The organism is Streptomyces clavifer, from assembly GCF_036345975.1.
GTDB classification, from domain to species: domain Bacteria; phylum Actinomycetota; class Actinomycetes; order Streptomycetales; family Streptomycetaceae; genus Streptomyces; species Streptomyces clavifer.
Window position 1 is genome coordinate 5,204,338 of sequence record NZ_CP107793.1, and the last position, 57,671, is coordinate 5,262,008.

Annotated in this window: 42 protein-coding genes and 1 riboswitch (2 of these 43 only partly in view); of the genes, 21 read left to right on the forward strand and 21 right to left on the reverse strand. The window is 71.3% G+C overall.

All coding sequences use genetic code 11. The features are described 5' to 3' along the window. Positions 1-543: the end of a M48 family metallopeptidase gene (locus tag OG927_RS22975; protein WP_056794466.1), read on the forward strand. 690 nt of this gene lie to the left of the window's left edge; the window shows 543 of its 1,233 coding nt (coding positions 691-1,233); the start codon falls outside the window, past its left edge; the stop codon is at positions 541-543. A 118-nt stretch (positions 544-661) separates the two neighbouring features. On the opposite strand, the gene OG927_RS22980 is transcribed toward OG927_RS22975, so the two are convergent. From OG927_RS22980 to OG927_RS23000, 5 genes are all read right to left on the reverse strand, one after another. Beyond that, complete coding sequence (locus OG927_RS22980; protein WP_408058085.1) at positions 662-1,291, reverse strand: ArsR/SmtB family transcription factor; 630 nt, start codon at positions 1,289-1,291, stop codon at positions 662-664. Between the two features lie 209 nt (positions 1,292-1,500). Then, positions 1,501-3,867, reverse strand: a complete 2,367-nt coding sequence (glgB, locus tag OG927_RS22985) for a 1,4-alpha-glucan branching enzyme (RefSeq protein ID WP_330320702.1) — start codon at positions 3,865-3,867, stop codon at positions 1,501-1,503. A gap of 51 nt (positions 3,868-3,918) precedes the next feature. Continuing rightward, positions 3,919-5,355, reverse strand: coding sequence for a maltokinase N-terminal cap-like domain-containing protein (locus tag OG927_RS22990; RefSeq protein ID WP_056794471.1), 1,437 nt, complete (start codon positions 5,353-5,355; stop codon positions 3,919-3,921). A 237-nt stretch (positions 5,356-5,592) separates the two neighbouring features. Beyond that, the gene (gene treS, locus OG927_RS22995; RefSeq protein ID WP_056794473.1) at positions 5,593-7,311 is read right to left on the reverse strand and encodes a maltose alpha-D-glucosyltransferase; all 1,719 of its coding nucleotides are present in this window, start codon (positions 7,309-7,311) and stop codon (positions 5,593-5,595) included. Further along, complete coding sequence (locus OG927_RS23000; protein WP_056794475.1) at positions 7,308-9,422, reverse strand: alpha-1,4-glucan--maltose-1-phosphate maltosyltransferase; 2,115 nt, start codon at positions 9,420-9,422, stop codon at positions 7,308-7,310. The genes treS and OG927_RS23000 overlap by 4 nt, the downstream gene beginning before the upstream one ends. A gap of 713 nt (positions 9,423-10,135) precedes the next feature. Here OG927_RS23000 and glgP point away from each other — a divergent pair. From glgP to OG927_RS23015, 3 genes are all read left to right on the forward strand, one after another. After that, on the forward strand, positions 10,136-12,823 hold the full coding sequence (glgP, locus tag OG927_RS23005; protein WP_056794477.1) for an alpha-glucan family phosphorylase: 2,688 nt from the start codon (positions 10,136-10,138) through the stop codon (positions 12,821-12,823). A gap of 200 nt (positions 12,824-13,023) precedes the next feature. Further along, the gene (locus OG927_RS23010; protein ID WP_330320703.1) at positions 13,024-14,814 is read left to right on the forward strand and encodes a SpoIIE family protein phosphatase; all 1,791 of its coding nucleotides are present in this window, start codon (positions 13,024-13,026) and stop codon (positions 14,812-14,814) included. A gap of 173 nt (positions 14,815-14,987) precedes the next feature. Further along, on the forward strand, positions 14,988-16,208 hold the full coding sequence (locus tag OG927_RS23015; RefSeq protein ID WP_330320704.1) for an alginate lyase family protein: 1,221 nt from the start codon (positions 14,988-14,990) through the stop codon (positions 16,206-16,208). 144 nt (positions 16,209-16,352) lie between these two features. On the opposite strand, the gene OG927_RS23020 is transcribed toward OG927_RS23015, so the two are convergent. The 3 genes from OG927_RS23020 to OG927_RS23030 form a co-directional block, all read right to left on the reverse strand. Continuing rightward, positions 16,353-18,392, reverse strand: coding sequence for a M4 family metallopeptidase (locus OG927_RS23020; protein WP_124281133.1), 2,040 nt, complete (start codon positions 18,390-18,392; stop codon positions 16,353-16,355). Between the two features lie 534 nt (positions 18,393-18,926). Further along, the gene (locus OG927_RS23025; RefSeq protein ID WP_330320705.1) at positions 18,927-20,795 is read right to left on the reverse strand and encodes an ABC transporter ATP-binding protein; all 1,869 of its coding nucleotides are present in this window, start codon (positions 20,793-20,795) and stop codon (positions 18,927-18,929) included. Beyond that, a complete protein-coding gene (locus tag OG927_RS23030) occupies positions 20,792-22,612 on the reverse strand; it encodes an ABC transporter ATP-binding protein (RefSeq protein ID WP_330320706.1) in 1,821 nt (606 codons plus the stop codon). Before OG927_RS23030 ends, OG927_RS23025 begins: the two co-directional genes overlap by 4 nt. A gap of 174 nt (positions 22,613-22,786) precedes the next feature. Here OG927_RS23030 and OG927_RS23035 point away from each other — a divergent pair, with 174 nt between their 5' ends. From OG927_RS23035 to OG927_RS23050, 4 genes are read left to right on the forward strand one after another with little or no spacing between them, the layout of a single operon-like run. Continuing rightward, positions 22,787-23,701: an ABC transporter ATP-binding protein gene (locus OG927_RS23035; protein ID WP_056794486.1), complete on the forward strand. Its 915-nt coding sequence runs from the start codon at positions 22,787-22,789 to the stop codon at positions 23,699-23,701. After that, positions 23,698-24,477 carry an ABC transporter permease gene (locus OG927_RS23040; protein WP_056794488.1) on the forward strand — a complete coding sequence of 260 codons (780 nt, stop codon included), beginning with the start codon at positions 23,698-23,700 and terminating at the stop codon, positions 24,475-24,477. The genes OG927_RS23035 and OG927_RS23040 overlap by 4 nt, the downstream gene beginning before the upstream one ends. 31 nt (positions 24,478-24,508) lie before the next feature. Continuing rightward, positions 24,509-25,780 (forward strand): sensor histidine kinase, encoded by a 1,272-nt coding sequence (locus OG927_RS23045; protein WP_408058086.1) that lies wholly within the window; start codon positions 24,509-24,511, stop codon positions 25,778-25,780. A 21-nt stretch (positions 25,781-25,801) separates the two neighbouring features. Beyond that, positions 25,802-26,461: a response regulator gene (locus tag OG927_RS23050; protein ID WP_056794493.1), complete on the forward strand. Its 660-nt coding sequence runs from the start codon at positions 25,802-25,804 to the stop codon at positions 26,459-26,461. An 8-nt stretch (positions 26,462-26,469) separates the two neighbouring features. On the opposite strand, the gene glgX is transcribed toward OG927_RS23050, so the two are convergent. Then, the gene (glgX, locus tag OG927_RS23055; RefSeq protein WP_371612822.1) at positions 26,470-28,704 is read right to left on the reverse strand and encodes a glycogen debranching protein GlgX; all 2,235 of its coding nucleotides are present in this window, start codon (positions 28,702-28,704) and stop codon (positions 26,470-26,472) included. A 154-nt stretch (positions 28,705-28,858) separates the two neighbouring features. On the opposite strand from glgX, the gene OG927_RS23060 reads away from it, so the two are divergent. The 7 genes from OG927_RS23060 to OG927_RS23090 all read left to right on the forward strand — a co-directional run bounded on the left by OG927_RS23060 (position 28,859) and on the right by OG927_RS23090 (position 35,946). Continuing rightward, a complete protein-coding gene (locus tag OG927_RS23060; protein WP_330320707.1) occupies positions 28,859-30,079 on the forward strand; it encodes a L,D-transpeptidase in 1,221 nt (406 codons plus the stop codon). A gap of 243 nt (positions 30,080-30,322) precedes the next feature. Beyond that, a complete protein-coding gene (locus OG927_RS23065; RefSeq protein ID WP_056794502.1) occupies positions 30,323-31,576 on the forward strand; it encodes a L,D-transpeptidase in 1,254 nt (417 codons plus the stop codon). Between the two features lie 140 nt (positions 31,577-31,716). Next, positions 31,717-32,484, forward strand: coding sequence for an enoyl-CoA hydratase/isomerase family protein (locus OG927_RS23070; RefSeq protein WP_330320708.1), 768 nt, complete (start codon positions 31,717-31,719; stop codon positions 32,482-32,484). A gap of 250 nt (positions 32,485-32,734) precedes the next feature. Next, positions 32,735-33,250: an ATP-binding protein gene (locus OG927_RS23075; RefSeq protein ID WP_056794505.1), complete on the forward strand. Its 516-nt coding sequence runs from the start codon at positions 32,735-32,737 to the stop codon at positions 33,248-33,250. Between the two features lie 417 nt (positions 33,251-33,667). Further along, complete coding sequence (locus OG927_RS23080) at positions 33,668-34,459, forward strand: polysaccharide deacetylase family protein (protein WP_330320709.1); 792 nt, start codon at positions 33,668-33,670, stop codon at positions 34,457-34,459. Further along, on the forward strand, positions 34,459-35,649 hold the full coding sequence (locus OG927_RS23085) for a YncE family protein (protein WP_056794508.1): 1,191 nt from the start codon (positions 34,459-34,461) through the stop codon (positions 35,647-35,649). The genes OG927_RS23080 and OG927_RS23085 overlap by 1 nt, the downstream gene beginning before the upstream one ends. A gap of 81 nt (positions 35,650-35,730) precedes the next feature. Then, positions 35,731-35,946: an EF-hand domain-containing protein gene (locus tag OG927_RS23090; RefSeq protein ID WP_056794510.1), complete on the forward strand. Its 216-nt coding sequence runs from the start codon at positions 35,731-35,733 to the stop codon at positions 35,944-35,946. 47 nt (positions 35,947-35,993) lie between these two features. Here OG927_RS23090 and OG927_RS23095 read toward each other — a convergent pair whose 3' ends face one another. From OG927_RS23095 to OG927_RS23120, 6 genes are all read right to left on the reverse strand, one after another. Beyond that, entirely contained in the window at positions 35,994-38,291 is a 2,298-nt protein-coding gene (locus OG927_RS23095) for an N-acetylmuramoyl-L-alanine amidase (RefSeq protein WP_330320710.1), read from the reverse strand. A gap of 168 nt (positions 38,292-38,459) precedes the next feature. Beyond that, positions 38,460-38,870, reverse strand: coding sequence for a GntR family transcriptional regulator (locus tag OG927_RS23100; RefSeq protein ID WP_056794512.1), 411 nt, complete (start codon positions 38,868-38,870; stop codon positions 38,460-38,462). 49 nt (positions 38,871-38,919) lie between these two features. Then, positions 38,920-39,888, reverse strand: coding sequence for an ABC transporter permease subunit (locus tag OG927_RS23105; RefSeq protein WP_124281127.1), 969 nt, complete (start codon positions 39,886-39,888; stop codon positions 38,920-38,922). Beyond that, positions 39,885-40,829, reverse strand: a complete 945-nt coding sequence (locus OG927_RS23110) for an ABC transporter ATP-binding protein (RefSeq protein ID WP_330321345.1) — start codon at positions 40,827-40,829, stop codon at positions 39,885-39,887. The genes OG927_RS23105 and OG927_RS23110 overlap by 4 nt, the downstream gene beginning before the upstream one ends. A gap of 329 nt (positions 40,830-41,158) precedes the next feature. Then, positions 41,159-42,154: an ATP-grasp domain-containing protein gene (locus tag OG927_RS23115; RefSeq protein WP_330320711.1), complete on the reverse strand. Its 996-nt coding sequence runs from the start codon at positions 42,152-42,154 to the stop codon at positions 41,159-41,161. A gap of 90 nt (positions 42,155-42,244) precedes the next feature. Then, positions 42,245-43,519, reverse strand: coding sequence for an MFS transporter (locus tag OG927_RS23120; RefSeq protein ID WP_330320712.1), 1,275 nt, complete (start codon positions 43,517-43,519; stop codon positions 42,245-42,247). Between the two features lie 797 nt (positions 43,520-44,316). Between OG927_RS23120 and OG927_RS23125 the strand changes: the two genes are divergently transcribed. Continuing rightward, entirely contained in the window at positions 44,317-45,543 is a 1,227-nt protein-coding gene (locus tag OG927_RS23125; protein ID WP_330320713.1) for a GNAT family N-acetyltransferase, read from the forward strand. 273 nt (positions 45,544-45,816) lie between these two features. Here OG927_RS23125 and OG927_RS23130 read toward each other — a convergent pair whose 3' ends face one another. From OG927_RS23130 to gcvT, 6 genes are all read right to left on the reverse strand, one after another. Next, complete coding sequence (locus OG927_RS23130) at positions 45,817-46,716, reverse strand: nucleotidyl transferase AbiEii/AbiGii toxin family protein (RefSeq protein WP_330320714.1); 900 nt, start codon at positions 46,714-46,716, stop codon at positions 45,817-45,819. Beyond that, on the reverse strand, positions 46,716-47,330 hold the full coding sequence (locus OG927_RS23135) for a type IV toxin-antitoxin system AbiEi family antitoxin domain-containing protein (protein WP_330320715.1): 615 nt from the start codon (positions 47,328-47,330) through the stop codon (positions 46,716-46,718). The genes OG927_RS23130 and OG927_RS23135 overlap by 1 nt, the downstream gene beginning before the upstream one ends. Before the next feature lie 250 nt (positions 47,331-47,580). Then, positions 47,581-48,966, reverse strand: a complete 1,386-nt coding sequence (locus OG927_RS23140) for an L-serine ammonia-lyase (protein WP_056794528.1) — start codon at positions 48,964-48,966, stop codon at positions 47,581-47,583. A 154-nt stretch (positions 48,967-49,120) separates the two neighbouring features. Continuing rightward, positions 49,121-50,380 carry a serine hydroxymethyltransferase gene (gene glyA / locus OG927_RS23145; protein WP_124281124.1) on the reverse strand — a complete coding sequence of 420 codons (1,260 nt, stop codon included), beginning with the start codon at positions 50,378-50,380 and terminating at the stop codon, positions 49,121-49,123. A 19-nt stretch (positions 50,381-50,399) separates the two neighbouring features. Beyond that, entirely contained in the window at positions 50,400-50,777 is a 378-nt protein-coding gene (gcvH, locus tag OG927_RS23150; RefSeq protein WP_056794532.1) for a glycine cleavage system protein GcvH, read from the reverse strand. A gap of 89 nt (positions 50,778-50,866) precedes the next feature. Next, complete coding sequence (gene gcvT / locus OG927_RS23155) at positions 50,867-51,997, reverse strand: glycine cleavage system aminomethyltransferase GcvT (protein ID WP_124281123.1); 1,131 nt, start codon at positions 51,995-51,997, stop codon at positions 50,867-50,869. 177 nt (positions 51,998-52,174) lie between these two features. After that, a riboswitch (glycine riboswitch) is annotated at positions 52,175-52,272 on the reverse strand. A gap of 211 nt (positions 52,273-52,483) precedes the next feature. On the opposite strand from gcvT, the gene OG927_RS23160 reads away from it, so the two are divergent. From OG927_RS23160 to OG927_RS23180, 5 genes are all read left to right on the forward strand, one after another. After that, on the forward strand, positions 52,484-53,158 hold the full coding sequence (locus tag OG927_RS23160; RefSeq protein ID WP_056794537.1) for an AAA family ATPase: 675 nt from the start codon (positions 52,484-52,486) through the stop codon (positions 53,156-53,158). A 141-nt stretch (positions 53,159-53,299) separates the two neighbouring features. Further along, the gene (locus OG927_RS23165; protein WP_056794538.1) at positions 53,300-54,070 is read left to right on the forward strand and encodes an enhanced serine sensitivity protein SseB; all 771 of its coding nucleotides are present in this window, start codon (positions 53,300-53,302) and stop codon (positions 54,068-54,070) included. Between the two features lie 144 nt (positions 54,071-54,214). After that, the gene (locus OG927_RS23170; protein ID WP_056794541.1) at positions 54,215-55,006 is read left to right on the forward strand and encodes an enhanced serine sensitivity protein SseB C-terminal domain-containing protein; all 792 of its coding nucleotides are present in this window, start codon (positions 54,215-54,217) and stop codon (positions 55,004-55,006) included. Positions 55,007-55,193: 187 nt separating this feature from the next. Next, a complete protein-coding gene (locus tag OG927_RS23175) occupies positions 55,194-56,861 on the forward strand; it encodes an ABC transporter substrate-binding protein (RefSeq protein WP_056794542.1) in 1,668 nt (555 codons plus the stop codon). 85 nt (positions 56,862-56,946) lie between these two features. Beyond that, a protein-coding gene (locus OG927_RS23180) for an ABC transporter permease (RefSeq protein ID WP_056794543.1) crosses the window boundary here: on the forward strand, positions 56,947-57,671 show its 5' portion. It continues 280 nt past the right edge of the window; only the first 725 of its 1,005 coding nucleotides appear in the window; it begins with the start codon at positions 56,947-56,949; its stop codon lies beyond the right edge, outside the window.

Here is a 57,671-nt window from a genome sequence, read left to right on the forward strand (position 1 = left end):
GCGCCGCTGGAGATGCTGGCGAACCTCGTCTACCTGGTGCCCCGTTCGCTGGTCTCGGGCCTGCTGATGCTGCTCGACCAGCTGACCCTGCGGTCCAAGCAGCGCGCCGAGTACCTCGCCGACTCCGTTGCCGCCCAGGCCGGTTCCACCGAGGCGGCCGTGGAACTCCTGGACCGGCTGCTCGTCGCGGAGTCCGTCCACATCGCCCTGCGGCGCGAGAGCATCAGACTCCGCGCCCTCCCACGCAGTGCCGGCCGGTCCGAGGGGCGGCAGGACGGACTGTGGGAGGTCCTCGCGGCCCACGTCGAGTCGATTCCGGAGCACGAGTACGAGAGGCAGCGGCGCGTCGGCGCGCGGAGGGGGCACAGCGTCGACGACACCCATCCGCCGACACATCAGCGTCGCGCATGCCTGCTCGTCGGGGCGCCCGTACCCGCGGCCGTCGTGTCTGACGCCGACCGTGAACAACGGATCGCCGCCGAACTCGCCGACGCACGCGGACAGGTGGCCCGGCAGATCGTGCGGGACGGGGTCGACGGGTAGGTGGCCGGTCGTGCCGAACGCGCCGCCACCGCCGGGCACGGGCGTGAACGTGGCCGACAAGCCCCAGCTCGGGGCTTGTCGGACGGAATGTTCGGCACCGGCGGCGGAACCGCCGCCGTCACACCTCCGTGTGGTCGGCCGTCGGCTTCCGCGTGCGGCGCGTGGACGCGCGCAGCACCGAAGCGCCCACCGGGGTGAGCGTATGGAGCACACTCGCACCGTGCCGGCTGCTGGTGACCAGACCGGCATCCCGCAGCACGGTCGCGTGCCTGCTCGCGGAGGACGCGGAGACGCCGATGGCCCGCGCGATCTCGCCCGTCGTGGCGCCGCTCGCCGTGGTCCGCAGGACCGCCGCGCGGGCCTGGCCGATCAGGGCGGCGAGTGCCTTCTCCTGTCCGCCCCACGCCGCGTCGAGACAGGGAGCGGCCGGTTCCTGGAGGACCGGATAGCACAGGACCGGTTGCAGCTCCGGATCGGCGAGGCTGACCGGGGCACCCCAGCAGAAGTACGACGGTACGAGACGCAGCCCACGGCCGTTCAGATGCAGGTCCCGTTCCTCGGCGGGATATGTGACGGGCAGGACGGGGTTCTCCCGGCGCATCGTGGGTCCGGGATCGGCCGGCAGCCTCTCCACCCCCCGCGCCAGCAGCGCCCGCAGACGGGCGGCGCGCTCCGCCTCGACGCGGGCCTGTATGTGCTCCCAGTGCGGTGCGAGGACCGTGCGGTGACAGGCGCGCAGGATCCGCACCAGCTCCTGGCGCCCTGCGCGCCGGGTATTTCCGAAGTCCAGCGCGGTATGTCGGACGACCGGGACAACTGATCGACCTCTCCGGCTATCCGCGCGGGCGGAGCGTCGAGAATCGCGAGAAGTCCGCTTTCCGGTCGCACCCCCGGGCGGAACTGCCGCCCGGGGGTGCCGTGTACCTGGAGGGGCGGGCGCCCCGGTGTTCGCACCCGTCAGGCGGGCCGGAACCACACCGTCGCCAGGGGCGGCAGTGTCAGCGTCACACTCGTCTCCCGGCCGTGGGCCGGGACCGCCTCGGGCTTCAGCGGCTCGTCGTTGCGCACGTCGCCGCCGCCGTACCGTGCCGCGTCCGTGTTCAGGACCTCCACCCACGCCTCCGGGCCGTCCGGTACGCCGATGCGGTAGTCCTGCCGCACCACCGGGGAGAAGTGGGAGACCGCCAGCAGCGGCGAGCCGTCCGCGTCGTAGCGGACGAACGCGAACGCGTTGTCCTCCGCCGCGCCGCCGTCGATCCAGGCGAAGCCCTCCGGGGAGGTGTCACGCTGCCAGAGCGCGGGCAGCGCCCCGTACACCGCGTTCAGGTCCTTGACCAGGGTGCGTACGCCCAGGTGGTCGCCGGAGGCCTCGTACGCCGGGTCGAGCAGCCACCAGTCGGGGCCGTGGCCCTCGGACCACTCGGCGCCCTGGGCGAACTCCTGCCCCATGAAGAGCAGTTGCTTGCCGGGGTGCGCCCACATGAAGCCGAGGTAGGCCCGGTGGTTCGCGCGCTGCTGCCACCAGTCGCCGGGCATCTTGCTGACCAGCGCCTGCTTGCCGTGCACCACCTCGTCGTGCGAGATCGGCAGGACGTAGTTCTCGCTGTAGGCGTACACCATCGAGAACGTCATCTCGTCGTGGTGGTACTTGCGGTGCACCGGCTCCTTGCCGATGTACACCAGCGAGTCGTGCATCCAGCCCATGTTCCACTTGAGGCCGAAACCGAGGCCGCCCCGGTCCGTGGCGCGCGTGACGCCCTCCCAGGCGGTCGACTCCTCGGCGATGGTGACGACACCGGGGTTGCGCCGGTAGACCGTCGCGTTCATCTCCTGGAGGAAGGCCACCGCGTCCAGGTTCTCCCGGCCGCCGTGCTCGTTCGGCGACCACTGCCCGTCCTCGCGGGAGTAGTCGAGGTAGAGCATCGAGGCCACCGCGTCGACCCGCAGGCCGTCGATGTGGAACTCCTCGCACCAGTACGTGGCGTTGGCGACCAGGAAGTTGCGGACCTCCGTACGGCCGTAGTCGAATTCCAGGGTGCCCCAGTCCGGGTGTGCGGCCCGGTTCGGGTCCGAGTGCTCGTACAGGGGGCGGCCGTCGAACTCGGCCAGTGCCCAGTCGTCGCGCGGGAAGTGCGCCGGCACCCAGTCCATGAGGACCCCGATGCCCGCCGCGTGCAGCGCGTCGACCAGGAAGCGGAAGTCGTCGGGGGTGCCCATCCGGGACGTCGGCGCGTAGAAGCCGGTGACCTGGTAGCCCCAGGAGCCACCGAAGGGGTGCTCCGAGACCGGCATCAGCTCCACGTGGGTGAAGCCGAGCTCCCGTACGTAGGAGGGGAGCTGGGAGGCCAGCTGACGGTAGGTGAGGCCGGGGCGCCAGGACGGGAGGTGGACCTCGTACACCGAGAACGGGGACTCGTGCACCGGGCGGTCGCCCCGGTGCGCCATCCAGTCGCCGTCCTGCCACGCGTGATGTGGGGCGGCCACCACCGAGGCGGTCGCGGGCGGCACCTCCGCGTGGCGGGCCATCGGATCGGCGCGCTGGGTGTGCGAACCGTCGGGGCGGCAGATGTCGAACTTGTAGACCGCGCCCTCGCCCACGCCGGGGAGGAACAGCTCCCACACACCGGTGGAGCCGAGGGACCGCATGGGGAAGGCCGTGCCGTCCCAGTAGTTGAAGTCGCCCGCGACGCGGACCCCGCGCGCGTTCGGCGCCCAGAGGGTGAAGCGGGTGCCCGGCACGCCCTGGTGCTCCATCGGCTGCGCGCCGAGTGCCTTCCAGAGCTCCTCGTGCCGGCCCTCGCCGATCAGGTGCAGATCGAGTTCACCGAGCGCGGGAAGGAAGCGGTACGGGTCCTCCACCTCGATCGTGTTGTCGTCGTAGGCGACCTGGAGCCGGTACGCGGCGGGCACGGCGGGCAGCGGCAGGACCCCGGAGAAGAAGCCGTCGCCGTCGCTCTGGAGCTCGGCCCGCAGCTCCTCGGCCAGCACGGTCACCGAGTGCGCGAACGGGCGCAGCACCCGGAACTCCACCCCGCCGCCGGCCGGATGCGCGCCCAGGACGTCGTGCGGGGCGTGGTGCTCGCCGGCGAGCAGCCTGCCCCGGTCCCCGTCGTCCAGGGCCGTGGCCGGGAGGACCCCCTTGCCGCCGCCGCCGCGCCGGGGCCGGGGCGGCGCGGCGGCCGTCTTCCTGGCCCGGGCGCGCTTGGCGGGAGGAGGGGCGACGGGGTCGGGGGCCGGTGCGCCGACCTCGGTGGTCACCGGCTGCGGGCCGGGCGGGACCTCGATGGGCTCGGGCGACTTGCGGGACGGCTTGCGGGCGGTCACAGGGACGGCCTCCTCGGAGGGGGAGAGGTGGGAGGGGGAGGGAGCGGGGGATCACCCGGTCGTCGTGGCCAGGCGGTGGATGGCGGCCATCGGGACGGGCAGCCAGTCGGGGCGGTGCCGGGCCTCGTACAGCACCTCGTACACCGCCTTGTCGGTCTCGTGGGCGCGCAGCAGCTCCGGCTCGGCGCGCGGGTCGGCGCCCGACGCCCCGGCGTAGCCCTCGCAGAACGCGTCGCGGCAGCGTGCCGCCCACTCCGGGTTCCACGGGCGGTGCGAGCGGGCCGCGTAGTCGAAGGAGCGGAGCATCCCCGCGACGTCGCGCACCGGTGGCTGCGGACTGCGGCGTTCGGGCAGGGGCTTGGCGGGCTCCCCCTCGAAGTCGATCAGCGACCAGAAGCCGTCGTCGCCCCGCAGGGTCTGGCCCAGGTGCAGATCTCCGTGGATCCGCTGTGCGGCCCAGCCGCGGCCGGAGTGCCCCGGTGCGGTGACGGCGTCGAAGACGGCGCGCAGCCCCGGTACGTAGGGGGCGAGTGCGGGGACGGCCTGCGCGGCTGCCTCCAGCCGGTGGGTCATCCCGGCCACCAGGCTCCGGGTCCGGTCGTGGGCGAGGGCGGGCGTCGGCAGCGCGGCGGCGAGTGCCGTGTGCACCTCGGCCGTGGCCCGGCCGAGCGCCCGCGCCTCCGGGACGAAGCAGCGCCCCGCGCCGAGCGCGGCGAGGGCGAGCTGCCATCCGTCCTGCGCACCCCGCAGGAACGGCTGCAGCACACCGAGCGTGAGCGGCTCCGGAGCCGTCGCCTCGAACCAGGCCACCGGGGAGGGCACCCGGCCGCAGCCCTCGCGGCTCAGCGCGAGCGGCAGCTCGAGATCGGGGTTGGTGCCCGGGAACACCCGGCGGAAGATCTTCAGGATGTACGCGTCCCCGTAGACGAGCGAGGAGTTGGACTGCTCGGTGTCCAGGAGGCGCGGCGCGAGCCCCGGAGGGACCGGGGCCGTGCGGTCGAAGCGGAGGGTGCCGAGGGATCCGGGGTTACGGAATCGTTCCAGCAGGAGCCCGGCGACGCGCGGGTCGTGCAGGCCTTCGTACAGGGTGCGGCCGGCCAGCGGTCCGTCCGCCACCTGGCCGATACGGGCCGGGGCCAGGTGCGGGGGCAGTGCGGTGCGTACGCCGAGCAGCAGCTGGTAGCAGTCGCCGTGCGTCTGCGCGGGACCGCCGGGCTGGTGGGCGCGGACGAGGAGGTGCAGCAGTCCGGGGCCCGCGGCGGCGTTGTCCAGTGGCAGTATCTCGGTCGCCGAGACGAGGGAGAAGCCGGTGACCGGCTGTCCCTTGCCGGCGAACCACCGCTGCCGGGGGAGCCATTCGTGGAGCAGGGGGGCGAGGGACGGCAGCAGGGCCGTCGTGCCCGCGGTGCTCGTCGTACCTCTTCTTGTCGTCTTTCGTTGTGTCGTGCTCTTCGCCAGGGCGACTCGAGTGGATGCAGCCTCCGACATGGCATCGCGTCCTTTCCCCGGGCACACCACAGGATGCGAAGAGTGTCCCGGATTGCGGCAATGGCTGTCCGGCTGTGCGGGACGTGTCGGGTGAGGAAAGTCCGTACGGACTCGATCAAAGGGCCCGAAGAGCCAGGAAGGGCCCGGAAGCGCTCGATATGGGGTGAGGGTGCCCCGTGCGGGGCGGCGGAAACCGCCCCGCACGGGTGCCGGAACCGAGGCTCCGTCAGCTGTCCGTCACAGCCCCTCGCCGGCGGCGGGGGCGGTCTTCCGCAGCCGGAACCAGTAGAAACCGTGGCCCGCGAGCGTCAGCAGGTAGGGCCACTGGCCGACGGCCGGGAAGCGGACCCCGCCGATCAGCTCCACGGGATGGCGTCCGTCGAACGCCCGCAGGTCGAGCTCCGTCGGCTGTGCGAACCGCGAGAAGTTGTGGACGCACAGCACGAGGTCGTCCTTGTACTCGCGGGTGAACGCGAGCACCGCGGGATTCGACGAGGGCAGCTCGTCGTACGTGCCCAGGCCGAAGGCCGGATTCTGCTTGCGGATCTCGATCATCCGCCGCGTCCAGTGCAGCAGCGACGACGGTGAGGCCATCGACGCCTCCACGTTGGTGACCTGGTAGCCGTAGACCGGGTCCATGATCGTGGGGAGGTAGAGTCGCCCCGGATCACTGGAGGAGAAGCCGGCGTTGCGGTCCGGCGTCCACTGCATCGGGGTGCGCACGGCGTCGCGGTCGCCCAGCCAGATGTTGTCGCCCATCCCGATCTCGTCCCCGTAGTAGAGGATCGGGGAGCCGGGCAGGGACAGCAGCAGCGCCGTGAACAGCTCGATCTGGTTGCGGTCGTTGTCCAGCAGGGGTGCCAGTCGCCGGCGGATGCCGATGTTGGCCCGCATCCGCGGATCCTTGGCGTACTCCGCGTACATGTAGTCGCGTTCTTCGTCCGTGACCATCTCGAGCGTGAGCTCGTCGTGGTTGCGCAGGAAGATGCCCCACTGGCAGCCGGACGGGATCTGGGGCGTCTTCGCCAGGACTTCCGAGACCGGATAGCGGCTCTCCCGCCGTACGGCCATGAAGATCCGCGGCATCACGGGGAAGTGGAACGCCATGTGGCACTCGTCGCCGCCGGCCCGGTAGTCGCCGAAGTAGTCGACGACGTCCTCCGGCCACTGGTTGGCCTCCGCCAGCAGCACGGTGTCCGGGTAGTTGGCGTCGATCTCCTTGCGGACCCGCTTGAGGAAGTGGTGGGTCTCCGGGAGGTTCTCGCAGTTGGTGCCCTCGCGCTGGTAGAGGTACGGCACGGCGTCGACGCGGAAGCCGTCGATGCCGAGGTCCAGCCAGAAGCGGAGGGCCGAGACGATCTCCTCCTGGACCGCCGGGTTCTCGTAGTTGAGGTCGGGCTGGTGCGAGAAGAAGCGGTGCCAGTAGTACTGCTTGCGCACCGGGTCGAAGGTCCAGTTGGACGTCTCCGTGTCGACGAAGATGATGCGCGCGTCCGGGAACTGCTTGTCGTCGTCGGCCCAGACGTAGTAGTCGCCGTACGGCCCGTCCGGGTCCGTGCGGGACTGCTGGAACCAGTCGTGCTGGTCACTCGTGTGGTTCATGACGAAGTCGATGATCACGCGCATGCCGCGCTGGTGCGCGGCGTCGACGAACTCCACGAAGTCGGCGAGGTCACCGAACTCGGGCAGTACGGCGGTGTAGTCGGAGACGTCGTAACCACCGTCACGCAGCGGGGACTTGAAGAACGGCGGCAGCCAGAGGCAGTCGACGCCCAGCCATTGCAGGTAGTCCAGTTTGGCGGTGAGACCCTTGAGGTCGCCGACGCCGTCGCCGTTGGAGTCCTGGAAGGACCGGACGAGTACCTCGTAGAAGACGGCGCGCTTGAACCAGTCGGGATCGCGGTCCTTGGCGGGAGTGTCCTCGAACAGGTCGTGGACAGGCTCGTTGACGATCATGGTGTGGGTGACCCTCCGGTCGGCGGGGACGGTCGCAGGACCACGATGTGCGCGGGTGTCACACCCGGTTCCAGGCGCACATAGAAGGTTCTGCCCCAGTGATAGGTGGCGCCGGTGAGCTCGTCGCGCACCGGCACGCTCTCGTGCCGGTCGAGGCCGAGGCGCGGCATGTCCAACGAGACCGTGGCCTCGCGGGTGTGGTGAGGGTCGAGGTTGACGACCACCAGAACGGTGTTCGAACCGGAGCGCTTGCTGTACGCGATCAGTGCGTCGTTGTCGACGGAGTGGAAGTGGACGTCGCGCAGCTGCTGGAGCGCCGGATGGCGTCGCCGGATCCGGTTGAGGGCGGTGATCAGGGGTGCCAGCGAGCGGCCCTCACGCTCCGCCGACTCCCAGTCCCTGGGCCTGAGTTGGTATTTCTCCGAGTCCCGGTACTCCTCGCTCCCGGGATGCACCGGGGTGTTCTCGCACAGCTCGAATCCCGCGTACACGCCCCAGGAGGGGGACAGGGTCGCGGCGAGCACGGCCCTCGCCTCGAAGGCCGGACGTCCGCCGTCCTGGAGGTAACCGGGAAGGATGTCGGGCGTGTTCACGAAGAAGTTGGGCCGCATGTACGAGGCACTGTCGCCCGAAAGCTCGGTCACGTACTCGGTGAGCTCCTGCTTCGTGTTACGCCAGGTGAAGTAGGTGTAGGACTGCTGGAAGCCGACGGCGGCCAGCGTGCGCATCATCGCGGGGCGGGTGAAGGCCTCGGCCAGGAAGATCACGTCGGGGTCGGTGCGGTTGACGTCGGCGATCACCTTCTCCCAGAAGACCACCGGCTTGGTGTGCGGATTGTCGACCCGGAAGATCCGTACGCCGTGGTCCATCCAGAACCGCAGGATGCGGACCGTCTCGGCGACGATTCCCCGCAGGTCCCGGTCGAAGGCGATCGGATAGATGTCCTGGTACTTCTTCGGCGGGTTCTCGGCGTAGGCGATGGACCCGTCGGCGCGGTGGTGGAACCACTCGGGGTGCTCCTCCACCCAGGGGTGGTCCGGGGAGCACTGGAGCGCGAAGTCCAGCGCGATCTCCATCCGCAGTGTGCGGGCGGTCTCCACGAGGTGGTCGAAGTCCTCGAGCGTGCCGAGATCCGGGTGGACGGCGTCGTGCCCGCCCTCCGCCGAACCGATCGCCCACGGCACACCCGGGTCCCCGGCACCGGGGGAGAGGCTGTTGTTGGGGCCCTTGCGGTGGGTGGTGCCGATGGGGTGGATCGGGGGGAGGTAGACGACGTCGAACCCCATCGCGGCGACGGCCGGAAGGCGCTCCGCGGCGGTACGGAAGGTGCCGCTGACGATCCCGGGCGGCGCTGGGGGCAGCTCCGCCCTCACCGCGGCGGCCTTCCTCTTCGCCGCCGCGGCGGTCTTCGTGGCCTTCGCCGTCTTCACGGTCTTGGCGGCCTTCGCCGCGCGGGCCGGCTTCACCGGGGCGGCAGGCTCCGTCCGCGCACCCTCGGAGCGCGGGAACATCTCGTACCAGGAGCCGTACAGGGCGCGCCGGCGCTCGACGACCAGCGGCAGCGGGCGGGACGCGCTGACCAGCTCTCTCAGGGGGTGGCGTCCGAGTGCCTCGTCCACCTCGGGGGTCAGCGCGGCGGCGAGCCTGAGGGCGGCGGGACGGCCGGTGTCGCGCAGCGCGTCGACCGCGGCCAGCACCGCCTCACGCCCGTCCCGCTTCGGTACGCCGGCGGCGGCGCGTTCGTACAGGGCGGCCCCCTCGTCGAGGACCAGCGCGGTGTCGATGCCGGCGGGGATCTTGATCCGCGCGTGGCCGCGCCAGGTGGTGACCGGATCGCTCCACGCCTCCACGGTGTACGTCCAGTGCCCCTCGGCATCCGGGGTGACGTCGGCGCCCCAGCGGTCCGTGCCCGGGGAGAGCTCGCGCATCGGCGTCCAGGGGCCGGGCCGTCCGCTCGGGTCGCACAGCACGACGTCGGCGGCCACCGCGTCATGACCTTCGCGGAAGACGGTGGCGCTGACCTGGAAGGTCTCGCCCGCCACGGCTTTGGCCGGCCGTCGGCCGCAGTCGACGAGGGGGTGGACGTCCAGGACGGGAATACGACCGATCACGGAATCACCTGGGGGCAGTAGCTCGGCATGCACGGGGCGCGGCGTGGGCGTGAGGGGCTGGCCACGCGCGCCGCGATGGAGGGGGTGCGTCCTTTGTAGCTGCTCGGTTGTCGGCTGGCGGGCTGTGTGCATGGCCGCTCCTGTCCGCGTTCACTCGAATGGCACTCGAATGGCAGGTGCGCGGGGGGTCCGTGCTCGGATCGGGGCACCTGGGGTGTGCTGCGCGGGCCGTGGTCGTGCTGAGTACCGGGGAAGCCTTCCCACCGTTTCCGGGCGGCCAACCCGGCGGCGTGTTAACTCCTGGGTGCACTCCCGTGCACGCGCTGTGCGCGCCGTGCACCGGTCCCCCGGCCGTCGTACGGGCGCACCACGCAGCCTTGCCTGTGGTGCGAAGTGCCACAAGGCCGCGTGAGAGGGGAAATCAGCCATATCGCCCGTGACGGATGTGTGCGCATCTGGCCCATGCGGTCGTTGGGGCCGGAGGGGTGAGGGGTACCGGGGCGGCAGGGGGTGCGCGAGGTGATACGGAGGCGGGCGCGCCCGGTGCGACGGCCGGGCCGGGGGCGGGCGGGCCGGGGGCGGCCGGGCCCACTGAGCCGGTCGTGCGCCGTGGTCGCGTACGGGTGCACGCCGCTACCGTCGAGGGTGACGGAGAGGGCGTACACCGTGGTGCGTCCCCTCGGATCCGTACGTCCCCTGTAAAGGTGGGATACGTGAAGGCCATTCGTCGATTCACCGTGCGTCCCGTCCTCCCCGAACCCCTCCAACCGCTCAGCGACCTCGCCCGCAACCTGCGGTGGTCCTGGCACACCGAGACCCAGCAGCTCTTCCAGGCGGCCGACCCGGAGGGCTGGCGGCCCGCGGACGCCGACCCCGTGCGGCTGCTCGGCGCCGTGTCCGCCGGGCGCCTCACCGAGCTGGCCGGGGACCAGCACTTCCTGCGCCGGCTCGCCGAGGTGTCCGATGACCTCCGGCAGTACGTCAGCGGCCCGAGGTGGTACCAGAACCAGCTCTCCCAGGGCGCGGAACTCCCCGCGGCCGTGGCCTACTTCTCCCCCGAATTCGGGGTCACCGCGGCCCTGCCGCAGTACTCCGGCGGGCTCGGCATCCTGGCCGGGGACCATCTGAAGGCCGCCAGCGACCTGGGCGTACCGCTCATCGGGGTCGGCCTGCTCTACCGTCACGGCTACTTCCGCCAGAGCCTGTCCCGGGACGGCTGGCAGCAGGAGCACTATCCCGTCCTCGACCCCGACGAGCTGCCGCTCACCCTCGTCCGGGAGCCGGACGGCAGTCCGAGCCGGGTGGTGCTCGCGCTGCCCGGCGGACGCTCGCTGCACGCCTCGATCTGGCAGGCCCAGGTCGGCCGCGTCCCCCTGCTGCTGCTCGACTCGGACGTCGAGGAGAACGCCCCGGGCGAACGCGACGTCACCGACCGGCTCTACGGCGGCGGCAGCGACCACCGGCTGCTGCAGGAGATGCTGCTCGGCATCGGCGGGGTGCGCGCCGTGCGGACCTACTGCCGGCTCACCGGGCACCCGGTCCCCGAGGTGTTCCACACCAACGAGGGGCACGCCGGGTTCCTCGGCCTCGAACGGATCCGGGAGCTCTCCGAGACCGGCCTCGACTTCGACGCCGCCCTCGAAGTGGTGCGGGCCGGGACGGTCTTCACCACGCACACCCCGGTCCCCGCCGGGATAGACCGATTCGAACGCCAACTCGTGGCACGTCATTTCGGTGACGACGGCGAGTTGCCCGGCGTCGGTGTGGAGAGGATCCTCCCTCTCGGCATGGAGACCTACCCCGGCGGCGAGCCGGGACTCTTCAACATGGCGGTGATGGGACTGCGGCTCGCCCAGCGCGCCAACGGCGTCTCCACCCTGCACGGTGCCGTCAGCCGGGAGATGTTCTCCGGGCTGTGGCCGGGGTTCGACCCCTCGGAGGTGCCGATCACCTCCGTGACCAACGGGGTGCACGCGCCGACCTGGGTGGCGCCCGAGGTCCTCCGGCTCGGTGCCAGGAAGTTCGGCACCGAGCGGGCGGGGAACGCGCTGGCGGGCGCCGAGGTCGGGGAGACGTCCGGTGCGGAGACCGACGACGGCGGCCGGACCGGTACCCCCCGGCGCTGGTCAGCCGTGGCCGCCGTACCCGACCAGGAGATCTGGGACCTCCGCCGGGGGCTGCGCGAACAACTCGTGACCGAGGTCCGCAAACGCCTCTACGCCTCCTGGCGCAGGCGCGGCGCGGGCACCGCCGAGCTGGACTGGATCGACGGCGTACTCGATCCGGACGTGCTGACCATCGGCTTCGCCCGCCGGGTGCCCTCCTACAAGCGCCTCACGCTGATGCTGCACGACCGCGACCGGCTGCGGGCGCTGCTGCTCCATCCCACGCACCCGATCCAGATCGTGGTCGCCGGCAAGGCCCATCCCGCCGACGACGGCGGCAAGCGGCTGGTCCAGGAGCTGGTGCGGTTCGCCGACGACCCGCGGGTCCGGCACCGCATCGTGTTCCTGCCGGACTACGGCATGGCCATGGCGCAGAAGCTCTACCCGGGCTGCGACGTCTGGCTGAACAACCCGCTGCGCCCGCTGGAGGCCTGCGGCACCAGCGGGATGAAGGCGGCGCTCAACGGCTGCCTCAACCTGTCCGTGCGCGACGGCTGGTGGGACGAGTGGTTCGAGCCCGACTTCGGCTGGGCGATCCCCACCGCCGACGGGTCCGCCACGAACGAGGACCGGCGCGACGAGCTGGAGGCCAACGCCCTCTACTCGCTGATCGAGGACCGCGTCGCCCCGCGCTTCTACGACCGCAACGCCAGGGACCTTCCGGAACGGTGGATCGAGATGGTCCGCCGCACCCTGGTCACGCTGGGGCCCAAGGTCCTCGCGGGCCGCATGGTGCGCGAGTACGTGGAGCGGCTCTACGCCCCCGCCGCGCTGGCCCGCCGGGCCCTGCAGCCTGCCACCGCCCGCGAACTCGCCGGGTGGAAGGCCCGGATCCACGCGGCCTGGCCGGATGTGGCCGTCGACCATGTGGAGGCCGCGGCCGACACGGTCGTGGGCGGCTCCGCGGAGCTGGGGTCCACCCTCGCCCTCCGGGTCCGGATCGCGCTGGGCGGACTCGAACCGGACGACGTGGAGGTGCAGGTGGTCGCCGGGCGGGTCGACTCGGCGGACGCGATCGCCGAGGTCCAGACGTTCCCGTTGAAGCCGGCCGGCGGTCACGACCTGGAGGGCCGCTGGCTGTACGAGGGCCCGCTGGCCCTCGACCGCACGGGACCCTACGGGTACACGGTGCGGGTCCTGCCGTCGCATCCGCTGCTCGCCTCGGGAGCGGAGCTCGGCCTGGTCGCGGTGCCGAACGCGTCGACCGGTGAGGGCGGGGGCGTGCTGCTGCGCTGACCCAGCCGGTCCTCCCGGCGGGCCCGGCGTCCGACGCGGCGCCGGGCCCGCTGCCGGCTCGGCCCGGTCCCCGGGATCCCCGGGGACCGGCAGGGGTTATTTCACCGTGATCTGGCTAACATGACAGCCGGTGCCGGGTGGTTCGGAAGCCACCCAGGTGACAGCGAGGCGTCCCCCGGGCGCGAGTGGAGGTCTGCACGGTGAACGGCGGCGGAGGCCCTGCGAGACGCCTGACCCGTCGGCTGGCCGCACAGAGCGGTACCTCCCGGCTGCTGCAGCCCCGCCGCGCGGAGACCGTGGGCGCCCGGCGGTCGGACCGTTTCACGACAGCCGCCCGGCTGCGCTGGCTCCACGCGGCGAGCACCCGGATCGGCACGAGCCTCGATCTGGAGCGCACAGCACAGGAGTTGGCCGACTTCAGCGTCCCGCGTCTGGCGGACGCCGCGGCCGTCGACCTGCTGGAGTCCGTCATGCTCGGTGAGGAGGGCGAGCGCGTCACGGGTGCGGCGGTGCCCGTGATCCGGGCCATGGCCGTCACCGCCATCGACGCGCTGGCCGAGCTCGAACCCTCCCCGGTGGGCGAAGTGGTGGACCGCCGCAAGCGCCGCGAGACGCTGCTGATCACCGAATGCCTGCGCAAGGGCCGGCCGGTCCTGGTCAGCCGGATGACCGACGAGGACTACACGCGCGTCGCGCCGACGGACAGCGCCGCCGCGGCGATGCGCCGCCAGGGCGTCCACAGCTACATGGCCGTGCCGCTGATCGCCCGCGGTGTCCTGCTGGGCTCCGCCGACTTCGTGCGGGCCGGCGACAGCCCGCCCTTCAACCGCTCCGACGTGGAGCTCGCCGGGCAGCTCGCCGCCATGGCCGCGGTCTTCATGGACAACGCGCGGCTCTACGGCCGCGAACGCGAGCACGTCGTCTCGCTGCAGCGCAGCCTGCTCCCGCGGGCCACGCCGCACACCCCCGGCCTGCAGGTGCACGCCCATTACGTGCCGGCCTTCGACGCCCACGGGGTGGGCGGCGACTGGTACGACGTGGTGGCGCTGCCGGGCGGGCGTACGGCCCTGGTCGTCGGCGACGTCACCGGACACGGCCTGCCGGCCGCCGCCACGATGGGCCGGCTGCGCACCGTGGCCCGCACGCTCATGACGCTGGACATCGCGCCCGACCGGGTGCTCGCCCGGCTGGATCTGGCCACCCGCGACCTGGAGGACGACCAGGTCGCCACCTGCCTGTGCGCGGTCTACGACCCGGCGGACTCCAGCTACACCATCGCGAGCGCGGGCCACCCGCCGCCGCTGCTGGTGGACGGCGACGGTGCGGCCCGGTTCGTCGACGTGCCGGTCGGGGCGCCGCTGGGCGCCGGGGTCATCCCGTACGACCCGCTGAGGCTGCGCGGTCCGGTGGGCAGCCGGCTGGTCCTCTACACCGACGGCCTGATCAAGACGCGCGTCGAGGACGTGGACGTCCAGCTGGAGGGGCTGCGCCGGACGGTGTCCGCGATGACGCCCGAGCAGCTCGACGACGGCGGTCTGCTGACCTCGCCGAAGTCGGACGACGGCCGGTTCGACGAGGCGGTGCTCCTGGTCGCCGGGGGCCGTGCGCTGTCCCCGGAGGTCAGGCTGCAGGTGTGGGACCTGCCGACGGAGGGGAACCCCGCCTCCACGGCCCGGAAGCTGGTCACCGCGCAGCTCGAGCGGTGGAACCTCTCCGAACTCGCCGACGTGACCGAGCTGGTCGTCAGTGAACTGGTCGGCAACGCCCTGCGGTACGGCGGCGGGCCGGGCCGGCTCCGGCTGCTGTGCGACGACCGGCTGCGGGTGGAGGTCGCGGACACCGGGCCCGACCTCCCGCAGATCCAGCACGCGGACGTGAGCGACGAGGGCGGCCGCGGTCTGCAGCTGATCAACCTGCTGTGCCGCAGGTGGGGTTCGTGCCGTACGGCGACCGGCAAGGTCGTCTGGGCCGAGCAGAACATCACGGGCTGACCCGGCCCGCTCCCGCTGTCCGGGCTTCCCCGAACGCGCTCTCTTGACGTGTCCATGAGATGGCTTTACGTTCCTCACTCATCACAGGGTTCACACTTCGGCTCGTTGTTCATATGCGTGAATCACGGGTCGTCCGGAACGCCTGGACCACTCCCACCGGAAGGCACCCCCACATGCGTACCGGCACCATCGCGCGCGTTCTCGGCCTCGCCGCCGCCCTGTCCGCACTGATCACCACGGCCCTCATGGCCCCGGCCGCGGCCGGCGGGCCCGACGCCCGGCGGGCGGCGCCCGAGCGGGCCGCCGCGCCCGCGGCGTTCACCCACCCCGGCGTGCTGGTCAGCCGCCCCCAGCTCGACTTCGTCCGGGCGAAGGTGCAGGCGGGCGCCCAGCCCTGGAAGGGGGCGTACGACCAGATGCTGGCGAGCAAGTACGCCTCGCTCGGCCGGACCGCCAAGCCCCGCGCCGTCGTCGAGTGCGGCTCCTACTCCAACCCCAACAACGGCTGCACCGACGAGCGCGAGGACGCGATCGCGGCGTACACGCTCTCGCTGGCCTGGTACATCAGCCAGGACAGCCGCTACGCCCAGAAGGCCATCCAGATCATGGACGCCTGGTCCGGCGTGATCACGGACCACACCAACAGCAACGCGCCGCTGCAGACAGGCTGGGCCGGCTCCTCCTGGCCGCGGGCCGCCGAGATCATCAAGTACACCTACAGCAGCTGGCCGAACTCCGGCCGCTTCGGCACGATGCTGCGCTCCGTGTACCTCCCCGAGGTCACCAACGGCTCGCACAGCAACGGCAACTGGGAACTGTCCATGACCGAGGCCGCCCTCGGCATCGCGGTCTTCCTGGAGGACCGGGCCGCGTACGACAAGGCCGTCGCGAAGTTCCGCGGGCGCGTTCCCGCGTACATCTACGTGACCGCCGACGGCGCCCTGCCGAAGGCCGCCCCCGGCAGCGGTCTCGACACCCGCGACAAGATCGTCACGTACTGGCAGGGCCAGTCGACCTTCATGGACGGGCTGTCCCAGGAGACCTGCCGCGACCTCACCCACACCGGTTACGGGCTGTCGGCCATCTCCCACATCGCCGAGACCAGCCGCATCCAGGGCCAGGACCTCTACCCGGAGGTCGCCGACCGTCTCCGCCACGCGCTGGGTCTGCACGCCAAGTACCAGCTGGGTGCGGCGGTTCCGTCCTCGCTGTGCGGCGGCTCGCTCAAGGACCGCCTCGGCCCGGTCACCGAGGTGGGCTTCAACGCCCTGCACCACCGCATGGGTTACGCGATGACGAACACCCAGGCCCTCACCGAGCAGCAGCGGCCCGCCGGCTCGGACAACCTGTTCGTGGCCTGGGAGACCCTGACGCACGCGAACAACCCGGCCTGACACACGGGAACGGCCCGGCCCGACCATCGGGAACAACCGGCCCGACGCACGGGAACGGCCCGGGAGGGAGATCCCGGGCCGTTCCGCCACGACGCGTCAGTGCCTGTTCTGCGGCACTGCCTGCTCAGTGCCCTCGGCGGGCGCTCAGAAGGTGAGCTTGACGCTGTTGAAGGTGCCGGTGTCGCCCGTGTAGGCGTCCTGGATCCTCAGGTTCCACGTGCCGTTGGCCACCTCGGACGAGGCGTTGACCGTGTAGGTCGCCACCACGTTGTCCGCGGAGTCGCTCGACGAGGAGTTCTTCAGCCGGTACGCCGTCCCGTCCGGGGCGACCAGGTCGAGCACGAGGTCACCGCGGTAGGTGTGGCTGATGTTGACCGCGACCGAGAGGTCGCTGGGGGCGTTGCCGGTGACGCCGGTGACGACCACCGGGATGTTGGTGGTGCTGCGGTCGGCGAGTGCCTTGACGGTCGTGTTCTGGAAGACCGAGCCGCCCGGGTCGGGGTCGCCGCCACCGGGGCGCGTGCCGACGTTGATGCCGGCCCAGGCGTTGGCTACCGCGGTGTACTCGGCGCTCGTGGTGCCGTACAGCTCACCGGCCACGGCGAGGGTGCCGGTGCGGGCCGCGGCGTAGTTCGTCGTCGAGGTGAACTTGGTGGTGAGCGCCTTGAACCAGATCTGCGCGGCCTTGTCGCGGCCGATGCCCGTCACCGGGAGGCCGTCGGAGGTCGAGGAGTTGTACGCGACACCGTTGACGGTCTTGGCTCCGCTGCCCTCGGAGATCAGGTAGAACCAGTGGTTCGCCGGGCCCGAGGAGTAGTGGACGTCGACCGAACCGATGCCCGAGTACCACGAGTCCTTGGACGCGCCGTCCTTGCTCGGCTTGTCCATGTAGCGCAGCGGGGTGCCGTCGCCGTTGATGTCGATCTTCTCGCCGATGAGGTAGTCGCCCGGGTCCTCGGCGGTGTTGGAGTAGAACTCGACGGCCGCGGCGAAGATGTCGCTGGTCGCCTCGTTGAGGCCGCCGGACTCACCGCTGTAGACCAGGCCGGCGGTGTTGGAGGTGACGCCGTGCGTCATCTCGTGGGCCGCCACGTCGAGGGAGGTCAGCGGCTTGGCGTTGCCGGTGCCGTCCCCGTACGTCATGCAGAAGCAGCTGTCGGACCAGAAGGCGTTGACGTAGTTGTTGCCGTAGTGGACGCGGGAGTACGCGCCGACACCGTCACCCCGGATGCCGCTGCGGCCGTGGATGTTCTTGTAGTAGTCCCAGGTCTCGGCCGCACCGTAGTGGGCGTCGGCGCCCGCGGTCTCCAGGTTCGACGGCAAGCCGTTGCCCCAGATGTCGTCCGTGCCGGAGAACAGCGTCCCGGTGCCCGACGTTCCGCGGTTCAGGTTGTACGTCTTGTGGCTGCCGCGTGCCGTGTCGGTCAGGTTGTACGAGCCCGACGTGCCGAGCGTGACCTGGCCGTTGTACATCGTGTTGCCGGTACCGGTCTCGATGGCCTGCCACTCGTAGAGCTTGGCGCCCGACGAGGCGTCGGTGACGACGTGCAGCTCGTTCGGGGTGCCGTCGTGCTGCAGGCCGCCGACCACGGTCTCGTACGCGAGCTGCGGGGTGCCGCTCGCCGTCCAGACGACCTTGCGCGGGGCCTTGCTCGCCTCGGTCTTCTTCGACCCCTCGGCCTTCGCCGCGCCCAGGGCCTGCTTCTCGGCGGCGGCGGCCGTGATGTCCGCGGTGGTGCCGACGGCCTTCAGCTGCGCGCCGGTCGCCTTGGACGCCTTGGTGACGCTCTCGGTCTTCCCGGCCTTGGTCTCGGCCACGACCAGGTCGCCGCCGAGGACGGGGAGGCCGCCGAGCGTGCGCTCGTAGCGGGTGTGCGTGGTGCCGTCGACGTCCTTGACGACATCGCGGACGACGAGCTTCTCCGTGGCGCCGAGGCCGAGCTCCTGGGCGGTGGCCGCCTTGGTGGAGTCGGCCTTGCGGATGAGCTCCGCGCGCTGGGAGGGGGAGAGCTGCGCGGGCAGGGAGCCGGGGTCGGCGCCCTTGGCGGCGGCGGCCGGGGCCGCGCTGGAGCCGGTGGCGGGAGCGGCGGTCGCGCCGCCGGTCTGTACGCCGACGGCGAGGAGGGCTGCGGTGGCTATCAGAGCGCCTGTCGCGGTGGCACGACGGCTGGGCGTGGATCTCACGCGGACTCCTTCTGCGAGGGGGGTGACGGGCCGGCCTGGGTGAGCCGTCCGGGCAGAGCAAGCGGTGCGCAGAACGGGGGAAGAGTGCCAGCCCAACCGTGGGCATGTCAGGACCGCGTCAACACAATGGCTGGAATTCGTCCGTTGCCGGAATGGTCATGTTCGTTAAGCGGACGTTTCGCCGCGTGTCATCTCTGTGACCCGGAGTGCTCCCGGGGAGGCCGGAGGCCGGAATTCCCAGGGTGGGTTGAGATTTCGTTCGAATTGGGCACGTTCGAACAACAAATCAGGAAACGGACGATGACCACGTGCTGAGACAGCATGGAACTGTGGCCAGTTCCGCGCAGTCCTTCGAGGCCGGCGCTGTCAGGAGCCGTCCGTCCCGCCCCGCCCGGGGCGCGGCCCCGAGCCCTCGGGCCCGCCCGCGCCCGCCCACCACTCCTGTCGGCCGGGCTCCCCGCCCGCCCCACGGAAAGGGCTCCCCGCGGCGTGCGGGGAGCCCTCGCCGGCCGGCGGCCGTGCCGCCGGAGGGCCTCAGGCCAGGCTCTCCCGCCACGCCCGGTGCAGCCCCGCGAAGCGGCCCTCGCCACCGATGAGTCCGGCCGGAGTGCCGTCCTCCACGATCCGGCCGTGCTCCATCACGAGCACCCGGTCCGCGATCTCCACCGTCGACAGCCGGTGGGCGATGACCACCGCCGTGCGCCCGTGCAGGACGGTGTCCATGGCCCGCTGCACCGCCCGCTCACCGGGAACGTCCAGCGAGCTCGTCGCCTCGTCCAGGATCAGCACCGCGGGATCCGCGAGCAACGCGCGTGCGAACGCCACCAGTTGCCGCTGCCCGGCGGAGATCCTGCCGCCCCGCTTGCGGACATCCGTGGCGTACCCGTCGGGCAGGGCGCTGATGAAGTCGTGCGCACCGATGGCCGCGGCCGCCTGCTCGATCTCCTCGGGCGTCGCGTCCGGGCGGCCGATCGCGATGTTCTCGGAGATCGTCCCCGAGAACAGGAACGCCTCCTGGGTCACCATCACCACGCCGCGCCGGAGCTCCGCGGTCGCCAGATCCCGCAGGTCGGTGCCGTCCAGCAGCACCCGGCCCTCCGTGGGATCGTAGAAGCGCGCCAGCAGCTTGGCGAGCGTCGACTTGCCCGCACCCGTGGAACCGACCACGGCCACGGTCTGTCCCACCGGGATCGTCAGGTCGAAGCGCGGCAGGACCTCGCCACCCGTCCGGTAGGCGAACCGCACCCCGTCGAAGGCCACCTCGCGGCCCGGCCGGTCGCAGGCCGGGGCGGGCAGCTCCTTCGGAGCCGCGGGCTCGGGAACGGCGGGGGTCTGCGCGAGCAGGCCCGCGATCTTCTCCAGCGAGGCGGCCGCCGACTGGTAGGAGTTGAGGAACATCGCGAGCCGGTCGATCGGGTCGTACAGCCGGCGCAGGTACAGCACCGCGGCGGCGAGCACACCGAGCGCGAGCGTCCCCGACGCCACCCGGTACGCGCCCCACAGCACCATCGCGGCCACCGCCGTGTTGGCGACCAGCCGGGAGCCGACGACATAGCGGGCCATCTCCAGCAGCGCGTCCCCGTTCCGCAGCTCGTGACGGCGGTTGAGCACCGCGAAGTCGGCGTCGTTGGCCCGCTCCCTGCGGAAGGCCTGCACGGGCCGGATCCCGTTCATCGTCTCCGCGAACTTCACGATGACCCCGGCGATGGCCGAGGAACGGGCCGAGTAGGTCTGGGACGCCCGGCTCCGGTACAGCCGCACCAGCAGGTACAGCGGGAGGAAGGAGGCCACCGCGATCGCACCGATGCCGAGGTCCAGCCACAGCAGCATGAGGGAGATCGACACGAACGACAGGACCACCCCGATGAGCTCCTGCAGCCCCTCGCTCAGCAGCTCCCGCAGCGACTCCACGTCCGTGGTCGAGCGTGAGATCAGGCGGCCCGAGGTGTAGCGCTCGTGGAAGTCCACGCTGAGCGCCTGCGCATGACGGAAGATCCGGCCGCGGAGATCGAGCAGCACGTCCTGGTTGATCCGCGCGGCGGCCCGGATGAACGCGTACTGCAGCACCCCAGCGCCGACCGAGCACACCGCGTACCCCACGCCCACGGCGATCAGCGGCCCGTAGTCGTGGTCCCGGAACGCGGGCACGCCGCTGTCGATGGCGTACGCGACCAGCAGCGGCCCCGCCTGCACGGCGACCTGCTGGACGAGCAGCACGAGGGAGGCCACGACCACCCTGGCCCGCAGCGGGCCGAGCAGCGAGACCAGCAGCGCCCGGGTCGCACCCCGCGGTGTGGGCAGGTCGTCCTGGTCGAAGGGGTCCCCGTGGGGTGCGCCCTGCGGTTGTGTCCCCTTCGGGTCCTCGTCGGCGAGGGCGGGGCCGTCGGTGGTGGTCGTCGTCATCGGGTGCTTCCCTCCTCGCCGGCGAGCACCCGGGAACCGTCCTCGGCCCCGGACATCAGCCAGGCGTACTCGGCATTGGTGCGCAGCAGTTCCTGATGGGTGCCGACCGCACTGATCCGGCCCCCGGACAGCAGCGCCACCCGGTCCGCCAGCATCACCGTGGACGGCCGGTGCGCCACGACCACGGCCGTCGTCCTCTCCAGCACCCGCCGCAACGCCGCCTCCACCAGTGCCTCCGTGTGCACGTCCAGGGCGGACAGCGGGTCGTCGAGCACCAGGAAGCGGGGCTCGCCGACCACGGCACGCGCCAGCGCGAGGCGCTGGCGCTGGCCGCCGGAGAGACTCAGGCCCTGCTCGCCGACCTCCGTCCCGATGCCGTGGGGCAGGTCGTCCACGAAGCCGGCCTGTGCGACGGACAGGGCCCGGCGCAACTCCTGCTCGCCCGCCCCCTCCGCGCCCATCAGCACGTTCTCCCCGACGGTCGCCGAGAAGAGCGTCGGTTCCTCGAAGGCCACCGACACCAGCTCGCGCAGCCGGGCCCGCTCCATGGCCGCGATGTCCTCGCCGTCCAGCAGGATCCGGCCCCCGGTGACCTCGTGCAGCCGGGGGACGAGCGCCGTGAGCGTCGTCTTCCCGGACCCGGTGGCCCCCACCAGGGCCATCGTCTCGCCCGGACGGACCCGCAGATCGATCCGGGCCAGGACGGGTTCGGAGCCGGGATCGGCGTCGGGATAGCGGAACTCGACCCCGTCGAAGACGATGCCCGGAGCGTCCCCGGGCCCGCCCCCCTCACCGGGTTCGCCGGCGGAGGTGTGCGCGTCCAGCTCCTCCGCCACGTCCATGACCTCGAAGTACCGGTCGGCCGCGGTCGCCGACTCCTGGCTCATGGCCAGGAGGAAGCCGATCGACTCGACCGGCCAGCGCAGCGCGAGCGCCGTCGACAGGAACGCGACGAGCGTGCCCGCCGACAGCTCGCCGTCCGCCACCTGGACCGTGCCCAGCACCAGCGCGGCACCGATGGCCAGCTCGGGGATGGCCGTGATGAGCGCCCAGATCCCGGCGAGGAGCCGGGCCTTGCCCAGCTCCGTGCCGCGCAGCCGCTGCGCGAGCGCGCGGAAGGCCCGGGCCTGGCTGCGGTGCCGGCCGAACCCCTTCACGATGCGGATGCCCAGCACGCTCTCCTCGACGACCGTGGTCAGATCCCCGACCTGGTCCTGCGCCGTGCGCGCCACCACCGAGTACTTCGTCTCGAAGACCGAGCACAGGACCACCAGGGGCACCGCGGGAGCCAGGAGCACCAGACCGAGCGACCAGTCCTGCGCGAACAGAATGAAGAAACCGACGAGGATCGTCGTGCCGTTGACCAGCAGGAACGTCAGCGGGAAAGCCAGGAACATCCGCATCAGCATCAGGTCGGTGGTCCCGCGCGAGAGCAGCTGCCCCGAGGGCCAGCGGTCGTGGAAGGCCACCGGGAGCCGCTGCAGATGCCGGTAGAGATCGGCGCGCATCGACGCCTCCACCCCCGCCAGCGGCCGTGCCACGAGCCACCGCCGGAGCCCGAAGAGCCCTGCCTCCGCGATGCCGAGCAGCAGCAGGTACAGCGCGCCCAGCCACACCCCGCCCGGATCCCGGTCCGCGACGGGACCGTCCACCATCCACTTCAGGACGAGGGGGATCACCAGGCCGAGACAGGACGCCAGGACCGCCACGAAGGCGGCGCCGAACCAGCGCATCCGCACCGGACGGACATAGGGCCACAGACGCATGAGTGAGCGCACGGCGGACCGGTCCGTGTGCTCTGCAGGTTTTTCGGGCATCAGGAGCGAGCCTATGGTTCACCACTGACATCGCTCACCTGGTTTTCCGGCCGTTCCGGCCCCGCCCCCCCCGCCGCATCCCCCGATCGGAGCGCCGCATCAACCGATCGGCCGATGCCGGTCCTGGCGGTACGGCGGATGCCGCGCCGCTCCGCCCGCCGGAATGCTGGGGGCATGCCGATCATCGAAGTGGACGGGGTACGCAAGGCGTACGCGGGGCGGGTCGCGGTCGACGGAGTCGGCTTCTCCGTGGAGGAGGGGGAGATCTTCGGGATCCTGGGGCCCAACGGAGCGGGGAAGACCACCACGGTCGAATGCGTCGAAGGGCTGAGGATCCCCGACGCCGGTACCGTCCGGGTCGCCGGACTCGACCCCGCCACCGACCGGGACCGGGTGACCCTCCTCCTCGGCGCGCAGCTCCAGGAGAGCGAACTGCAGCCCAAACTCACCGTGGGCGAGGCGCTCCGGCTCTACAGCGCCTTCTACCCGCACCCCGCCGACTGGCGTTCGCTCGCCGAACGGCTCGGGCTGGACAGCCACCTCGACCGCCGCTTCGCCAAGCTGTCCGGAGGCCAGAAGCAGCGGCTGTTCATCGCCCTCGCCCTCATCGGGAACCCGCGGGTGGTCGTGCTCGACGAACTCACCACCGGCCTCGACCCCCGGGCCCGCAGGGACACCTGGCAGCTCATCGAGGAGATCCGGGACAGCGGGGTGACCGTCCTGCTGGTCACCCACTTCATGGAGGAGGCCCAGCGGCTCTGCGACCGGGTCGCGGTGATCGACAAGGGCCGGCTGGTCGCGCTCGACACCCCCGCCGGCCTGATCGACCGGACCGCGGGCTCCACCGTCATCTCCTTCACCCCGTCGGAACCCCTCCCCGCGGCCGAACTCGCCGGACTGCCCGGTGCCGCGTCCGTCTCCGTCGCGGAGTCCGACGGCCGGGTCCTCGTCCACGGCACCGACGACACCGCCAACGCCGTCATCTCGCTGCTGGCCCGGCACCGCGTCACCGCCCGCCACCTGCGCGTCCTGGAGACCAGCCTGGACGACGCCTTCCTCGACCTCACGGAGCAGGACGCCCGGACATGACCACAGCCACGAGCACCGCGCGCACCACGGGAGCGAACAGCCCGCTCGCCGCCGTCCTCAGGACGGAGACGCGCCTCTTCCTGCGGGAGCCGGGGAGCCTCTTCTGGATCCTGGCCTTCCCGACGGTCCTGCTGACGATCCTCGGCCTCATCCCCTCCTTCCGGGAGGACGACGCGGCCCTCGGCGGCCGGAGCGTCATCGACCTGTACGTACCGGTGGCCGTCCTGCTCGGCATGATCATGGCCGGTCTGCAGGCCATGCCGCCGGTCCTCACCGGCTACCGCGAACGCGGCATCCTGCGCCGGATGTCCGCCACGCCGGTACGCCCCTCCGCCCTGCTGACCGCGCAGATCGCGCTGCACGGAGCCGCGTCCGTCGGCTCCGCCCTGCTCGCCATGACCGTCGGACGGATGGCCTTCGGCGTACGGCTGCCGGGGCAGCCCGTCGGCTACCTGCTGGCCCTGCTCCTCGCGGTCGCCTGCGTCCTCGCCCTCGGCGCCACGATCTGCGCACTGTCGCGGACGACGAAGGCCTCGGCGGCCGTCGGGTCGGTGGCGTACCTCGTGATGATGTTCACCGCGGGCGTCTGGGTCCCCGTCCAGACCATGCCCGGCCTGCTCCGCCGGATCGTCGAGGCGACCCCGTTCGGCGCCGCCTCCCAGGCCCTGGACCAGGCGGCCTCGGGCAACTGGCCCGACTGGGCACACCTGTTGGTGATGGCGGTGTGGACCGCGGCACTGGGGGCGGCCGCCACCCGGCTCTTCCGCTGGGAGTGACCCGGGCACGGCCGCCGGGGACACTGGGCCCATGCGCGACGGGGGAGACATGACGAGCGGCGGTACGACGATCGAGCAGCGCTGGGAGCAGTTCCGCCGGCACGGGCCGTACGCGCTCCTCGCCCTCGCCGTCCTCATGACGGCCCTGTCCGCCCGTCCCATCGGGATGACGGAGGCGGACCTGTACGCCGCCGGGGTGCTGGTCTCCGCGGCCGCCGCCCTGCACCTGTGGTGGGACCGCACCCGGCACTCGGCGGAGCACACCCGGGCCGGACGGGTCTACTACGTCCTGCGGACCGCGCTGGCCTTCGCCCTCTGCTGGTGCAACCCGTTCTTCTCCGTCTACGCCGTCGTCGGCTACTTCGACGCGGACGCCCTGCTGCCCAAACGCCTCGTCCGGGCCGGACTGCTCTGCACCGCCGTCACGATGGCCGGCTCGCAGTCCGGCGGCGGCATGCCTCCGGTCTCCCCCATCAACTGGGCGGCCTTCGGCGCGCTGTTCGTCCTGCACGCCTCCCTCGTGCTCCTCTTCGGCAACCTCGGCGCCCGGGAGGCCGAGAAGGCGCTTCGCCAGGCCGAGACCATCGGCGAACTGGAGCGGACCAACACCCGGCTGGAACAGGCTCTCGCCGAGAACGCCGTCCTGCACGCCCAGCTCCTGCTCCAGGCACGGGAGGCCGGGGTGGCCGACGAGCGGCGCCGGCTGGCCGCCGAGATCCACGACACCCTCGCACAGGGGCTGACCGGCATCATCGCCCAGCTCCAGGCCGCCACCTCCACCGGAGACCCCGTCCTGGCCCGTGAGCACCTCGGCCGTGCAGCGGGCCTCGCCAGGCACAGCCTCGGCGAGGCCCGCCGCTCCGTTCACAACCTGGTGCCCGCGGCGCTGGAGCACGACGACCTGCCCGGGGCACTCACGAAGACGGTCGCCGGATGGACCGAACGCACCCGGGTGCGGGCCGGTCTCACCGTCACGGGGACCGTCGAGCCGCTCCACGACGAGGTCGGCGCCACCCTGCTCCGCATCGCGGAGGAGTCCCTGGCCAACGCCGCCCGGCACGCCGGGGCCTCACGGGTCGGCGTCACACTCTCCTACATGGGGGACGAGATCACCCTGGACGTGCGCGACGACGGCCGCGGCTTCGACCCGGCGGCCCTCCCGCCCTACGGCGGCTCGGGAGGATTCGGCCTCGGCGGGATGCGGTCGCGCGCCGAACGGATCGCGGGCACGGTCACGGTGGAGTCCGAACCGGGGCTGGGCACCGCCGTCTGCGCCAGGGTCCCGCTGGTCCACCGGGGATGACGGACAGTACGGTGGGACGACATGACTGAGGCCACGGGCACCGCACGCGTCATCACCCTCCTCGTCGTCGACGACCACCCGGTCGTACGCGACGGCCTGCGCGGCATGTTCGCCTCGGCCCCCGGCTTCGACGTGCTCGGTGAGGCCGCCGACGGGGTGGCCGCGGTCGAGCTCGCCACCCGGCTGGACCCCGACGTCGTGCTGATGGACCTCAGGATGCCGGGCGGCGGGGGAGTGGCGGCCATCGCCGAGCTGGCCCGGCTCGGCGCCCGGTCCAGGGTGCTGGTCCTCACCACGTACGACACCGACTCCGACACCCTTCCCGCGATCGAGGCGGGCGCGACCGGCTACCTGCTCAAGGACGCGCCCCGCGACGAGCTCTTCACGGCCGTCCGCGCCGCCGCCGACGGCCGTACGGTGCTCTCGCCCGCCGTCGCCTCCCGGCTCGTCTCGCGCGTGCGCACCCCCTCCGCGGCGCCCGGCGGCGAGTCGCTGTCCGGGCGCGAGCGGGAGGTGCTCGCCCTCGTCGCCAGGGGGACGTCGAACCGCGAGATCGCCGCGGAGCTGTTCATCAGCGAGGCGACCGTGAAGACCCACCTCACCCACGTCTTCGCGAAGCTGGGGGCCAAGGACCGCGCCGCGGCCGTCGCAGTCGCCTACGAACGCGGCATCCTCGGCTGACCCGCCCGTCACCCGGCCACCCGCAGCAGCAGCACCGACCTCCCCGGCACCGTCAGCGTCGTGCCGCCCCGGTGGATCCTGCCGGGGGCCGCGGACTGGTCCTCCCGGGAGGTGTCCAGGACCAGTTCGTACGACGCGGCCCAGGGCGGGCCGGGCAGATGGAACGCGCACGGGGCGTGCCCGGCGTGCAGGACCGCCAGGAAGCTGTCGTCGGTGATCTGGCCGCCCCGGGCGTCCCGGCCCGGGATGTCGCGCCCGGAGAGGTAGAGGCCGAGCGTCGCGGCCGGCGCGTACCAGTCGCCCTCCGTCATCTCCGCGCCCTGCGCGGTGAACCACGCGAGGTCCCGCAGCCCGTCAGGGGCCTGCGGCGTCCCGGAGAAGAACGCGCGGCGGCGCAGCACCGGGTGCTGGTGGCGCAGGGCCAGGACCCGGGACGTCAGCTCGGTGAGCTCCCGCCACTCGGGCTGCTCCAGCAGCGACCAGTCCAGCCAGCTCACCTCGTTGTCCTGGCAGTAGGCGTTGTTGTTGCCGCCCTGGGTGCGGCCCATCTCGTCGCCCGCCACGAGCATCGGCACACCGGTGGACAGGAGCAGGGTGGTGAGCAGGTTGCGCAGCTGCCGGCGGCGCAGGGCGTTGACGTCCGGGTCGTCGCTCTCCCCCTCGGCACCGCAGTTCCAGGCGCGGTTGTCGTTCGTGCCGTCGCGGTTGCCCTCGCCGTTGGCCTCGTTGTGCTTGCTCTGGTAGCTGACGAGGTCGCGCAGGGTGAAACCGTCGTGCGCGGTGACGAAGTTGACCGAGGCGTACGGGCGTCTGCCGCCCCAGGCGTACAGGTCGCTCGATCCGGTGAGCCGGTAGCCGATGTCCCGTACGTCGGGCAGCGCTCCGCGCCAGAAGTCCCGTACGGCGTCCCGGTAGCGGTCGTTCCACTCCGTCCACAGCGGGGGGAAGGCGCCCACCTGGTAGCCCCCGTTGCCGACGTCCCAGGGCTCGGCGATCAGCTTGACGCGGCGCAGCACCGGGTCCTGGGCGATCACCGCGAGGAACGGGGAGAGCATGTCGACGTCGTGCATCGAGCGGGCCAGCGCCGCCGCCAGGTCGAAGCGGAAGCCGTCGACACCCATCTCCGTCACCCAGTAGCGCAGGGAGTCCGTGATCAGCCGCAGGACCTGCGGCTGCACCACGTGCAGGGTGTTGCCGCAGCCCGTGTAGTCCGCGTAACGGCGGGCGTCCCCCTGGAGGCGGTAGTAGCCGCGGTTGTCGATGCCGCGCAGGGACAGCATCGGACCCAGCTCGCCGGCCTCCGCGGTGTGGTTGTAGACCACGTCGAGGATCACCTCGATCCCGGCGTCGTGCAGGGCGTGCACCATCTTCTTGAACTCGCCGACCTGGCCGCCCGCCGTGCCGCTCGCCGCGTAGCCGGCGTGCGGGGCGAAGTAGCCGATCGAGTTGTAGCCCCAGTAGTTGTGCAGTCCGCGCCGCAGCAGATGGTCCTCGTGGGCGAACTGGTGGACGGGGAGCAGCTCCACGGCCGTCACGCCGAGCCGCTGGAGGTGACCGATCGCGGCCGGGTGGGCGAGGCCCGCGTAGGTGCCCCGGAGCTCCGGCGGAATGTCCGGGTGGAGCTTGGTGAAGCCGCGTACGTGCAGCTCGTAGATGACCGAGTCCGCCCAGGGGGTCTTGGGCCTGCGGTCCTCCACCCAGTCGTCGTCGTCGTGGACGACGACGCCCTTGGGCACGAACGGCGCCGAGTCGCGGTCGTCGCGCACGGTGTCGGCGACGTGCTGCTGCGGCCAGTCCCTCACATGGCCGTACACCTCGGGCGGCAGGGTGAACGAACCGTCCACCGCGCGCGCGTACGGGTCGAGGAGCAGCTTCGCCGGGTTCCAGCGGGCGCCCGTCCAGGGGTCCCAGCGGCCGTGCACCCGGTAGCCGTACCGCTGTCCGGCGCGGACGCCGGGGACGAAGCCGTGCCAGATCTCATGGGTGAGCTCGGTCAGCGGGAGCCGGGTCTCGCTGCCGCGCTCGTCGAAGAGACAGAGCTCGACGGCCTCCGCCCCACCGGCCCACAGGGCGAAGTTGGTGCCCGCCACCCCGTCCGGGCCGATCCGGAAGCGGGCCCCCAGTGGCATCGGCGCACCCGGCCATACGGGTGGTGCGTCCGGTTCGTCCCGCGGCGCCGGTCCGCCCGCCGCCGCCCGGCCCGTCGTACGCGGTGCTTCCTCCTGCTCGGCTGTGCTCGACACCCTCAGCCTCCCGCGGCTCGTCGGACCGGCCACCCGGGAGGAGGGCGCGCGGCGTCCCGGCCGCGGCCCTCCTGGTGTGGTCCTTCCCTCTGTTCTGCCCACGGCGGGGCCCGCACTCACGTTTCCCCCGGGCGGCCCCTGTCGTTGGGGGAGCGTGAACCACGTAGCGAAGAGAGCACGGGCGGGTTCGGCCGCCGTGCTGACATGGGCAGGACTACTCACCGTGCTGGCCGTACTGACGGGCTGCACCGGGTCGACGCCGTTGTTCGGGGACAACCGCTCGCCCGGGGACGCCATCCGGATCTTCCCCGAGGACGGGGCCGAGAACGTCGGCGCCGACAGCCGGATCGAGGTCACCGTCCCCAACGGACGGCTCGAACGGGTGAAGGTGACACGGATGGAGGACGCGGAGCACGGTCAGGTGCCGGGCCGGATCGCCGAGGACGGCCGTTCCTGGGCCCCCGACAAGGGCGCACGGCGGCTGGGGCTCGCCGGGAAGTACAGCGTCGAGGTGGTGGCCGTCGACGGGGGCGGCCGTCGCTCGGCCCGGAACACGAGCTTCACCACCCTCGTCCCCGCGGACCGGTTCATCGGCTACTTCAAGCCGGAGAACCGGTCCACGGTGGGCACCGGCATGATCGTCTCCTTCGACTTCAACCGGCCCGTCAGGAACCGCGCGGCGGTGGAGAAGGCGATCAGGATCACCACGGATCCCGCGGTGGAGGTGGCCGGCCACTGGTTCGGCGACGAGCGCCTCGACTTCCGCCCCGCCAGGTACTGGGAGCCGGGCACCGAGGTCACCGTCGACGTGGGGCTGCGCGACGTCGAGGGCGCGCCCGGCGTGTACGGGAGCCAGCGGAAGAAGTTCACCTTCCGGGTGGGCCGTTCCCAGACGTCCCTGGTGGACGCCAGGGCCCACACCATGCAGGTACGCCGGGACGGTGAGCTCGTCAGCACGGTGCCGATCACCGCGGGCGCCGCGAAGACGACCACGTACAACGGGAAGATGGTGGTCTCGGAGCTGCACGAGGTGACGCGGATGGACGGCCGCACGGTCGGCTTCGGCGGCGAGTACGACATCAAGGACGTCCCGCACGCCGTCCGGCTGACCAAGTCGGGCACCTTCCTGCACGGCAACTACTGGGAGTCGCCCGACACCTTCGGCTCCGACAACACCAGCCACGGCTGCATCGGGCTGCGTGACGTGAAGGGCGGCAGTTCCGACACCCCGGCCGGCTGGTTCTTCGAGCGGACGCTCGTGGGCGATGTGGTCGAGGTGGTCAACTCCGCCGACAAGACCGTCGCGCCGGACAACGGCCTCGGCGGCTGGAACCTCGGGTGGAGCCAGTGGAAGGCGGGCTCCGCACTGCGCTGAGAGGACGTGAGCCAGGAGGCGTTCGGCATCGGACGGCCGGCCCCGGGCCCGACCTGCGAGGGCCCCGGAGGCATGCTCCGGGGCCCCTCCGGCGGAGGCACGGGACGACTTGGGACGGAACAGTGACATTCCGGGGAAGTTCTCCCCACGCGCGGTGTGATTATCTTGCGCCGGGCGTGCATGTACAGCGCGCGGGGGTGCGGGCCATGGCGGGGCCAGGCCGTGCGAGGGGAGACGACCACATTGAACGGGCAGCCGATATCGGGGGCCTCGGCCGGGGCGAGCAGGGGACGGCGCGGGCGCGGAGCCCCCGGACTCCTCGCACTGGTACTGGGAGCGCTGCTGTTGCTGGTGACGGCGTGCGGCGGGAACGGCAACGCCGCGGAGGCGAAGGACGGCAAGGGGGCGGGCGCGAAGGTCGACGACACCAGCGCCTCGCAGGCGGTGGTGACCATCGCACCCAAGGACGGTGCCGATGACGTGGCGACGAGCGGAGCGCTGAAGGTCTCGGCCGCCCAGGGCAAGCTGAGCACGGTCAAGGTCGCCGACCCCAGGGGCACCGAGGTCGAGGGCAAGATCGCGGCCGACGGCCTGAGCTGGGTGCCCGACCGGCATCTGGCCGCGGCCACCAAGTACACGGTGCACGCGGTCGCCAAGGACGGGAAGGGGCGCCAGTCGGCGAAGGACACCACCTTCACGACGCTGGTCCCGCAGAACACCTTCATCGGGCAGTACACGCCGGAGGACGGTTCGACCGTCGGCGTCGGCATGCCGGTGTCGATCCACTTCACCCGGGGCATCACCGACCCGGAGGCCGTCGAGAAGGCCGTCAAGGTGACGGCGGTTCCCGCCGTCCGGATCGAGCCCCACTGGTTCGGCAACGACCGGCTCGACTTCCGTCCCGAGAACTACTGGGCGGCGGGCACGAAGGTCACCCTGCGTCTGGACCTCGACGGTGTCGAGGGGCGGCCGGGGGTCTACGGCAAGCAGGCCAAGACCGTGAAGTTCACCATCGGCCGCAGCCAGGTCTCCACCGTCGACGCGAGCTCCCACCGGATGAAGGTGGTCCGTGACGGCAAGCAGATCAAGGACATCCCGATCTCCGCGGGCGCGCCGTCGACGACCACGTACAACGGCCAGATGGTCATCAGCGAGAAGCTCAAGGTGACCCGGATGAACGGCGACACCGTCGGCTTCGGCGGTGAGTACGACATCAAGGACGTGCCGCACGCCATGCGCCTGTCCACGTCGGGCACCTTCATCCACGGCAACTACTGGGGTGCGTCGGGCATCTTCGGCACGACCAACACCAGCCACGGCTGTGTCGGTCTGCGGGACGTGCGCGGGGCCTGGGACGGCAAGACCCCGGCCGCCTGGCTCTTCGACAACTCCCTCATCGGTGACGTGGTGGTCGTGAAGAACTCCGACGACAAGGTGATCCAGCCCGACAACGGCCTCAACGGCTGGAACATGGACTGGTCGGAGTGGACCAAGTAGGTACGGAGGGGACCGCGTAGGCCCGGAGCGGGCCGCGCAGGTCCGCAGAGCGGGCCGAGCAGGTCCCTCTCCCGGTGGGCCCGGTGCTGTGACCAACAGCACCGGGCCCACCGCCGTTAGTCCTGGTTAACCTGCCTCCCATGACCGTTTCCCTCGAAGTAAGCGACAACGTCGGCACGATCCGGCTGGACCGGCCGCCGATGAACGCCCTGGACATCGCCACCCAGGACCGGCTGCACGAGCTCGCCGGAGAGGCGACCCGGCGCGACGACGTCCGGGCGGTGATCCTCTACGGCGGCGAGAAGGTGTTCGCGGCGGGTGCGGACATCAAGGAGATGCAGGCGATGGACCACGCGGCGATGGTCGTGCGCTCCAAGGCGCTACAGGACTCGTTCACCGCCGTGGCGCGCATCCCGAAGCCCGTCGTCGCCGCCGTCACCGGCTACGCCCTGGGCGGGGGCTGCGAACTGGCTCTCTGTGCCGACTTCCGGATCGCTGCCGACAACGCGAAGCTCGGCCAGCCGGAGATCATGCTCGGGCTGATCCCTGGCGCCGGCGGCACCCAGCGCCTGGCCCGGCTGATCGGGCCGTCCAAGGCCAAGGACCTGATCTTCACCGGCCGTCACGTGAGGGCCGAGGAGGCGCTGACGATCGGTCTGGTGGACCGCGTGGTGCCCGCCGCCGAGGTGTACGAGCAGGCGCGCGCCTGGGCCGTCCGGCTGGCCCGGGGGCCCGCCCTGGCGCTGCGGGCCGCGAAGGAGTCCGTGGACGCCGGACTGGAGACGGACATCGACACGGGGCTCACGATCGAGCGGAACTGGTTCGCAGGTCTGTTCGCCACGGAGGACCGGGAGCGCGGCATGCGCAGCTTCGTGGAGGAGGGCCCGGGCAAGGCCGAGTTCCTCTGACCGGACGCCGGTCGGTACACGGTGACGATCGTTCATCCGTGTGGGCGGATCATCCGGACCTTAAGAGAGCCTTAAGGTCCGGGGCTCTCCCTGACCGCGCACGTGCCCGACCGGTGGGTGTCGACGCAGATGGGCGTGGCTGCGGAGGGTGGCATTCTGCCTCTGGCATATGCCAGACGACCGGCACGGAATGACTGGTTCCGGGGGAGGGATTCCGCGGGAACGGTCACGGAGGGCGGTCCGTGCGGCCATGATGGTGGGCATGGCGGGCCTGGAGGGTGTGGAACAGCCGCGACCGCGCGCTGGTGCGCCCGCGGCGCGCTGGACGTCGGCGATCGAGGACGAACAGGCGTTCAAAGCGCTGGAGTTGTTCGGAAATCCGACGGAGGGTGAAGTCCGGCTGCCCTCGCGTCCGGAGTCCGCGGCCACCGCCCGCCGGATCACCTCGTGCGTGATGCTGCGTCAGTGGGCGCTGCCCCCGCAGACCGCCGAGCACGGTGTGCTCCTCGTCTCCGAGCTCGTCGGCAACGCGGTGCGGCATACCGGTGCGCGGGTTTTCGGGCTGCGCATGCTCCGTCGCCGCGGCTGGATCCGGATCGAGGTGCGCGACCCCTCGCGCGGGCTGCCGTGCCTGATGCCGGTCCGGGAGATGGATGTCAGCGGGCGCGGGCTCTTCCTCGTCGACAAGCTGTCCGACCGGTGGGGTGTGGACCTCTTACCGCGCGGGAAGACCACCTGGTTCGAGATGCGCACCTCGGACCGCTGAGCCGCCCCTCCCGGCACCCGTGGGCCCGGGAACCCGTATACGCAGAAGCCCCCGGTCGGCCGGGGTGCGGCGCTTCGGGGGCTTCTGTGGGGGCCGTGGAATGGGGGGTGTGTCCACGGCCGCTCGTGGGACCTGGCTCGGGTCGGAGAAGGTCGTGTCACCGACTATGGCAGACGGGCGACCCGGGCGCCAAAGTTGCGAATCGGTCAATACTGCTTAAAAGCGTGAATTTCACTTCTGTATCCCAGGTGTTTTGGGTCACTCGCCTGGCATTCTTTGCGTTCCCGCCTGATCTGGCGCGTATTTCATTGACCGCCTCCTGTCTGTGTCACGCATCGCATCTCGCCCGTCCCGCCCTACTGTGTCTCGGGTCTCGGGGCATCAGCACCCCGAACCGGCCCACGAGGTGGACGGCCCATGAACGGTCGCAGGACGCCCGTGCCCCGTCGCGGTGCCCTGCGGGCCGCGGCAGGGGCGCTCCTGGCAGGCACCGTCACCCCGGGCTGCGCGGCGAACGGCGGGGTCACCCACGCTCCGCAGAAACCACGGAACACGCCGGAGGCCCGCGCGGTTCCGCGGCCCGCCCCCGTGCCGCGGCGATTCCCGGGGCAGCCGGTCCAGGTCGAGCACGGCCCCCGCGACCGGGCCCGCGTCGCCCTCACCTTCCACGGCGCGGGCGATCCGGCCCTCGCCCGCGCGGTCCTCGCCGAAGCCGAACGGGCCGGAGCCCGGCTCACCGTCCTGGCCGTCGGCAGCTGGCTGGACGAGCACCCCGGCATGGCCCGCCGGATCCTCGACGGCGGCCACGACCTCGGAAACCACACCCAGAGCCACCTCGACATCAACGCGATGGACGAGGCGCGGGCGTACGCCGAGATCACCGGCTGTGCCCAGCGGCTGCGGCGGCTCACCGGCTCCATCGGCACCTGGTTCCGTCCCTCGCGCGCCCGGTACGCCACCCCGCTCGTCCAGGGCCTCGCCCGCCGGGCCGGTTACCCGCACGTCCTGTCCTACGACGTGGACTCCCTGGACTTCACGTCGCCCGGCGTCGCGGCCGTCACCCGCAAGGTCGCCGGCGAGCTCCGCAACGGATCCGTGGTGAGCCTGCACTTCGGCTACCGGGACTCCATCGCCGCACTGCCCCTCCTCCTGACCGAAATCGGCCGGCGCCAGCTGCGCGCGGTGACCACGACGGAGCTGCTGACCTGATGCTTCCCTCCACGCGCACCACCACCGTCACGGCCCTCCTCGGGGGCGTACTCGTCGCCGCGCTCGCCGCCTGCGGGTCCGCCGCGGACCAGGCCCGGCCCTCGCCCACCCGTACCGGCTCGGCCGTCCCCGCCGAACAGGCACGGGCCGCGGCCCCGTCCGGACTGCCCGGGATGCCGCCCGTGCTCGACCCCCGTGACGTCTACGCCGCCGACCACGCCGGAAAGCTGTCACCGGCGGTCAAGGACTTCCCGTCCCGGGTGTACGTGCCCAACACCAACTCCAACACGGTGTCGGTGATCGACCCCGCGACGTACAAGGTCGTCGAGACCATTCCCGTCGGCCACCAGCCCCAGCACGTCGTGCCCTCGTGGGACCTGAAGACGCTCTGGGTCAACAACGACCTCGGCGACAGCCTGACCGCCATCGACCCGGCCACCGGGAAGACGGGCCGCACCGTCGAGGTCTCCGACCCGTACAACCTCTACTTCACACCGAACGGCAAGTACGCCGTCGTCATGGCCTCGATGGACCGCGAGCTCGCCTTCCGCGACCCGAGGACCATGGACCGGGTCAGGACCGTGCCCGTGGACTGCGCGGGCGTCAACCACGCGGACTTCTCGGCCGACGGGCGCTACTTCATCGTCTCCTGCGAGTTCTCCGGTGAGCTCCTCAAGGTCGACACGGAGAAGATGAAGGTCGTCGGACAGCAGAAGCTGCCGATGCAGGGCGCCATGCCGCAGGACGTGAAGCTCTCCCCGGACGGCAGCACCTTCTACATCGCCGACATGATGGCGCACGGCATGTGGGTGCTCGACGGCAAGGCGTTCACCACCCCGAAGCTGCTGCCCACCGGCAAGGGCTGCCACGGGCTCTACGTCAGCCGGGACTCCAAGGAGATGTACATCTCCAACCGGAACGAGGGATCCGTCTCGGTGTTCGACTTCGCGAAGAACAAGCTGACGAAGAAGTGGCACCTCCCCGACGGCGGCAGCCCGGACATGGGCGGCGTCTCCGCGGACGGCAAGGTGCTCTGGCTGTCCGGGCGCTACGACGCCGAGGTGTACGCGATCGACACGACCGACGGGAAGCAGCTGGCCAGAATCCCCGTCGGCAGCGGACCTCACGGACTGGCCGTCTACCCGCAGCCCGGCCGCTACTCGCTCGGCCACACCGGCGTCTTCCGCTGACCCGGGCGCCCGCCGGATCCGCCACCGGACGTGCCCGATAATCTGACCCCCGTCAGCAATGCTTTACGAAGGGGCGGAACAGTGGCGGACATCGAGTCGGCGCGCAAGGCATTCGAGCACTTCGACCAGAACGGCGACGGCCGGATCACGGCGTCCGAGTACAAGAGCGCCATGGCGCAGCTCGGTGACCCGTTCGTCACGGAGACGGTCGCTCAGGCCATCATCAACACCCACGACGGCAACGGCGACGGCGAGCTCACGTTCGACGAGTTCTGGGCCTCGCAGAACAAGGGCTGAACCGCACCGGCGCGGCATGCGCCGGGCCGGTGCGGCGGGCGGTCCCGCTACCTCAGGTAGACGAGGCCGTCGGTGGTGAGGGTGGGCCTGCCCTTCGTGCCGACCACCACGATCTTGACCGTGTGCTTGGCGGACGACGTCCAGGACTTCGTCCAGATCGCCTGGCGGTACAGGGTGGTGGAGGACTTCAGGTCCACCGTCGCCACCTTCGCGCCGTCCACGTAGACGTACGCCTGTCCGGACGTCGCGGCCCGGGACACCACCCAGGCGACCGAGCGGCCGGTGAACGTCCAGGTCAGGGCGGCGTTCTTGGTACCGCTCGCATACGACCCACCGCCGAGGTAACCGGCCGAGGACTTCGTCGTCCAGGTGCCGGACCTCTTCGCGGAGGACTCCTGGAGGATGACCGGCGTGCCGGTGACCGAGGCGGCCGAGGCGTTGCCCGCACGGTCGTACGCCGTCATCCGCCAGGCCGTCGCCACCGCGGACTTCGCCGTGTGCGGGGCGGTGGTGACGATGGGGCCGTAGGTCCCGGCCACCGGCGCGGTCAGGCGCACGTCCCTGAGCAGGACGGCGTCGGACGCCTTCCACTTCAGTGCGATCGGGACGGCCGCCGTGTTCACGGTGCCGGTGCGCAGCGACAGGGCCGGTTTGGTGGTGAACACCGGCGCGGTCCGGTCGGCGACCACCGTCGCCGTGGCCGACACGGACGTTCTGCCCGACTGGTGGGTGGCCCGGACCTGCACCTTGTGGCTGCCGGCGGTCAGCGTCGCCGCGGCGGACGTGGCGCCGCCGGTGGTGGAGGCGACGGACCTGCCGTCCACGAGCAGCTCGTACTTCGTGACGAAGGCGGCGGGCGTGGTCGCGGACCAGCGGACGGTGATGTCCGCCCTGGTGTGGTGACTGGTGCCCGAAAGGGCGGCGCCGGTCACCGACGTGATGGCCAGTCCGGCGACGGGGCCCGCCGCGTGGCCGCGGATGGCGGGCAGTTGGGCGTAGAGGGCGCCACCGGGGCACTGGGTGTTGAAGCCGTCCCGGTGCCCGGAGATCCGGCTGAACGAGTAGTCCTGCTTGGCGGTGAACCTCCTGCCGGTGAAGTCGACCCCGTCCGCGCCCGCGGTCAGCGTCGTCGTGCCCGCCGGGTCGCCGTCGTACTGGCCCAGCTTCCACGCGGCGACCCGGGCCACCGCCGTCGTCGCGGCACTCGCGGCCGAGGAGTCCGTGTACATGCCGATGACGGCGATGCCCGCCGTCTCCCGGTTGAAGCCGTAGGTGTGCGCGCCCATGACCGCACGGTCCGCACCGCCCCTGCGGCCCTCGAAGACCGTGCCGCACTTGTCGACCACGAAGTTGTAGCCGAGGTCCTTCCAGCCGTTCGCCTCCACGTGGTAGGCGTGCAGGCCCCGCACGATCGCCGCCGAGTCGGCACAGGAGTACGAGTTCGTCTGCGCGGTGTGGTGGACGAAGACGGCCTTGACCCTGTCCATGTAGTCCGGCGCCTCGTCGTTGACGGACTCGTCGGCGTTCCACCCCGCGCGGGAGACGATGGGCGGCTGCGGCACCGTGGAGGGCAGCGGCGGCGGCAGCGTCGCGGTGGGCTCGGTACTGGGCGACGGCGACTCGGCGGGAGCCGAAGGCGACCCACCGGTGCCGGGATCCGTGCTCGTGCTCGGAGGCTCCTCCACCGGGTCGGTGGGGCCCGTCTCCCCGGGCGCCGGCTCCGTGGTTCCGGTGGCGGGCTCCGTGCTGAGCCCGGGAACGGGCTCCTCGGACGAGCCGGCGGAGGGATCCGCCGCCGTCGGGTCGTCGGTGGTGTCGAGGGCGTACGCGGCGGGCGCGGCCCCGGAGGCCCTGCCCGGGTCCACGGTGTCCAGCCGCAGGCCCGCGGGGAGTCCGGCGGACGTACCGTCCCCGGCGGACACCCGGACCTCCACACCGTCGGACGGTCCCACCCAGCGGGGTTCCGTGCTGCCGCGTACGCCGGGACGCCCGGCCTCCGTACGGCCGTCGACCTCCGTGTCGAGGGGCAGCCACGCCGACCAGTCGCCGGAGGAGGCCGATCGTGTGCGCGCCTCCACCGTGCCCGTCACCTCGGCCGACGGGTCGGTCCAGGTGACGCCGAGCATGCTGAACGGCCCGGACTCCCGCTGCCGCAGGGACGCGGTGTCTCCGTCCGCCGACACCTCCAGCGCGGTCCGGCGCACATCGGCCCGGGCCGGGGCGGACTTGGCGTCCGGGCCGGCGAGTGCCCCGGACGTGACGGTCCCCCCTTCGAGCACCAGGACGCCTGCCACGGCCGCCGTCGCGACGGCGGCCGTGGCCCATGTTCTTCGCTTCACTCGCACGTGGGACCCCCGAGGATGCCGGCTGCCACTCCGGCAGCTCGAAAGATTCAGTCGCGTTCGACCGACACCTTCACACGATCGTCGTCGATCGTCCGCATTCCGTCCTCGGTATCCGGACTCGAGCTGATCACGATCAACGGTCCCCGGGGGCCGTGTGCGACGACGGGGTCAGCCGTCCACGCCGTCCGTGCCCGGCGGATAAGCGGCCTCGAAGGCCGTCCGGAAGAGGGCCTCGACCTCCGCGCCGCCGAGCCCTTCGCCGCGCGCTTGGTGCATCCACTCGTTCAGCGCGGTGCGCAACGGCCAGTCGGGGCCCGACCCGGGCTCGGTGAGGGAGCGGGTGATGAAGGTGCCCGCTCCCTGGCGCACTTCTGCGAGCCCCGCACGTTCGAGCTCGCGGTAGGCCTTGAGCGTCGTGTTCGGGTTGACCTTCGTGGTGGCGGCGACCTGTGCCGCCGTGGGCAGCCGGTCGCCCTCCTCCAGCGCGCCCATCCGCAGGGCCTGTTCGACCTGGCGCACGATCTGGAGATACGTCGCCACACCGCTGCGCCGGTCGATGCGGAACACGACCACGTACATCACCTTCCGCTCGGATGTCGATATTTTACGTAGGTGGGAAGAGCCCGCTCTACAGGGGGCGCCGGGAGGACCGCCACAGGACGAACGCCGTGAGGAGCGCGGTCCCGGCGAGCAGGATGCCCGCGGCGGTCCACTGCATGGCCGCCATCTGGCTGTAGTCGAGGTACTCGTAGACGTTGCTGACGATGCCCTTGTCCGCGATGCACGCGGCCGAGGCCTTCTCCGTCGCTTCGACGCAGGTGCCCCACCCGTACAGCTGCCCGTCCGCGGTGGCGATCCAGCTGTCCAGCTCGTACGCGTCGGAGAGGCGGGCCGGGAGCTCCTCGTCCAGGGGGTACGTGAGCCTGCGCGCCGGGGCCAGGTACTCCCTGGACACGTCCCACGCCACCTGGGCGGCCACGCAGAAGGCGAAGGTGACGACCATGGAGGCGAGGACCCGGCGCAGCAGGGCACCGATGGTGACCCCGGCCGCGGTGAGGAACAGGGCGAGCGCGGGAAGGACCGGACCGGTGTTGTCGAACACCGTGCCGTCCATCCACTGGTCGGAGAGCACCGAACGGTACGGCGTCCACCACCAGGTGAAGAACGCGGAGAGCGTCGTGCAGACCGCCAGCGTGATCAGGAAGCACCAGCCGAGCTTCGCGATCAGCCATCGGCGGCGCGTCACGGACTGGGTGGTGACGAGCTGGGCGGTGCCCTGTTCGCTGTCGGCCGCGATGAGCGGGGCGCCGAGGAACACGGCGAGGACGCCGGGCAGGGAGCCCAGCAGGAGGGTGAGATAGGAGTACTGCTGGCCCACGACCGGCAGCGCCACGTCCTGCTCGGGCCAGCCCGCCGTGTCCAGCAGGCCGATCAGCCGGCCGCGCTGGTACACGATCCAGAGGGAGCCGAGCACCGCCAGCGCGGCGAGGCAGATCAGGGTGGTCCGGTGCTGGCGCAGGACGAGCCAGCTCAGCCCCCGCAGCAACCTCGGCCGGGTGGTCCGTGCGGCCGGCGTCCCGGTCGGGGTGGTGCTCATGCGGTCCTGGTCCCTTCGGCGCCGACGCGGGCGCCGGGTGTGTACAGCGGGGGTGCGTCCGGTGAGCGGAGATGGGCGAGCAGCACTTCCTCGAGGCTGGGCTCGGAGGTCTGCCAGTCCCCGGAGAGAGGGCCGTCCGGCCGGACCATCGCCTGGAACTGCCGGCCCTGTACGCGGTTCTCGATCACCGTGTGGCCGTCGAGCCCGGCGGGCAGCCGCCCGTCCCGGGTCACTCCGGTCACCAGGGTGTGGGCCGGGACCAGCGCGTCGGCGTCGCCGGCCATCCGGATCCTGCCCCCGGCGAGGACCAGCAGGTAGTCGCACATGTCCTCCAGCTCGGTGAGCATGTGGGAGGACATCACGACGGTGGTCCCGCGCTCGACGGCCTCGGCCATCAGCAGGGTGCTCATCTCGTCGCGGGCCAGCGGGTCGAGGTCGGACATCGGCTCGTCGAGCAGCAGCAGGTCGGGCCGCTTGCCGAAGGCGAGCGCGAACGCGACCCGGGTGCGCTGGCCGCCGGACAGGGTGCCGACCCTGGCGTGCGGCGGCACATTGCCCGAGCGGACGATCCGTTCCGCCGCCGCCATGTCCCAGCCGGGGTTGAGCTCGCTGCCCATCCGCAGGGTCTCCGCCACCGTGAACCGCTTGAACAGCGGTTTGTCCTGCCCGAGGAAGGCGAATCTCGGCATCACCGAGGCTTCGCCCACCGCCACCCCGAAGATCCGCAACTCGCCCTCGGTCGGCTCGACCTGCCGGGTGGTCATGCCCAGCAGGGTGCTCTTCCCCGCCCCGTTGGGCCCGACCAGGCCGCAGATCCGGCCGGCGGGAAGCCGGAAGGAGCAGTCGCGCAGCGCCCAGCCGCGCCGGTACCGCTTGCCCAGGCCGCGGGCCTCCAGGGCCCATGCGCCCGGGAGTCCGCTCGGAATGCTCGTGTCCGCCACGCGCTTCGCCTCGATTCCATTAGTCAATTAATGGAATCATGGTCAGCGCGGGGCGTGGATGTCAAACGCTTGTCCGACGCCCGGCTGCCGGGGTCGGTGCGCAGGGCCTCCGTGACCGGCTGCCGCTGCTCGGGGCGGCTGCCCACCGGCGTCCTCCGCATCACTCCGGTGGGGGCGGGTGTGGCAGGGCGTGACCAGGGGCAACCGGCCGCTGATCCTGTGCGGACGGCTTCCGGCTCCGCTCGTCCGGGCACGGCAGCGGACCCGCTGCCGTGCCCGGACGCAGGCTGTCCGGGGCGACCGGCCGACGGTCTCCTCGGACGAGCGCGTCAGGAGCCCGCGGCGATCCGGTCCCGTACATAGCTGACGAGCGCCGCCGCCACCCGGGAGCGGTCCGGCTCCGGCAGGTCCTCGTAGGCCGCCGAGACCGTCATCCACTCGTTGAAGACCGGCCCTTCGCGGGTGAGGAGCCAGTCCACGCACAGGTAGTCCGCGTCCACCCCCGTGGCCAGCCGTTCGCTGAGCGCGCGCACCTCGCCGTCCCCGTCGAAGGACATGCCGGAGCCGCCCTCACTCACGTTGGCGAGGTAGGAGCCCTCCTTCGGGCTGCGCAGCATCACGGCGACCGTCTTCCCGCGGTGGACGTACACCCGCACGTCGCCGTCGTTCTCCTGGAACGGTTGCACCACCGCGCCCAGCGCCGCGGGGGTGAGGAGGTCCACCGCGGCGGTCAGCTGCTCGGGGCCCTCGGCCTTCAGCACCCCGAAGCCCATGGCCATGGCCCGGGGCTTGACCACGTAGGGGCCGGTGCCCAGCTCCCGGCCGACCACCGGCAGCACCCGGCGGGCGTACCGGCCGAAGGGGACCGCGATCGTCGGCGGGACCGGGATCCCGAGCGCCGCCACCTCGTGGCACATCGCGAGTTTGTCCGACCCCAGCGACTCGGCGTCGCGGATGCCGTCGTTCAGGAGCACTCGGCCGGCCGCCCTGATGGTCCGCGTGATCGCCTGGACGTGGCGGCCGATGCCGGCGTCCCACGTCCAGTCCGACAGCAGGAAGGCATGACCGCCGCCGAGCAGGTCCTCCTCGTCCAGATACAGGCGCGGCGCCCCGCCCGACCACGCCGGCACGAGGTCCCCGGAGTGCACCACCCGCACGGGCAGGCCGTTGCGCTCGAAGAGGTCCACGCGCTTGGAGCCCTCCTTCTGCAGCAGGAGGTGGCGTCGCGGGTCGTAGTTGTCCGGGTTGGTGATCCACACGATCGCGGGCGTGCCGGGCGTGCCGGGCGTGCCGGGCGTGCCGGTCGGGGGGAGTGCGTCGGTCACGGTAGGGCTTCCGTTCGTCGGGCGTACGGGGGCGGGCCGAACGGCGTGGCTCGGCCCGGTGGCGCGGTCGGGCGGGCACGGCGGCCCGGGTCAGGAGGCCACCAGGGGTTCGACGGGCGGTGTGCCGGTGGGCAGGGTCCGCATCCGGCGCAGCGGGGAGAGGAACAGCCAGAGGAAGGCGAGCGAGGTGCCGACCGCCCCCGTGAGCACGGCTCCCCGCGCACCGAACACCTCGGCCAGCACACCGCCGCAGAGGCTGCCGATGGGGCGCGCGCCCCAGGCGAAGAACCGCACCGTGGCGTTGACGCGGCCCAGGAAGTCGGGTGGCACGGCCCGCTGCCGGAAACTGACCTGGGCCACGTTGTAGACCACGAGCGCCGCCCCCAGGCCGAACAGCGAGACGCTGACCAGCGCGAGCCTCCATCCCGGCTGGGCGAGGGCGGCGAGCAGGGTGAGCGGGGCGCCGCACACGACGCTGTACTTCACCGCCGTCGCGTCCCCCAGCGCCTCGATGAGCCGGCGCACCACCAGCGTGGCGAGGACGCCCCCGAGGCTCCCCGCCGTCAGCAGCAGACCCACGGTCGTCGCGGGCACCCCGAGATCGCGGGCGAGCAGGACCAGGAGCATCGCGTAGGACATGCTCCAGAAGAAGGTCATCGTCGTGGAGCACAGCACGATGGGCCGCAGCAGTGCGTGCCGCGTTACCAGCCGCACGCCCTCGGCGACACCCCGGACCAGCCGGGGGCGGTCCTTGCGTGGCGGAAGCGGCTCCGGCCGTCGGATCAGGGCGACGAACAGGGCGGACCACGCGTACCCGAACGCCGTCGCGACGATCGCGAGGGGCGCGGTCACCAGCTGGATGAGCAGACCGCCGGCGCTGGGACCGACCACGCCCGCCACCTCCTCCACGCCGGTCAGCCGGGCGTTGGCGGTGAGGAGGCGGTCGCCGCCGACCACATGCGGCAGATAGCTCTGCGCGGCGACGTCGAAGAAGACCGTGAGGACGCCGGTGACGAGCGAGACCACGCACAGGTGGAGCACGTCGAGGGTGCCCAGGCCCCACGCCACCGGAATGCTGCCGAGGGCCACGGCGCGGCCGAGGTCGCTGACGACCATCACCGGCCGCTTGCGCATGCGGTCCACCCACACGCCCGCGGGCAGCCCGATGGCGAGGAACGCCACCGTCTGGCAGGCCGCGACGGCGCTGACCTCGAATGCGGAGGCGTGCAGGGTGGTGGTGGCGAGGATCGGCATCGCCAATCCCAGCAGGCGGAAACCGAGCTGGCTCAGCGCCTGGGCGGCCAGCAGCAGGCGCAGGGCGCCCACCTCGCCTCCGCCGACGGGGGAACGGGGTGGTCCGACCATCACCAGGCCTTTCCGAGGGGCGCGGTCCCGTGCCGTCACGGGGCCGTGGTGCGGAGCACACCGACGACGGGGCCATGGGCGGCGGTCTCCAGGGTGCGGGACGCGGCCACCCCGGGCCCGCCGGGGAGTGCGACGATGCTAGAGGCGGCACGGGGGTGCCACAAGCGGCGACGAGGGGGCGGAGAGCGGGGGGAGAGAGGCATGAAATGGCGTGAAGTGCACGGCAGTTGGGGGACACCTCATGAACCTTCCGGTATAGCGCCAGGTCATCTCCCCCATCGGTTTTCCGCCGATATCCGCCGACGAACGACGACAGTGGCCGGGTGCCCCTCCGCCGGTGTACGGGCGCTTGCGTCCCAGAGGAGCACTGCCCTAACTTGTCCTCGCCGTCGCTCCACGGGTGACGGCAGGACCACTTTCGCTACGGTTCGTCCAGCCCCGCACCCCTGATCCCGGCCCTCCCGCCGTGTGCGGGTGCGGTGCCCCTCCCCGCGCCCCGCAGGGCGCGGCGCCCTTCCGTCCCGTGCCCCGCCCTGCCCCACGACGGCTCCGCCCGCCCCGTACGCCCCGTGCGGCGGGGGTCCCGGCCGTCAGGGCCGGCGGGGAGTGCGCGGACCCGCGGCACGTCGCCGTGGGCGGGCCCGACTGTGCGGCGCCACCGACCAGCAGAACGGCTCAGCTCAGCCGGAAGAGACCGGCCGCGGGAACCCGCCGAAGGCTCGCGGGCCCGTCCGGCCGCCGGGCCCGCACACGGCGGCACCGTCACCGGCCGCCGTGACGACGAGGAGGAGACCACCATGCAGACACCGGACGCGGACGTCGGGACCACCGAACGCGCCGACACCAGCACGTGGTCGACGCTCCTGGCGAAGGGGCAGCCGGCCCCGGTCGACTTACCCGCCCCTCTCCCCGGGCTCGACGTCGTCCGGCGGGCCGTGCACCTTCCCCGCGCGTCCTGGGACCGCCTGGCCGGCCCCGACCACGCCTACCTGGCGGCCCGTTGGCTCGACGTGGCGGAGGACACCTCCGGCGCACCCATGCGCTACCTCACCCTGACCGACGCCGAGGGCCTGGCCGGTGCGCTGGCCACCGCAGTCGCCGACGCGACCGCCCCGTGGCTAGCCGGCCGCCCCGACACCGTGCTGCGGCAGTCCGCGGAAGAGGGGCGGAAGGGAGCACAGGAACTGGTCGCGGACCTGCCCGGAGACCTTGCCGGCGCCCTGCTGCCCGGCCTCGTCTGCGGAGGGCGGCACCTCGGCCGCACCACCCTCCTGCGGCGTGACGAGGAGGACGGCACCGCGGAACGGCTGCTGGGCGCCGCCGAACGGCTCGCGGACCAGGAGGGCCTGCGCAGCGTCGCCTTCCTCCATGTCGACGAGCACGACACCGTGCTGCGGACCCTGCTGGCCCGCCGCGGCTACCGCTCCTTCCACTCCGAGAACTACCACTGGCTGCCGGTGCCGCAGGGCGGCTTCGCGGAGTACCTCGCCGGATTCTCCGCCCACCGCCGCCGCCGGATCGGCGCCGAGCGCCGGGCGGTGCGCGACGCCGGAGTCCGGATCACCTCGGCCCCGCTCGACCCCGCCGACATCCCCCGCTTCGCGGAGCTGGAGGCCGCACTCCTCGGCAAGTACGGGATGAACGCCTGGACCCCCGCGCGCTCCGTGACCGTCCTGGAGCGCGCGCTCGGCGCCTGCGGTCCGGACGCGCTGGCGGCCACCGCCCGTCTCGACGGCGAGATCATCGGCTTCGCGCTGATCGTGGTCCACGGCGACCGCTGGTTCGCGCACCGCGCCGGCTTCGACTACGCCGTCCAGCGCGGGCTGCCGCTCTACTTCGACCTGCTCTTCTACCACCTGGTCGAGGCCGCGGCCCGGGCCGGCGCCACCGTCATCCACTACGGCACCGGCAGCGGCGCGGCCAAGGCCTCACGGGGCTGTCTCGGCTCGGGGCAGTACGCCTACCTCCGCCCCTCGGCCCCGGGCCGGGGGGCGGGGACACCACGCGCCGACCGGCAACGCTGAAGGGTACGAGAGCGCCGGTGGGCACACGTGCCCAGCACTCGATGATGTTCACCGCGAGCCCGCCGCGCGCCGTCTCCTTGTACTTGACGGACATGTCCGCGCCCGTCTCCTTGTACTTGACGCTCATGTGTGAGATCACCACGCCGAGGACGAGAGGCCCTGTCTCGTTGCCACACCTGCTGACCAGTCCGTTCACCTGCCAGCACAGGATGACAGAGGCTCATTGACGCTTCGGGGTGCGAGGCATCTCCGGCGGTTTGTGAGGGAGTGAGATCAAGTCCACGTACTGGCTGAGCTGTTCCAACTCCGTGTCGCGGCGGTGTCTGCGAGCAGTGGGTCCGCGAACGCGATGACCAGCCCGACCACGTCAGTGAAGAGATTCGGATAGCCGGCCGAGGAAGATCCCTGTCGGCGGCGCCAGGCGGTGTAGGAGGATTGGCGGCGCTCGGCGAGGTCGGTGATCGCGGCGCTGAGGGGCTTCAGCTCGATGCCACGGTGTGTGGCGGTGGCAGTCAGCGCTGCGGCCAGTTCTTCGCCGTTGAGATTGTTGAGCGTCAGCAGGCGGTAGAGGTCCGCGTAATCCCGATCGCGGGTGTTGAGATCGCCGAGCGAGATGGCGGTGGAGAGCTTCTCGGCGATGACGGTGGCGAGCGGGTAACCGAAGAGTTGGAAGCTGTCCGTGGTGAGCTGCTGCGGGTAGTTGATGATCTGAGGCCCGGGAGTGACGGGGTCGCCGAAACTGATGTCCAGTTGGAGCTTGAGACGCGCACGGGCGATCGATGCGGCCATGGACAGCCGTACGCCGTGATACTCGTCCTCCTCTCGGATGGGTACGGTTCTGAGCGTGGCGGAGTCGTATGCCACGCCGTCGTCGACCTCAGCGGTGGCGATCGCGGCGATTCTGCGGATGATCTCGGCTTCCTCGCCGGAGAAGGCGCGGCCAAGGATGTCGATGTCACGGGTCATCCGGCGGGCGCCGAACTGGGCGAGCAGAAGGCCGCCCTTGAGGATGAAGTGCTCGCGGCCGAGGGGGGATGTTGCCAGGCGGTAGAGGAATCGTTCGAGTACGTACTCGACCATGACCTCGTCCGTTGAACGGCCGTTGCGACGAGCCAGATTGCGCAGGTCGTTGTAGACGCGGCCTGCGGTGGTGTCCCGAGTTGGGTTGACCATCAGGCAAGCACCGCCTCTACGGCGGGGCGGATGACGGAGAGCGCGCCCAGCTCGCGGGCGATGAGTTGGAGTTCGCCGACCCCGCTCCGTCCGCGGCGACGTAGGTAGCGGCCGAGTGCGGACAGGGCCATGGTCTCGCCGATTCTGCCACGATGGCGCATCGCGTCGACGACGCTGCGGGCGGCGTTGTATGTGGGAACGGTCTCTCCCGGTGCAGCCTCGAACCGTTCGACGCCGAGGCTGAACGTCTTCGCCGCGTACTGGGCCACCACGGTCGGGGGATAAGAGATCGTGGGACGACGTGATCCGCGTGGTACGGCGATGTGTACGGCGCTGGGGATGTCGTCGATCAGCTCGTGCAGAGCCAGGGCGGACTCCCCGCACAGGACAGCGCGAGGCGCCCGCGTACATACGGCCAGTAGGTCTGCGTATGCGGTCTCCGGTGCGTCTGCCCGCCGGTACACACCACGGGACAGTTCGTCTATCTCCCCTTCGGTGACTAGGTGCGCCAGATCGCGAGCGGAGAGCAGGGCCTGACGTGCCTGCGCTGTCGTGAACGTCGGGGAGAGGTCAGCCAGCCGCTGGTTCAAGCGCGAGATTTCCGTAGCACTCATGTATCGAATGATACCCCTCTAGTTGAACTAGGGGATCGATTGGATACATCCAGATGGCGGGGGCGGGGCTCCCATCGTTGACTATGCGTCACGAACCTGCAGGTCAGATGCCCATCCCATGGGGTCTTCCAGGGACTTTTCAGGGACTTTCGCGTCTGTCCCAGGGCCGATCCAGGGACTTTCCGCCGTGCAAGCAGGGAAGGTCCTGACAGCGCTGAAAGATACGAACGCACTGGTCAGGGCCGTTCTCCTAGCACTCGATGATGTTCACCGCGAGCCCGCCGCGGGCTGTCTCCTTGTACTTGACGCTCATGTCCGCGCCCGTCTCCTTCATCGTCTTGATGACCTTGTCGAGCGAGACCTTGTGGCTGCCGTCGCCCCGCAGCGCCATCCTGGCCGCCGTGACGGCCTTCACGGCGGCCATGCCGTTGCGCTCGATGCACGGGATCTGGACGAGGCCGCCCACCGGGTCGCAGGTCAGGCCGAGATTGTGCTCCATGCCGATCTCGGCGGCGTTCTCCACCTGCTCGGCGGAGCCGCCCAGGACCTCGGCGAGGGCGCCCGCGGCCATGGAGCAGGCGGAACCGACCTCGCCCTGGCAGCCGACCTCGGCGCCGGAGATCGAGGCGTTCTCCTTGAAGAGCATGCCGATGGCTCCGGCGGCCAGCAGGAAGCGGACGACGCTGTCGTCCTTCTCGGCCTCGGTGCAGCCGCCGGCCGCGAAGTTCATGTAGTAGTGCAGGACGGCGGGGATGATGCCCGCGGCGCCGTTGGTCGGGGCCGTCACGACACGGCCGCCCGCGGCGTTCTCCTCGTTGACGGCCATCGCGTAGAGGGTGATCCACTCCATCGCGTGTGCCTGCGGGTCGCCCTCGGCGCGCAACTGGCGGGCCGTGTTCGCGGCGCGGCGGCGGACCTTCAGACCGCCGGGCAGGATGCCCTCGCGGGACATGCCGCGCGAGACGCAGGCCTGCATGACGCGCCAGATCTCCAGGAGGCCGGTGCGGATCTCGTCCTCGGTGCGCCAGGCCTTCTCGTTCTCCAGCATCAGCGAGGAGATGGACAGGCCGGTCTCCCGGGCGAGCCGCAGCAGCTCGTCGCCGGTGCGGAAGGGGTGCCGGAGGACGGTGTCGTCCGGGACGATCGGGTCCTCGCCGGCCACCGCGTCGTCGTCGACGACGAAGCCGCCGCCGACCGAGTAGTACGTCTTCTCCAGGAGCGGGGCGCCCTCGTGGTCGTACGCGAGGACGGTCATCCCGTTGGCGTGGTACGGCAGTGCCTTGCGGCGGTGCAGGACGAGCTGCTCGTCGGCGTCGAAGGGGATCTCGTGCATACCGAGGAGGTTGATGCGCCCGGTGGAGCGGATCTCCTCGATGCGGGAGTCGGCGCCCTCGACGTCCACGGTGCGGGGCGACTCGCCCTCCAGGCCGAGCAGGACGGCCTTCGGTGTTCCGTGTCCGTGGCCGGTCGCGCCGAGGGAGCCGTACAGCTCGGCCCGTATCGACGCGGTGTGGGCCAGCAGGCCCTCGTTCTTGAGGCGGCGGGCGAACATGCGGGCCGCGCGCATCGGGCCGACGGTGTGGGAGCTGGACGGGCCGATGCCGACCGAGAAGAGGTCGAAGACCGAGATGGCCACGGGAGTACTCCTAAGGGGTTGGTAGACGCCGTTGTCTGCCGGGTGGTGCGGGACGGGCCGGTGGGCACGAAGAGCGCGGGGACAAGGGTGGGGGCACCGTGCTCACTCTTCAGTGTGCGCGGTGCCCCCACCCGACGTGCAAACTGCGGGTGGCCTACTTGAGGCCGGAGTACAGCGGGAACTTCTCCGCGAGCGCGATCACGCGGGCCTTGAGGTCGTCGGCGTCGTAGGCCGGCTTCAGGGCGGAGGCGATGATCTCCGCGACCTCGGTGAAGTCCTCGGTCCCGAAACCACGGGTCGCCAGGGCCGGCGTACCGATCCGCAGGCCCGAGGTCACCATCGGCGGCCGCGGGTCGTTCGGGACGGCGTTGCGGTTGACCGTGATGCCCAGCTCGTGGAGCCGGTCCTCGGCCTGCTGGCCGTCCAGCTCGGAGTTGCGCAGGTCGACGAGGACCAGGTGGACGTCCGTACCGCCGGAGAGGACGGACACGCCCACCTCGGTCACGTCCTGCTGGACCAGCCGCTCGGCGAGGATGCGGGCGCCGTCCAGGGTGCGCTGCTGGCGCTCCTTGAACTCCTCGGTCGCCGCCACCTTGAAGGAGACCGCCTTGGCGGCGATCACGTGCTCCAGCGGGCCGCCCTGCTGACCGGGGAAGACCGCCGAGTTGATCTTCTTCGCGAGCTCCTGCGTCGACAGGATGACGCCACCGCGCGGACCGCCGAGGGTCTTGTGCGTGGTGGTCGTGACGACGTGGGCGTGCGGCACCGGGTTGGGGTGCAGACCCGCGGCGACCAGGCCCGCGAAGTGCGCCATGTCGACCATCAGGTACGCGCCGACCTCGTCCGCGACGCGGCGGAAGGCGGCGAAGTCGAGCTGACGGGGGTACGCGGACCAGCCGGCCACGATCAGCTTCGGCTTGGACTCCTTGGCGAGGCGCTCGACCTCGGCCATGTCCACGACGCCGGTGTCGTCGACGTGGTACGGGACCACGTTGTAGAGCTTGCCGGAGAAGTTGATCTTCATACCGTGGGTCAGGTGACCGCCGTGGGCGAGGTTCAGGCCCATGATCGTGTCGCCCGGCTTCAGCAGCGCGAACATCGCGGCGGCGTTCGCCTGCGCACCGGAGTGCGGCTGGACGTTCGCGGCCTCGGCGCCGAAGAGCGCCTTGACGCGGTCGATGGCGATCTGCTCGACCACGTCGACGTGCTCGCAGCCGCCGTAGTAGCGGCGGCCCGGGTAGCCCTCGGCGTACTTGTTGGTGAGGACGGAGCCCTGGGCCTCCATGACCGCGACCGGAGCGAAGTTCTCCGAGGCGATCATCTCGAGGGTGGACTGCTGACGGTGGAGCTCGGCGTCGACGGCGGCGGCGACGTCCGGGTCCAGCTCGTGGAGGGAGGAGTTCAGAAGCGACATCAGGTGGTCCCTTGGGGTCTCAGTTACCGGAGAACTCGGTGTACTCGTCGGCGGAGAGAAGGTCCTTCGGCTCCTCCGCGACGCGCACCTTGAACAGCCAGCCGCCCTCGAAGGGAGCGGAGTTCACCAGCGACGGGTCGTCCACGACGTCCTGGTTCGCCGCGGTCACCTCGCCGGTCACCGGCGAGTACAGGTCGCTGACCGACTTGGTCGACTCCAGCTCACCGCAGGTCTCGCCCGCGGTCACCGTGTCACCGACCTCCGGGAGCTGGGCGTAGACGACGTCGCCGAGCGCGTTGGCCGCGAACTCGGTGATACCGATCGTGGCCACACCGTCCTCGTCGGCCGACAGCCACTCGTGCTCCTTGCTGTACCGCAGCTGCTGGGGGTTGCTCATGGTCTGAATTCTCCTGTACGCGGGGGAGTGCTGATGAACGGTGGTCTTGCGTGGTGAGACGGGACTACGTCACGTCCGGGCGGGCGGGACTACTTCTCGCGCTTGTAGAAGGGCAGCGCGACGACCTCGTACGGCTCGTGCGTGCCCCTGATGTCGACGCCCACGCCCTCGGTGCCGGGCGTGGCGTACGCCGCGTCGACGTACGCCATGGCGATCGGCCTGCCCAGTGTGGGCGAGGGGGCGCCGGAGGTGACCTCGCCCACGACCTGTCCCGCGACGACGACGGAGAACCCGGCGCGCGGGACCCTGCGGCCCCCGGCGACCAGGCCGACCAGCTTGCGCGGGGGAGCGGACTCGGCGCGCCCGGCAGCGGCCAGCAGCGCCTCGCGGCCGACGAAGTCGCCCTCCTTCTCGAACTTCACGACCCGGCCGAGCCCCGCGTCGAACGGGGTCAGCGCGGTGGTCAGCTCGTGCCCGTACAGCGGCATGCCCGCCTCCAGGCGCAGCGTGTCGCGGCAGGAGAGGCCGCACGGGATCAGGCCGTGCGGGGCGCCCGCCTCGGTGAGGGCCTTCCACAGCTGCTCGGCGTGCTCGGGGGCGACGAAGAGCTCGAAGCCGTCCTCGCCGGTGTACCCGGTACGGGCGATCAGCGCCGGGACGCCGGCGACCGTGCCCGGCAGGCCCGCGTAGTACTTCAGTCCGTCCAGATCGGCGTCCGTGACCGACTTCAGTACGGCGGAGGACTCGGGGCCCTGGACGGCGAGCAGCGCGTACGCGTCGCGGTCGTCCCGCACCTCGGCGTCGAAGGCCCCGACACGCTCGACGAGCGTGTCCAGGACCAGCTGCGCGTTGCCCGCGTTGGCGACGACCAGGTACTCGGGGGTCTCCGCCGCGCCCAGGCGGTACACGATCAGGTCGTCCAGGATCCCGCCGTCCTCGGCCACGATCATCGTGTAGCGGGCCCGGCCCCGGCCGATGGTGGCGATGTTGCCGACCAGGGCGTGGTTCAGGAAGTCCACGGCCTGCGGCCCGGTGACGGTGATCTCGCCCATGTGCGACAGGTCGAAGAGCCCGGCCCGGTCACGTACGGCGTGGTGCTCGTCGCGCTCGCTGGCGTAGCGCAGGGGCATGTCCCAGCCCGCGAAATCGGTCATGGTCGCGCCCAGGGACCGGTGCAGCGCGTCGAGGGCGGTGAGACGGGAAGCGGGGGCAGTGCTCATGGATACGGCTCCAGGGCATGACGACGGAGGACGATCCCTCCCCATCTGTCATCGGAACCTGAGAGGTTCGCCGGGACCCGCTGAAAGGGTCCTGGAGGGGGCCTGAACGAGTCAGCCCCTCCGGGGTCGGCTTGCACCTTGGGTGGAGCCGCAGAACGGCCCGCTTTTCAGATCTGCCTCATCCGCGCGGTACGGGGCCTGAGAGATTCAAGGGAGGATCTTGCTCCTTCGGCGCCCGGTGCACACAGTGACCGGGACTCTCCCGCGCGGATTCAAACGGCCGGTATGGAGTTGGCGGGGTCATCATCGCACGCATTGCGGGAGAGTGGGTGTCCGGATCCGTACGGCAGGTCCGCGGCCGGGCAGGTGCTGACACGGCGGCACGCCCGGTGCGGACCCGTACGGCCGGAACCGGTTGTGCCGCATTACCTTTTCTTTACACTTCTTGGGCAGGTCAGGTGTGGGTGAATCGGCAGGGGGACGGCGATGACGTTGCAGCGCGACGTGGCGGCCACGGGGGCGGCGCGCGGTGCGATGCCCGCTCAGCAGGGCGTGCGTGCCAGGGAGCTCACCGGCACGCACGCCCCGGTGGTGCGTGACCTGCGGGGCACGGGCGGGCGCGGCCCGCGCAGCCTGGACTTCGCGGCGGGTGACCTGGTGGTGGTTTCCGGCCTGCCCGGCAGCGGGAAGTCGACGCTGATCCGGCGCGCGGTCCAGGAGAACGCGATCGACTCCCAGGACACCAGGGACCGCTGGGCCGGCTCCCTGCCCGGGTTACTGCCGTACGCCCTGTACCGCCCCCTGGTGCGTGCCGCGCACTACCTCGGGCTGTGGCGGGCGCTGCGCTCGGGCGGCTCCGTCGTCGTGCACGACTGCGGTACGCAGGCCTGGGTGCGCCGGTGGCTGACGCGGGAGGTCCGGCGCCGCGCACGCACCCTGCACCTCGTCCTGCTCGACGTCACCCCGCAGGTGGCCAGGGCGGGCCAGCGGGAGCGCGGCCGAGGGGTGTCGGGCTACGCCTTCGCCCGGCACCGGCGCGCGGTGGGACGCCTGTTGCGTGACACGGAGAGCGGCCTGCTGCCACCCGGCTGCGCCTCCGCGGTGCTCCTGGACCGCGACGCGGCCGCAGTGATCACCCGCATCTCGTTTGCGGACGCATAGGCCGAGAAGTGCTGTCCGGGTGTCCGGAATCTGGACGGTTCGCAGGCCCCGGCCTGCGCCGCTGCCCGCGGCACTGCCGTCCGGGCGCGGCTCGTCTAAGGTTTCTGCCGCACAGCATGGCGAGAAGGGGACACAGACACCGTGGACATTCCGGCCCAGGCCCACGTCCATCCGCAGCACGGATGGCCGGCCAACGAGCTCGAAGAAGTGCTCAGCGCCTCGCTCGGCGTGCCCGGGGCCGGCAGCCGGCTGGTCGAAGTGCTCGGCCGCAGCCTGCTCTGGGTGCCCCTCCCGAACGGCGGCGGACCCGACAGCCCCGACCTGGACCTGCCGACGGTCGACATCGACGGCGGCGCGTACGTGCCCGTCTTCAGCTCCGAGGCGCAGTTCCTCCACTGCGTCGGCTCCCACATGTCCTTCGCCGTCGCGCCCGCCCGGGAGTTCGCCCGCGGACTCCCTCCGCAGCTGGGCATCGCGGTCAACCCGGGCGGAGCGGTCGGCGTGCCGATGCCGCCGCCCGCCGTCGCCGAGCTCTGCAGGGCCGGCCGCACCCCGCTGGACGGGCCCGGCGGCGGGGGGAGGGTCCGGCTGTACGAGCCGGACTGGAAGGAGGACCCCGTCGACTTCCTCTCCGCGGTCGCCGCCGAATTCCAGGACACCGGCGTGGTGAGCACCGCCCGCCGGGCGCTGGCCAGCATCGAGGGCGGCGACCCGGTCCTCTTCGTCGGCGTCGAATTCGCCACCTGGGACGGCGCCGGGCAGAGCGCGCCGATGGAGGCTCTGGGCCGCGCCCTCGGCCGGGCGGGGTCGCCCTGGCCGGTCAATCTCGTCCTGCTCGACGTGACACAGGACCCCGTGGGGGACTGGATGCTGGACAAGGTGAGGCCGTTCTACCGGCGCGAGGGGCACTGAGCACACGTCACCCGTGGCGTCGAGCCGGTGTCAGGGGCGGCGCATAAGCTGGTTTGATGGCGAGGTCGCCCCGTGTGCCCGGGAGCGGCGGAACGGCACCCGCGGGACAGCGGGACAGCGGATCGAAGAGGGGCGGGACCCAGGGTGAGTGCGTCAGGCACCGCGGCGGCCGGACAGGTCGAGCACATGCTGCGGCAGGTGACCCCGGGGCGCCTCGACTCGTACGAGCAGCTGCTGCAGGCCCTGGCCGACGGCCGGATCTGGATGCTGCTCTGGCACGGCACGGCGGGATCGCCCGATGCCCAGTACGGCAACATGGAGGTCGACGGGCTGGGTTACGCCCCCTGTGTGACCTCCGCCCAGGAGCTCTCGGCCAGTGGCTGGAACAGGGCCCACGAGCTGATCACCGGCCGTGACATCGCCCGCGCCCTCTTCCCCGACCGCTGGGGCATCTGGCTCAACCCGCACGCCCCCGACGGCGGCGTCGGAATCCCCTGGCTGGACCTGCGCCGCATCGCGACGGGTCTCGACCGGATGCCGGCCGGCCCGCTGCGGCTCTCCGAACCCGCCATCGAGATCCCGCAGTTCTACGCCCTGCTGTCGCACAACGCCCACCGCACCCCCGCCGTGCGCGCGCTGCGCCGTGCCTGGGTGCAGCCCGCGCTCGGCGCTCCGTACCTCGCGATCGGACTCGACCTCTACGACACGGGCCGGCCCTCCGTCGACGCGGTCCGCGCGATGATGCAGCAGTCGATCGGCGTCGTCCCCGACGGGCTGCCGGTCTCCACCGTCTCGATGTCCGACGAGTACGACCCCGTCGCCATGTGGCTGCGCGCCAACTCCCGGCCGTTCTACGACCGCGAGGCACATGCCCAGGCCGGCCCGCCGCCCACCGCCGCGCCCGGGTACGGCTACCCACCGTCACAGCTGCACTGAAACCCCCCTGGTTTCGAACGGGTTAACAATCCTCGGCAGGATGTCCCGTATCTGACCGGTTTGTTGAGTGTCCGGGTCTCAGGTAGGTATCACCGCTATGCGGACTGTTCTCCGCACTGCTTCGCGAATGTAGGGTTCGGGCGAATCATTACCTCTCCACACACTGCTGACCTGGGGTGGACCCACCATGCGAATAAACACGTCCCGAACCGTTCGGGCGATCACGGCGGCACTTGCTGTCGGTCTGATCGCCACGGGCTGCTCCAGTGAGCGGGACAACGATGCCAAGGACGGAGCGAAGGACACCTTCGTCTTCGCCGGTGCGGGCGACCCCGGGTCCCTCGACCCGGCGCTCGCCAGCGACGGTGAGACCTTCCGGGTCACGCGTCAGGCGTTCGAAGCCCTTCTCGAGCACGAGTCCGGCGGCAGCAAGCTCGTCGGCGGACTGGCCGAGACGTGGGAGAGCAACGACGCCGGCACGGTGTGGACGTTCAACCTGCGCAAGAACGTGAAGTTCCAGGACGGCGAGACGTTCGACGCCGACGCGGTCTGCGCGAACTACGACCACTGGTTCAACTGGGCGGGCACGTACCAGTCCAGCGCGGTCTCGTACTACTGGCAGTCCATCATGGGCGGCTTCGCGAAGAACGAGGACGCCGAGGCGCCGAAGGCGAACTACAAGTCCTGCACCGCGAAGGACGCCAACACGGCGGTCATCGAGGTCAACGAGCCCTCGGCGAACCTGCCCGGCGGCTTCTCCCTGCAGGCCCTGGCGATCCACTCGCCGAAGGCCATCAAGGAGTACGAGAAGCAGGACGCGACCGCCAAGGGCGACGCGATCACGTACCCCAAGTACAGCCAGGAGGCCGGCACGGTCGCCGGCACCGGCCCGTACAAGATCACCAAGTGGAACAAGAGCAACAAGGAAGTCAGCCTCGAGCGCTTCGACGGCTACTGGGGCGACAAGGCCAAGGTGAAGAACCTGGTCTTCCGCACGATCGACACCGAAGAAGGCCGCCGCCAGGCGCTGCAGGCCGGTGACATCGACGGATACGACCTGGTCGCACCCGCGGACATCAAGACGCTGGAGGGTGAGGGCTACGAGGTCCCGACCCGTGACGTCTTCAACCTCTTCTACGTGGGCATGACCCAGTCGAAGAACAAGGCGCTGAAGAAGCCCGAGGTCCGGCAGGCCATCGCGCACGCCATCGACCGCGAGAACATCGTCAAGACCCAGCTGCCCGAGGGCGGCAAGGTCGCCACGCAGTTCATGCCCGACACGGTCGCCGGTTACTCGGACCAGGTGAAGCAGTACGCCTTCGACACCAACAAGGCGAAGAAGCTCCTCAAGGACGCCGGCGAGAGCAAGCTCTCGCTCGAGTTCTGCTACCCGACCGAGGTCACCCGCCCCTACATGCCTGCCCCGCAGGACATGTTCGAGCTGATGAAGGCCGACCTCGAGAAGGCCGGCATCACGGTCGTCCCGAAGGCCATGAAGTGGGCCCCGGACTACCTGGACGCCACCGAGGCCGGCTCCTGCGCGCTGCACATGCTGGGCTGGACCGGTGACTTCAACGACGGCTTCAACTTCATCGGTACCTGGTTCGCCGGCGCCGACAAGCAGTGGGGCTTCAAGGACGCCAAGGTCTTCGACTCGGTGAACGCCGCGTCGAAGGAGACCGACCCGGCCGCCCGCGTCGAGGCCTACAAGAAGGCCAACGAGACCATCATGGAGTACCTGCCGGGTCTCCCGATCTCGTCGTCGCCGCCCGCCATCGCGTTCGCCAAGAACGTCAACCCGCCGAAGGTCTCCCCGCTGACGCAGGAGAACTTCGCCGAGGTCTCCTTCAAGTAACCGCACATCAGTGGGTTCGCCCGGCCACAGCTTCCCGGTGGCCGGGCGGGCCCACTTTTCGACACGTAAGAAAGGGGCACGCGGGGTGCTGCGACTCGTCGTACGAAGACTGCTACAGCTCATACCCACCCTGCTCGGCCTGTCGGTTCTGCTCTTCCTGTGGCTGAACCGGCTGCCCGGCGGACCCGCCTCAGCGATCCTGGGCGAGCGGGCGACCGAAGCCGAAGTGACGCGTATCAACCGGGCGCTGGGACTGGACGAGCCCGTCTACGTCCAGTACTGGCGCTTCCTCAAGCGCATCTTCGAACTGGATCTCGGCACCTCCACCCAGACCGGTCAGCCGGTGTGGGACGAATTCGTCCTGCGCTTCCCGGCCACCGTGGAGCTCAGCGTCGCCGCGATCGTCATCGCGGTCCTGGTCGGCATCCCCCTCGGCTACCTCGCCGCCCGCCACCGCGGCGGCTGGCTCGACGTGGCCTCGGTCTCCGGATCGCTGATCGGCATCTGTATCCCCGTGTTCTTCCTCGCGCTGATGCTCAAGGGCATCTTCGCGGTCGAACTGGGCCTTTTCCCGAGCTACGGCAGGCTCTCCACCGGTCTCGACGCCACTGACATCACCGGCTTCGCCACCCTGGACGGCCTGCTGACCGGCGAGCTCGACGCGACATGGGACGCGATCATGCACCTGGTGCTGCCCGCCGTCGCCCTCGCGTCCATCCCGCTCGCCGTGATCGTGCGGATGACCAGGGCAAGCGTCCTGGAGGTCCTCGGCGAGGACTACATCCGCACCGCCGAGTCCAAGGGCCTGGA

Coding starts and splice junctions, on each gene's coding strand:
- OG927_RS23075 (WP_056794505.1), top strand. CDS start 32,735: ATGATGGTGGGCATGGCGGGCCTGGAGGGTGTGGAACAGCCGCGACCG.
- glyA (WP_124281124.1), bottom strand. CDS start 50,380: ATGTCGCTTCTGAACTCCTCCCTCCACGAGCTGGACCCGGACGTCGCC.
- OG927_RS23130 (WP_330320714.1), bottom strand. CDS start 46,716: ATGGTCAACCCAACTCGGGACACCACCGCAGGCCGCGTCTACAACGAC.
- OG927_RS23040 (WP_056794488.1), top strand. CDS start 23,698: ATGACCACAGCCACGAGCACCGCGCGCACCACGGGAGCGAACAGCCCG.
- gcvT (WP_124281123.1), bottom strand. CDS start 51,997: ATGAGCACTGCCCCCGCTTCCCGTCTCACCGCCCTCGACGCGCTGCAC.
- OG927_RS23105 (WP_124281127.1), bottom strand. CDS start 39,888: ATGAGCACCACCCCGACCGGGACGCCGGCCGCACGGACCACCCGGCCG.
- OG927_RS23025 (WP_330320705.1), bottom strand. CDS start 20,795: ATGACGACGACCACCACCGACGGCCCCGCCCTCGCCGACGAGGACCCG.
- OG927_RS22990 (WP_056794471.1), bottom strand. CDS start 5,355: ATGTCGGAGGCTGCATCCACTCGAGTCGCCCTGGCGAAGAGCACGACA.
- OG927_RS23035 (WP_056794486.1), top strand. CDS start 22,787: ATGCCGATCATCGAAGTGGACGGGGTACGCAAGGCGTACGCGGGGCGG.
- OG927_RS23100 (WP_056794512.1), bottom strand. CDS start 38,870: ATGTACGTGGTCGTGTTCCGCATCGACCGGCGCAGCGGTGTGGCGACG.
- OG927_RS23045 (WP_408058086.1), top strand. CDS start 24,509: ATGCGCGACGGGGGAGACATGACGAGCGGCGGTACGACGATCGAGCAG.
- gcvH (WP_056794532.1), bottom strand. CDS start 50,777: ATGAGCAACCCCCAGCAGCTGCGGTACAGCAAGGAGCACGAGTGGCTG.
- treS (WP_056794473.1), bottom strand. CDS start 7,311: ATGATCGTCAACGAGCCTGTCCACGACCTGTTCGAGGACACTCCCGCC.
- OG927_RS23120 (WP_330320712.1), bottom strand. CDS start 43,519: ATGGTCGGACCACCCCGTTCCCCCGTCGGCGGAGGCGAGGTGGGCGCC.
- OG927_RS23080 (WP_330320709.1), top strand. CDS start 33,668: ATGAACGGTCGCAGGACGCCCGTGCCCCGTCGCGGTGCCCTGCGGGCC.
- OG927_RS23015 (WP_330320704.1), top strand. CDS start 14,988: ATGCGTACCGGCACCATCGCGCGCGTTCTCGGCCTCGCCGCCGCCCTG.
- OG927_RS23030 (WP_330320706.1), bottom strand. CDS start 22,612: ATGCCCGAAAAACCTGCAGAGCACACGGACCGGTCCGCCGTGCGCTCA.
- OG927_RS23175 (WP_056794542.1), top strand. CDS start 55,194: ATGCGAATAAACACGTCCCGAACCGTTCGGGCGATCACGGCGGCACTT.
- OG927_RS23085 (WP_056794508.1), top strand. CDS start 34,459: ATGCTTCCCTCCACGCGCACCACCACCGTCACGGCCCTCCTCGGGGGC.
- OG927_RS23135 (WP_330320715.1), bottom strand. CDS start 47,330: ATGAGTGCTACGGAAATCTCGCGCTTGAACCAGCGGCTGGCTGACCTC.
- OG927_RS23125 (WP_330320713.1), top strand. CDS start 44,317: ATGCAGACACCGGACGCGGACGTCGGGACCACCGAACGCGCCGACACC.
- OG927_RS23070 (WP_330320708.1), top strand. CDS start 31,717: ATGACCGTTTCCCTCGAAGTAAGCGACAACGTCGGCACGATCCGGCTG.
- OG927_RS23160 (WP_056794537.1), top strand. CDS start 52,484: ATGACGTTGCAGCGCGACGTGGCGGCCACGGGGGCGGCGCGCGGTGCG.
- OG927_RS23050 (WP_056794493.1), top strand. CDS start 25,802: ATGACTGAGGCCACGGGCACCGCACGCGTCATCACCCTCCTCGTCGTC.